This window comes from Pseudomonas umsongensis (assembly GCF_012647205.1).
GTDB lineage: Bacteria > Pseudomonadota > Gammaproteobacteria > Pseudomonadales > Pseudomonadaceae > Aquipseudomonas > Aquipseudomonas umsongensis.
Genome location: NZ_CP051487.1, coordinates 4,344,063 through 4,399,504, shown reverse-complemented (window position 1 = coordinate 4,399,504; position 55,442 = coordinate 4,344,063). Strand labels below are relative to the sequence as shown.

General features: G+C 58.7%; 52 protein-coding genes, 1 tRNA gene and 2 pseudogenes (1 of these 55 only partly in view). 30 read left to right on the top strand and 25 right to left on the bottom strand.

The genetic code is table 11. From position 1 onward, the window contains the following. Nucleotides 1-654 carry the 5' portion of a carbon-nitrogen hydrolase family protein gene (locus HGP31_RS19770; RefSeq protein WP_020800717.1) on the bottom strand. 288 nt of this gene lie to the left of the window's left edge, so the window shows 654 of its 942 coding nt (coding positions 1-654); the start codon lies at nucleotides 652-654; its stop codon lies beyond the left edge, outside the window. Between the two features lie 105 nt (nucleotides 655-759). Here HGP31_RS19770 and HGP31_RS19765 point away from each other — a divergent pair, with 105 nt between their 5' ends. Next, nucleotides 760-1,443 (top strand): winged helix-turn-helix transcriptional regulator, encoded by a 684-nt coding sequence (locus tag HGP31_RS19765; RefSeq protein ID WP_020800716.1) that lies wholly within the window; start codon nucleotides 760-762, stop codon nucleotides 1,441-1,443. Between the two features lie 21 nt (nucleotides 1,444-1,464). Here the strand turns inward: HGP31_RS19765 and gltS are convergent, their stop codons facing one another. Then, on the bottom strand, nucleotides 1,465-2,679 hold the full coding sequence (gene gltS / locus HGP31_RS19760) for a sodium/glutamate symporter (protein ID WP_033042937.1): 1,215 nt from the start codon (nucleotides 2,677-2,679) through the stop codon (nucleotides 1,465-1,467). A 207-nt stretch (nucleotides 2,680-2,886) separates the two neighbouring features. On the opposite strand from gltS, the gene HGP31_RS19755 reads away from it, so the two are divergent. Continuing rightward, nucleotides 2,887-3,345: a metallophosphoesterase family protein gene (locus HGP31_RS19755; protein WP_083349345.1), complete on the top strand. Its 459-nt coding sequence runs from the start codon at nucleotides 2,887-2,889 to the stop codon at nucleotides 3,343-3,345. A gap of 95 nt (nucleotides 3,346-3,440) precedes the next feature. Here HGP31_RS19755 and HGP31_RS19750 read toward each other — a convergent pair whose 3' ends face one another. After that, complete coding sequence (locus tag HGP31_RS19750) at nucleotides 3,441-3,983, bottom strand: YdeI/OmpD-associated family protein (RefSeq protein ID WP_083349344.1); 543 nt, start codon at nucleotides 3,981-3,983, stop codon at nucleotides 3,441-3,443. Between the two features lie 47 nt (nucleotides 3,984-4,030). Further along, nucleotides 4,031-4,471 (bottom strand): tryptophan-rich sensory protein TspO, encoded by a 441-nt coding sequence (gene tspO, locus HGP31_RS19745; RefSeq protein WP_020800711.1) that lies wholly within the window; start codon nucleotides 4,469-4,471, stop codon nucleotides 4,031-4,033. Nucleotides 4,472-4,638: 167 nt separating this feature from the next. On the opposite strand from tspO, the gene HGP31_RS19740 reads away from it, so the two are divergent. Next, nucleotides 4,639-4,854, top strand: coding sequence for a hypothetical protein (locus HGP31_RS19740; protein WP_020800710.1), 216 nt, complete (start codon nucleotides 4,639-4,641; stop codon nucleotides 4,852-4,854). Between the two features lie 186 nt (nucleotides 4,855-5,040). Then, nucleotides 5,041-5,116: transfer RNA gene (locus HGP31_RS19735), tRNA-Phe, on the top strand. 88 nt (nucleotides 5,117-5,204) lie between these two features. Here HGP31_RS19735 and HGP31_RS19730 read toward each other — a convergent pair. After that, a complete protein-coding gene (locus tag HGP31_RS19730; protein ID WP_151142714.1) occupies nucleotides 5,205-5,477 on the bottom strand; it encodes a hypothetical protein in 273 nt (90 codons plus the stop codon). A 442-nt stretch (nucleotides 5,478-5,919) separates the two neighbouring features. Between HGP31_RS19730 and HGP31_RS19725 the strand changes: the two genes are divergently transcribed. From HGP31_RS19725 to HGP31_RS31035, 5 genes and pseudogenes are all read left to right on the top strand, one after another. Beyond that, the gene (locus HGP31_RS19725; RefSeq protein WP_033044603.1) at nucleotides 5,920-7,281 is read left to right on the top strand and encodes an MATE family efflux transporter; all 1,362 of its coding nucleotides are present in this window, start codon (nucleotides 5,920-5,922) and stop codon (nucleotides 7,279-7,281) included. A 1,625-nt stretch (nucleotides 7,282-8,906) separates the two neighbouring features. Further along, entirely contained in the window at nucleotides 8,907-9,566 is a 660-nt protein-coding gene (locus tag HGP31_RS19720; protein ID WP_168758504.1) for a phosphoribosyltransferase, read from the top strand. Nucleotides 9,567-9,691: 125 nt separating this feature from the next. Continuing rightward, nucleotides 9,692-10,261, top strand: a complete 570-nt coding sequence (locus HGP31_RS19715) for a YceI family protein (protein WP_020796770.1) — start codon at nucleotides 9,692-9,694, stop codon at nucleotides 10,259-10,261. A gap of 39 nt (nucleotides 10,262-10,300) precedes the next feature. Beyond that, entirely contained in the window at nucleotides 10,301-11,353 is a 1,053-nt protein-coding gene (locus HGP31_RS19710) for a DUF2235 domain-containing protein (protein WP_020796769.1), read from the top strand. 129 nt (nucleotides 11,354-11,482) lie between these two features. Further along, nucleotides 11,483-11,578 (top strand): annotated as a pseudogene (locus HGP31_RS31035) (hypothetical protein); the annotation flags it as partial. Nucleotides 11,579-11,876: 298 nt separating this feature from the next. Here the strand turns inward: HGP31_RS31035 and paoC are convergent. From paoC to paoA, 3 genes are read right to left on the bottom strand one after another with little or no spacing between them, the layout of a single operon-like run. Further along, nucleotides 11,877-14,075, bottom strand: a complete 2,199-nt coding sequence (paoC, locus tag HGP31_RS19705) for an aldehyde oxidoreductase molybdenum-binding subunit PaoC (RefSeq protein WP_168758503.1) — start codon at nucleotides 14,073-14,075, stop codon at nucleotides 11,877-11,879. Continuing rightward, the gene (locus HGP31_RS19700; protein WP_020796767.1) at nucleotides 14,072-15,028 is read right to left on the bottom strand and encodes an FAD binding domain-containing protein; all 957 of its coding nucleotides are present in this window, start codon (nucleotides 15,026-15,028) and stop codon (nucleotides 14,072-14,074) included. Before HGP31_RS19700 ends, paoC begins: the two co-directional genes overlap by 4 nt. Further along, on the bottom strand, nucleotides 15,025-15,648 hold the full coding sequence (paoA, locus tag HGP31_RS19695; RefSeq protein WP_168759198.1) for an aldehyde dehydrogenase iron-sulfur subunit PaoA: 624 nt from the start codon (nucleotides 15,646-15,648) through the stop codon (nucleotides 15,025-15,027). The genes HGP31_RS19700 and paoA overlap by 4 nt, the downstream gene beginning before the upstream one ends. A gap of 207 nt (nucleotides 15,649-15,855) precedes the next feature. Here paoA and HGP31_RS19690 point away from each other — a divergent pair, with 207 nt between their 5' ends. Beyond that, nucleotides 15,856-16,545 (top strand): GNAT family N-acetyltransferase, encoded by a 690-nt coding sequence (locus tag HGP31_RS19690; protein WP_168758502.1) that lies wholly within the window; start codon nucleotides 15,856-15,858, stop codon nucleotides 16,543-16,545. Between the two features lie 400 nt (nucleotides 16,546-16,945). Here the strand turns inward: HGP31_RS19690 and HGP31_RS19685 are convergent, their stop codons facing one another. Together HGP31_RS19685 and HGP31_RS19680 are read right to left on the bottom strand one after the other, a co-directional pair. Then, nucleotides 16,946-18,076: a DmpA family aminopeptidase gene (locus HGP31_RS19685; protein WP_083349337.1), complete on the bottom strand. Its 1,131-nt coding sequence runs from the start codon at nucleotides 18,074-18,076 to the stop codon at nucleotides 16,946-16,948. A gap of 165 nt (nucleotides 18,077-18,241) precedes the next feature. Further along, nucleotides 18,242-19,345 carry an extracellular solute-binding protein gene (locus tag HGP31_RS19680; RefSeq protein ID WP_168758501.1) on the bottom strand — a complete coding sequence of 368 codons (1,104 nt, stop codon included), beginning with the start codon at nucleotides 19,343-19,345 and terminating at the stop codon, nucleotides 18,242-18,244. A gap of 111 nt (nucleotides 19,346-19,456) precedes the next feature. Between HGP31_RS19680 and HGP31_RS19675 the strand changes: the two genes are divergently transcribed. Continuing rightward, a complete protein-coding gene (locus HGP31_RS19675) occupies nucleotides 19,457-20,233 on the top strand; it encodes a helix-turn-helix transcriptional regulator (protein ID WP_020796761.1) in 777 nt (258 codons plus the stop codon). On the opposite strand, the gene HGP31_RS19670 is transcribed toward HGP31_RS19675, so the two are convergent. Further along, nucleotides 20,217-21,158 carry a class I SAM-dependent methyltransferase gene (locus HGP31_RS19670; protein ID WP_020796760.1) on the bottom strand — a complete coding sequence of 314 codons (942 nt, stop codon included), beginning with the start codon at nucleotides 21,156-21,158 and terminating at the stop codon, nucleotides 20,217-20,219. The two genes, HGP31_RS19675 and HGP31_RS19670, sit on opposite strands and share 17 nt — an antisense overlap. Nucleotides 21,159-21,434: 276 nt before the next feature. On the opposite strand from HGP31_RS19670, the gene HGP31_RS19665 reads away from it, so the two are divergent. The 6 genes from HGP31_RS19665 to HGP31_RS19640 all read left to right on the top strand — a co-directional run bounded on the left by HGP31_RS19665 (nucleotide 21,435) and on the right by HGP31_RS19640 (nucleotide 28,320). Beyond that, nucleotides 21,435-25,013, top strand: a complete 3,579-nt coding sequence (locus HGP31_RS19665) for a hypothetical protein (protein ID WP_168758500.1) — start codon at nucleotides 21,435-21,437, stop codon at nucleotides 25,011-25,013. A 221-nt stretch (nucleotides 25,014-25,234) separates the two neighbouring features. Then, entirely contained in the window at nucleotides 25,235-25,843 is a 609-nt protein-coding gene (locus HGP31_RS19660; RefSeq protein WP_033044180.1) for a cytochrome b/b6 domain-containing protein, read from the top strand. Next, nucleotides 25,840-26,625 (top strand): molybdopterin-dependent oxidoreductase, encoded by a 786-nt coding sequence (locus tag HGP31_RS19655; protein ID WP_033044181.1) that lies wholly within the window; start codon nucleotides 25,840-25,842, stop codon nucleotides 26,623-26,625. The genes HGP31_RS19660 and HGP31_RS19655 overlap by 4 nt, the downstream gene beginning before the upstream one ends. 53 nt (nucleotides 26,626-26,678) lie before the next feature. Then, nucleotides 26,679-26,945, top strand: coding sequence for a pentapeptide MXKDX repeat protein (locus tag HGP31_RS19650; protein ID WP_168758499.1), 267 nt, complete (start codon nucleotides 26,679-26,681; stop codon nucleotides 26,943-26,945). A 132-nt stretch (nucleotides 26,946-27,077) separates the two neighbouring features. Next, entirely contained in the window at nucleotides 27,078-27,485 is a 408-nt protein-coding gene (locus tag HGP31_RS19645) for a response regulator (protein WP_020796755.1), read from the top strand. A gap of 136 nt (nucleotides 27,486-27,621) precedes the next feature. After that, nucleotides 27,622-28,320, top strand: coding sequence for an HAD-IA family hydrolase (locus HGP31_RS19640; RefSeq protein WP_168758498.1), 699 nt, complete (start codon nucleotides 27,622-27,624; stop codon nucleotides 28,318-28,320). 74 nt (nucleotides 28,321-28,394) lie between these two features. Here the strand turns inward: HGP31_RS19640 and HGP31_RS19635 are convergent, their stop codons facing one another. Further along, nucleotides 28,395-29,054 (bottom strand): methyltransferase family protein, encoded by a 660-nt coding sequence (locus tag HGP31_RS19635; RefSeq protein WP_020796753.1) that lies wholly within the window; start codon nucleotides 29,052-29,054, stop codon nucleotides 28,395-28,397. Between the two features lie 65 nt (nucleotides 29,055-29,119). Beyond that, entirely contained in the window at nucleotides 29,120-30,064 is a 945-nt protein-coding gene (locus HGP31_RS19630; protein ID WP_020796752.1) for a GlxA family transcriptional regulator, read from the bottom strand. 123 nt (nucleotides 30,065-30,187) lie between these two features. Between HGP31_RS19630 and HGP31_RS19625 the strand changes: the two genes are divergently transcribed. Continuing rightward, nucleotides 30,188-30,979: an SDR family NAD(P)-dependent oxidoreductase gene (locus tag HGP31_RS19625; RefSeq protein ID WP_033044187.1), complete on the top strand. Its 792-nt coding sequence runs from the start codon at nucleotides 30,188-30,190 to the stop codon at nucleotides 30,977-30,979. An 86-nt stretch (nucleotides 30,980-31,065) separates the two neighbouring features. Here HGP31_RS19625 and HGP31_RS19620 read toward each other — a convergent pair whose 3' ends face one another. Both HGP31_RS19620 and HGP31_RS19615 read right to left on the bottom strand, forming a co-directional pair. Next, nucleotides 31,066-31,386, bottom strand: a complete 321-nt coding sequence (locus tag HGP31_RS19620) for a DUF2388 domain-containing protein (protein ID WP_033044188.1) — start codon at nucleotides 31,384-31,386, stop codon at nucleotides 31,066-31,068. Nucleotides 31,387-31,475: 89 nt separating this feature from the next. Further along, nucleotides 31,476-32,486, bottom strand: a complete 1,011-nt coding sequence (locus HGP31_RS19615; protein ID WP_168758497.1) for a GlxA family transcriptional regulator — start codon at nucleotides 32,484-32,486, stop codon at nucleotides 31,476-31,478. Nucleotides 32,487-32,713: 227 nt separating this feature from the next. Between HGP31_RS19615 and HGP31_RS19610 the strand changes: the two genes are divergently transcribed. The 3 genes from HGP31_RS19610 to HGP31_RS19600 all read left to right on the top strand — a co-directional run bounded on the left by HGP31_RS19610 (nucleotide 32,714) and on the right by HGP31_RS19600 (nucleotide 36,395). Next, complete coding sequence (locus HGP31_RS19610; protein WP_020796748.1) at nucleotides 32,714-33,652, top strand: cyclase family protein; 939 nt, start codon at nucleotides 32,714-32,716, stop codon at nucleotides 33,650-33,652. Nucleotides 33,653-33,811: 159 nt separating this feature from the next. Next, on the top strand, nucleotides 33,812-35,395 hold the full coding sequence (locus tag HGP31_RS19605) for an aldehyde dehydrogenase (NADP(+)) (RefSeq protein ID WP_168758495.1): 1,584 nt from the start codon (nucleotides 33,812-33,814) through the stop codon (nucleotides 35,393-35,395). Between the two features lie 70 nt (nucleotides 35,396-35,465). Then, on the top strand, nucleotides 35,466-36,395 hold the full coding sequence (locus tag HGP31_RS19600) for a LysR family transcriptional regulator (protein WP_020796746.1): 930 nt from the start codon (nucleotides 35,466-35,468) through the stop codon (nucleotides 36,393-36,395). On the opposite strand, the gene HGP31_RS19595 is transcribed toward HGP31_RS19600, so the two are convergent. From HGP31_RS19595 to HGP31_RS19585, 3 genes are all read right to left on the bottom strand, one after another. Further along, nucleotides 36,388-37,371: a cyclase family protein gene (locus HGP31_RS19595; protein WP_168758494.1), complete on the bottom strand. Its 984-nt coding sequence runs from the start codon at nucleotides 37,369-37,371 to the stop codon at nucleotides 36,388-36,390. The genes HGP31_RS19600 and HGP31_RS19595 overlap by 8 nt on opposite strands. 152 nt (nucleotides 37,372-37,523) lie before the next feature. Beyond that, nucleotides 37,524-37,838 carry an NIPSNAP family protein gene (locus HGP31_RS19590; RefSeq protein ID WP_008054497.1) on the bottom strand — a complete coding sequence of 105 codons (315 nt, stop codon included), beginning with the start codon at nucleotides 37,836-37,838 and terminating at the stop codon, nucleotides 37,524-37,526. 14 nt (nucleotides 37,839-37,852) lie between these two features. Further along, on the bottom strand, nucleotides 37,853-39,019 hold the full coding sequence (locus HGP31_RS19585; protein WP_020796744.1) for an iron-containing alcohol dehydrogenase: 1,167 nt from the start codon (nucleotides 39,017-39,019) through the stop codon (nucleotides 37,853-37,855). Nucleotides 39,020-39,175: 156 nt separating this feature from the next. Between HGP31_RS19585 and HGP31_RS19580 the strand changes: the two genes are divergently transcribed. The 5 genes from HGP31_RS19580 to HGP31_RS19565 all read left to right on the top strand — a co-directional run bounded on the left by HGP31_RS19580 (nucleotide 39,176) and on the right by HGP31_RS19565 (nucleotide 43,394). Next, nucleotides 39,176-39,964, top strand: coding sequence for an SDR family oxidoreductase (locus tag HGP31_RS19580; RefSeq protein ID WP_020796742.1), 789 nt, complete (start codon nucleotides 39,176-39,178; stop codon nucleotides 39,962-39,964). Nucleotides 39,965-40,161: 197 nt separating this feature from the next. After that, nucleotides 40,162-41,475 carry an MFS transporter gene (locus tag HGP31_RS19575; protein ID WP_020796741.1) on the top strand — a complete coding sequence of 438 codons (1,314 nt, stop codon included), beginning with the start codon at nucleotides 40,162-40,164 and terminating at the stop codon, nucleotides 41,473-41,475. After that, nucleotides 41,475-42,581, top strand: coding sequence for an NAD(P)/FAD-dependent oxidoreductase (locus tag HGP31_RS19570; RefSeq protein ID WP_168758493.1), 1,107 nt, complete (start codon nucleotides 41,475-41,477; stop codon nucleotides 42,579-42,581). Before HGP31_RS19575 ends, HGP31_RS19570 begins: the two co-directional genes overlap by 1 nt. Nucleotides 42,582-42,589: 8 nt before the next feature. After that, nucleotides 42,590-42,721, top strand: coding sequence for a hypothetical protein (locus HGP31_RS30725; protein ID WP_277352210.1), 132 nt, complete (start codon nucleotides 42,590-42,592; stop codon nucleotides 42,719-42,721). A gap of 79 nt (nucleotides 42,722-42,800) precedes the next feature. Further along, a complete protein-coding gene (locus HGP31_RS19565) occupies nucleotides 42,801-43,394 on the top strand; it encodes a DinB family protein (protein WP_033044551.1) in 594 nt (197 codons plus the stop codon). Here HGP31_RS19565 and HGP31_RS19560 read toward each other — a convergent pair. Further along, nucleotides 43,315-44,235, bottom strand: coding sequence for a LysR substrate-binding domain-containing protein (locus HGP31_RS19560; protein ID WP_020796738.1), 921 nt, complete (start codon nucleotides 44,233-44,235; stop codon nucleotides 43,315-43,317). The genes HGP31_RS19565 and HGP31_RS19560 overlap by 80 nt on opposite strands. Before the next feature lie 180 nt (nucleotides 44,236-44,415). Further along, nucleotides 44,416-45,318, bottom strand: a complete 903-nt coding sequence (locus HGP31_RS19555) for a LysR substrate-binding domain-containing protein (protein WP_168758492.1) — start codon at nucleotides 45,316-45,318, stop codon at nucleotides 44,416-44,418. A gap of 115 nt (nucleotides 45,319-45,433) precedes the next feature. On the opposite strand from HGP31_RS19555, the gene HGP31_RS19550 reads away from it, so the two are divergent. The 3 genes from HGP31_RS19550 to HGP31_RS19540 are packed head-to-tail and all read left to right on the top strand — an operon-like array spanning nucleotide 45,434 to nucleotide 47,689. Further along, a complete protein-coding gene (locus HGP31_RS19550; protein WP_083349330.1) occupies nucleotides 45,434-46,450 on the top strand; it encodes an aldo/keto reductase in 1,017 nt (338 codons plus the stop codon). 2 nt (nucleotides 46,451-46,452) lie between these two features. Further along, complete coding sequence (locus tag HGP31_RS19545) at nucleotides 46,453-47,250, top strand: SDR family NAD(P)-dependent oxidoreductase (RefSeq protein ID WP_168758491.1); 798 nt, start codon at nucleotides 46,453-46,455, stop codon at nucleotides 47,248-47,250. A gap of 28 nt (nucleotides 47,251-47,278) precedes the next feature. Beyond that, nucleotides 47,279-47,689, top strand: coding sequence for an SRPBCC family protein (locus tag HGP31_RS19540; protein ID WP_168758490.1), 411 nt, complete (start codon nucleotides 47,279-47,281; stop codon nucleotides 47,687-47,689). Nucleotides 47,690-47,805: 116 nt separating this feature from the next. Here HGP31_RS19540 and HGP31_RS19535 read toward each other — a convergent pair whose 3' ends face one another. Together HGP31_RS19535 and HGP31_RS19530 are read right to left on the bottom strand one after the other, a co-directional pair. Then, nucleotides 47,806-49,200: a sensor histidine kinase gene (locus HGP31_RS19535; RefSeq protein ID WP_168758489.1), complete on the bottom strand. Its 1,395-nt coding sequence runs from the start codon at nucleotides 49,198-49,200 to the stop codon at nucleotides 47,806-47,808. Beyond that, entirely contained in the window at nucleotides 49,178-49,861 is a 684-nt protein-coding gene (locus tag HGP31_RS19530; protein WP_020796732.1) for a response regulator transcription factor, read from the bottom strand. The genes HGP31_RS19535 and HGP31_RS19530 overlap by 23 nt, the downstream gene beginning before the upstream one ends. Nucleotides 49,862-50,139: 278 nt before the next feature. On the opposite strand from HGP31_RS19530, the gene HGP31_RS19525 reads away from it, so the two are divergent. Further along, nucleotides 50,140-51,069, top strand: a complete 930-nt coding sequence (locus HGP31_RS19525; protein WP_033044541.1) for a hypothetical protein — start codon at nucleotides 50,140-50,142, stop codon at nucleotides 51,067-51,069. Between the two features lie 224 nt (nucleotides 51,070-51,293). Here HGP31_RS19525 and HGP31_RS19520 read toward each other — a convergent pair. The 3 genes and pseudogenes from HGP31_RS19520 to HGP31_RS19510 form a co-directional block, all read right to left on the bottom strand. Then, nucleotides 51,294-51,647, bottom strand: a pseudogene (locus tag HGP31_RS19520) (glutathione S-transferase); the annotation flags it as partial. A gap of 266 nt (nucleotides 51,648-51,913) precedes the next feature. Further along, nucleotides 51,914-53,722 carry a hypothetical protein gene (locus HGP31_RS19515; RefSeq protein WP_240963495.1) on the bottom strand — a complete coding sequence of 603 codons (1,809 nt, stop codon included), beginning with the start codon at nucleotides 53,720-53,722 and terminating at the stop codon, nucleotides 51,914-51,916. A 670-nt stretch (nucleotides 53,723-54,392) separates the two neighbouring features. Continuing rightward, the gene (locus tag HGP31_RS19510; protein WP_168758487.1) at nucleotides 54,393-55,349 is read right to left on the bottom strand and encodes a TniB family NTP-binding protein; all 957 of its coding nucleotides are present in this window, start codon (nucleotides 55,347-55,349) and stop codon (nucleotides 54,393-54,395) included. Between the last annotated feature and the right edge of the window lie 93 nt (nucleotides 55,350-55,442).

The window sequence follows — 55,442 nt, the reverse complement described above, 5'->3', positions numbered from 1 at the left end:
CGCGGTGCCACTGCCAAGCACCCAGCAGCGGCCTTCGAGGGCAATGTGACGCATCGTACTGATCCAGCCCTCGCCAGTGTCGTAAGTGGGCGCGACATAGATTTCCACCCCTTGGGCATATAGCGCGTAGCGCGCCAGCGGCATGTAGTTTTCCCAGCAGATGAGCGCTCCCACGCGGCCGACCGGTGTATCCACCGCGCGCAACCCGGACGCATCACCAAAGCCATGCACCATGCGCTCGGGATTGGTGGGCATCAGTTTGCGGTGTCGGTTGAGCACGGCGCCGTTCACGCCGATAACGACTACGCTGTTATAGAGCGTGCCCCCTCCATTGCGCCGGTCGCATTCATTGATGCCGCACACGATCGTCACCGCGTGAACCCTGGCGGCCTCGCACAATTGGCACAGGTCACCGTTCACAATATCAACGGCATTGGCCAGCAACCGCGTATGCAACTGGCCGATGACAGCGCCGTCCTTTCCCGCCGCCAGCCGCCAGATCCACGACGGGTAACCTGGAATGAACGATTCGGGCAGAACAATCAGCGAAGCTCCCGCCGTCGCGGCCTCAGAGACCGATTGCACGGCCCGGGCGATCGTCGCGCTGCGATCGAGCAGCACGGGCGGGCGCTGAATAATGGCGATCTTGGTCATGATGTTCTCCTGGGGCGGTTGGCTGTCGGAGACTTGAGCGTGCGCGTGGCGAAGTCGCGGGGCTAGTTCAATATCTGAAGCGTTGCAGCGATGGGAGTGCAGGCAATGAACGAAAGCTATGGTCAGTTCTGCACGGTCGCGCGCGGTGCCGAGGCGCTGTGCGAGCGCTGGACACCCTTGGTCGTGCGCGAACTGTTGTGCGGCAGCAAACGCTTCAATGAACTGCACCGCGGCGTCCCCCGGATGTCCACCGGCTTGCTGGCACAGCGGCTGCGCCATCTGGAAGAAATCGGCGTGGTGCATCGCACCGCGGTTGGCAAAGTCTGGGAGTACAGCCTGACCGAGGCGGGCGAGGAATTGCGCCCCATCATCATGGCGCTGGGGCATTGGGGCGCGCGCTGGATCGGCAGTCGCCTGCGCGATGATCAACTCGACGCGGGCCTGCTCATGTGGGACGTGCGCCGGTTCGTGCGTCTCGAGACGTTTCCGTCCCGACCGGTGGTCATCCAGTTCAAATTTCGCGACGCGCGGTCCGGCGAGCAAGCGTGGTGGCTGGTGGTCGAGGAGGGTGTGGCAGACTTGTGCCGCGACGACCCCGGGCGTGAATTGACCCTCGTCGTCGATTCCAGTGTGCGTGCCTTGACCGAGGTATGGGCGGGCGACCGCACACCGCGGGAGGTGCTTGAGTCGCGAGAGCTGCGTGTGGATGGCGCAGCGCAGGATGCGCAAAACCTGTGGCGCTGGTTGGGTACGAGCGCGTTTGCCGGTACCCGGAGCGCGGCGCGTTAGCCGTTCAAGCAAAACGAGCGGCTACAGCCCACTGAACATCCCGATAATCACGGCATTGACCAGGTCAATGAAGAATCCGCACACCAGCGGCACGATCAGAAAGGCCTGGTGAGCCGCACCGTACTTCTGGGTCACGGTCGTCATATTGACGATGGCTGTCGCGGTGGAACCCAGCGCAATACCACCGAAGCCTGAAGCGATCACGCTGGCTTCGTAATTGCGGCCCATGAAGCGAAAGACCAGAAAATACGTATAGAGCACGGTCAACAGGATCTGCAGGGTCAATGCGCAAGCAATAAACAACAGCGCGCCGCTGAGCTGCCACAACTGCAAGCCCATCAGCGCCATGGTCAGGAACATACCCAGGCAGACATCGGAAATCAGCGACAGGCCCTGGCTGGCGCCGCTCCAGGATTTCAGGCGCTGCTCGCCGATCAGCCCCCGCACGAGGTGGTGAATGACGATACCGGCGAAAAGACAACTGACGAACTTGGGCAGGGTGATCCCGCTATCGACCAGCAGCAGGTTGAGCCCATAACCGAGCATCAAGGTCAAATTGAGCCACATCCACGCCCAGAGCACGTCGTAGTAGTCCAATGGCTTGCTTTGCTGTTGTTCGAGGATGCCGACTTCCAGCGCCGCATCCCCGGATGGCGTCAGTTGATGGCGACGGATCAGGCGGTTGGCGATAGGGCCGCCGATCACACAAGCGGCAATCAGGCCGACAGTGTTGCTGGCGATCCCCAATTCGTGCGCGTTCTGGATGCCCAGCCTTTCGACGAACAGCGGTGCCCAGGCCAGGGTCGTGCCGACCCCTCCGGTGAGGGAAATCGAGCCCACCATCAGGCCAGCCTTGGGATCAAGCCCGAAAACCTCGGCCATGCCCATGCCCAGCGCGTTCTGCAGGAAAATGAACACCGCGGCGAGCACCAGCAGGATCAGCAGCGGTCGCCCACCCTTGATCAGCTGGCGCATGTCCGACCTCAAGCCGATACCGGCAAAGAAATAGAGCAGCATGGTGTCGCGTACTTGCAGATCGAACTCGACCTGGATGTTGAGACCGAAGTACAACAGACTCGTGACCGCCGCACACACAAAGCCGCCGACCACCGATTCTGGAATACAGTATTGACGCAGCAAGGTGCTGTGCTGGACCAGTGTCTTGCCTAGGAAGAGCAGCAGGATGGCCAGGGTGAAACTCACCAGGCCATGAACAGCAAAGAGTTGGGCGGTCATCTATAGCCTATTGAAAAACCTGAAAAAAATATTATCCAGAGTCGATCGCACGGTTTTGCGACCTGGATCAATGAAAGTACAGATCGCCGATGAATCCGGATGTGGTCAAGGCCCGGATTCGCCGAAGTGAGTCAAGCACCTGATCCCGGAACACGCAATCGCCGGAACAGGGGAGCGTATATCCTCGAGACTGACCTGGAGCCTTGCATGAAAGTTGGCGTGATCTCCGATACCCATGGCCAGCTCCGCAACGAAGCACTCGCGGCGTTGCAGGGCTGTGAACGAATCATTCATGCCGGCGACATCGGAAAGCCGGAAGTACTCGAACAACTGGCGTTGATTGCGCCACTGCATGTCGTGCGCGGAAACAATGACCTGGCAGCTGCGTGGGCGGAACATCTCGCCGACCACCTGAGTTTCGAGCTTGAGGGATGGCAGACGTTGCTGGTGCATGACATTGCCGATGCCCCAGCAGTGCTGGCGCCAGGCACGAGGCTGGTGATTACCGGGCATTCCCACAAGCCGTGCATTGAGTGGTGCGGTGAACGGCTGTACCTCAATCCAGGCAGTGCAGGGCCGCGACGGTTCAAGTTGCCGGTGACATTGGCGTTGCTTGACGTGCAAGAGGGGGCGATTGAGCCGCGTCTGGTTTCGTTGCTGGAGTGAACGTTTGCTTAGGGGCGGGTGTTGCATGTCTTTGAGAAAGGGGGCGACAAGCAAGGCTGAAGTGAGGGGGTAAAGGGGGCAATGGAATGCCCCATTCAAGAATCTTCTGCCTCGGGCGCCCGGAAGGCCTTGCTGTAGAAACCGGACTGGTCGAAACAGCAGACCTGCTTCTTGCCGGATGCAAGCATATCGCAGGCATCACCTATTCGTTTTGCGCGCGTCTTGAGTTGCTTGGCTGAAGTCATCCAGTGTATCCAGTCTACTCGTGCGAGGGTCGTCGTATTCTTCCAGACTTCATGAGCCTGAGGAGTGGCTGCCAGTGCCTCCTGAAAATCTGCGGGGATCTCAGGTTCGGGTTCCTTTTTCACGGGGGTTAGCTCGAGGGTAACCACATCCCCAACGGCCGCGCCTGCGGCTTCAAGTAATTCGCGACTGACCTGCAACCAATGGCTCAACTGACCATCCGGCTCCAGGGTTGCCTGGAAAAGGTGCCCATTGATCGCGCCTTCGACTGTCGTCCTTCCTCGCCTCGGAAGTTGTTCACTCACTTCTCTTGGCAGCACTACGAACGCCCACGACGTATCATTACCAGGCTTTGTCGGACGAAGAAGCTTTGCTTCGAATCGGGATTTCATCATCACGCCCTCCTCACCGTAGAGTCTAAATTCGCACCTGAAGGCTTATATCAGCGGTTATTGCGCAAGATGAAGAAGTTCAACGCGCCGGCCAGGCAAAGCCACACTAGATATGGAAACAGGATCAAACCGGTGATCACATCAAGCCGCAAGGCCAGAACCACCATTACAGCGACCACAAGCCAAAGCAGCGCGAGGATCACCATGCTGGCGAGAATACGTTGAGCGCCGAAAAACACCGGCGTCCACAGCGTATTCAGTGCAATCTGCGCGGCCCACAAAGCCAGCACTACCTGACTATCAGGTATCTGGGTCAACCGATACCCAGCCCAGGCGAGCAACAGGTAAATAGTCGTCCAGGCGACTGGAAACAGCCAGTTGGGGGGCGTGAAACCGGGTTTGGCGAGAGATTCGTACCACTGGCCCGGTTGGAAAAAAACGCCTGTGCTGGCCGCAGCCCCGCAGGCCAGGAGAAAAATGTAAAAAGTCATCACTATTCCTTTGTGGAGTTCCGTGTCTTGAGTTGCGAAGGCATGTCCGCAGCATTAAGTAGAAGACGCTTGGAGAAGTGAAAAGTTTGGGTTTGTGGATGGCATTTTTCTGCTGACCGAAAGTGAGCCAATAATCACGATTTTTTCAGCATTACCGAGGTGTGCTTATGAACAACGCCAAAAAAGTGGTCATTGAGGACTGGGAGGGTGATGGCTGCATTCGTATCCCCGATGAGACATTGCAGGAGATGGGAGTCGACGTCGGAGACACCCTCTACCTGATCGAAGAGTATGTGGGTACGACTCGCTGTGTCGTGCTCAGTAAGACCCCACGAGTCGCTGATCGCACGGATGAGCTGGCCAGGTATTGGAGTGAAAACTAGGGTGCTGGACTATCTGCTCCTCACAATGTCCTTCGCTTATGAGCAAACGAGTAAGGCGGTTTTGCAAAAAAATCTGTAAAACTGACGACCAACTGGTTACTTCTAATCGTAACTATAGGTATTTAATAAGTTTTTTTGAGTTCGTGCTTGACGCCCCAGCAGTAAAAAACGTTTAATTGCGCCGCGGCCCAGATAGCTCAGTCGGTAGAGCAGGGGATTGAAAATCCCCGTGTCGGCGGTTCGATTCCGTCTCTGGGCACCACCTTTCGCTTTCAGGTGGCTCCAACACCACCCGAAACACCCCAAGAAACCCGCCTTGTGCGGGTTTTTTGTTATCTGCGTTTTTTCATTTACTCCGCCGCCTGCGCCCGCAAGCGCCGCCCAATCACATCCATCAAGTCACAGCCATCACGCAACGGAATCGCCAGCAGCTTGGAAAAGTCCGACAATACCACCGTATCGCAACCAATCTCGGCGCGAAAGGCGATGTTCTCCCGTACCTGCGTCACCGTGCGAATGCGGTAATCCGCCATGGCTTGCAGAACGTCGAGTGTGGCTTGGGTGTCGATGAGTAGAGAGGCCGGGATCAGGTCGATTCCGGTGAGGGGCATGTATCTTTCCATAGGTGAAAACTCCGATCAGTGCAAAGTTGGACTGTCCCTCATTCGTCGCCAAACAAATGGGTGACAGCTGTACGCAGGTTGGCGAACCGGGATCGGAATCCGGCAGACCCGAAGGTCTCCCGCGCACAGCTGCCATAAAGACAGCTTTGCGAACGTGCAAAAGCACCTGCAAAAAAGCACAGAGCTTTTGCATCCGATCAGTCAGGTCGCCAAACCTGAGTCGCCATTTGGGCGACGGGGCGGACTATAAGCTTCATCGGATCGATGGGCAAGGTGAGGCATTCCGAGCTTTATGTAGGACCTGTGATGATGAAATCTCAGACCTTTCCCATCACTTCGCTGGAAATCCAAACACAGACCTGAGATGGTCATCGCCCGTTGGTTACAGCCACCGAAGCTATCCTCAATCAACACGCCCGCCGTCGAGATGGACCTCTACCCAATGCAAACCCCAGCCCAACCGCAACGCGCCCTCTGGAAAACCTACCTGCTGTTCCTCGCCCCCATGGTTCTGTCCAATTTCCTCCAGTCCATGTCCGGCACCGTCAACAGCATCTACATCGGCCAGATGCTCGGCACCCAGGCGCTGGCAGCCGTGTCCGGCATGTTCCCCATCGTGTTCTTCTTCATCGCCCTGGTCATCGGCCTCGGTGCGGGGGCGGGTGTGTTGATCGGGCAAGCGTGGGGGGCACGGGAGACGCATTTGGTGAAGGCGATTGCCGGGTCGACGTTGTTGTTGGGGTTGTTGATCGGGTTGGTGGCAGCCGTGGTGGGTAGTGTGTTCGCACGGTCTTCCTTGGTGGGGTTGGGGACACCGGGGGATGTGCTGGACGATGCGGTGGCGTATGCCCATGTGATGTTGTGGTTCATGCCGACGCTGTTGGTGTTTGTGTTGTTCACGCAGTTGTTGCGCGGGGTGAGTGATACGTTGTCGCCGTTGTTGGCGCTGGTGGTGTCGACCTGTATCGGCCTGGCACTGACGCCAGCGTTGATTCGTGGGTGGTTGGGCTTGCCGCCGATGGGGATTCAGAGTGCGGCGTTTGCCGGCTTGGCGGGCAACCTGGCGGCGATGGGGTGGCTGGCATGGCGTTTGATTCGCAAGGGCCATCCGTTGGCGCCCGACCGGGAGTTTTTCGCGGCCATGAAGCTGGACATGGCGATCCTCGGCAAGGTGTTGCGCATCGGTTTGCCCACCGGGTTGCAGATGGTGGTGTTGTCGTTGTCAGAGCTGGTGATCCTGGCGCTGGTGAACCAGCACGGTTCCCAGGCAACGGCGGCGTACGGCGCGGTGACGCAGATCGTCAATTACGTGCAGTTCCCGGCGCTGTCGATTGCGATCACGGCGTCGATCCTCGGCGCGCAGGCGATCGGGGCAGGGCGCATCGAGCGGATCGGACCGATCCTGCGCACGGGGTTGATGATCAACGTGTGTTTGACTGGAGGTTTGGTGGTGTTGGGGTATTTGCTGTCGCACTGGTTGCTGGGCTCGTTCCTCACCGAGGACGCGACGCGCAGCATGGCCGAGCACTTGCTGCACATCATGCTCTGGAGCCTGTTGGTGTTCGGCTTCCAGGCGATCATCGGCGGCATCATGCGCGCCAGCGGCACGGTGATGGTGCCGGTGGCGATTTCGATTGTGTGCGTGGTGGGTGTGCAGTTGCCGGTGGCGTATCTGCTGGATGCGCGGTTTGGGTTGCAAGGGGTGTGGATGGCGTTTCCGGTGGCGTATCTGGGGATGCTGGCGTTGCAGACGCTGTACTACAAGCTGGTGTGGCAGCATCAGAAGATTGAGCGGCTGGTGTAGGGAGGCGCCAAGATCGCAGCCTTCGGCAGCTCCTTCATCAGCCTCTGCCAACGTTGATCCATGCCGCGTCGGAGCCTGTGGGAGATTGTTGTCTGAGTACATATCCATTGCTGCGGTAACGGCCACCTATGGTTCCGCTTTTACAGCGGGTAACTTTGAAAAGCGGAACGCCGCCCGGCGCAAAGTAACCAAACGCTCTTGCCCCACCACTCGGTGCCTCGCTTAGGCTCGGCATGCCCTCTCTCCGGCATTGCTCCGTGGGTCGCCGCGATGGGCCGTCCCTGGCCCAGCGCGGCTAAACCGGCGTCCTGCCGGTTTACCCACTGCGCAATGCCTGCGTTCGGCCATCGTGGTTTAACGGGGCGCCCACGATCAAAAGCAAAAGCGAGGCGGCCTGACAGACGACCTGACTTTTACGGATACCCCTGGATCCCCTGTAGGAGCGAGCATGCTCCGGGCGGCGTTCCGACGATGGTCGTTAACGATGACGCGGGGCACCAGGTAGCCCCCGGTGCTCTCGGGTTTTTCGCGAGCATGCTCGCTCCTACAGGAGGTATGCGTATGGCTTCCAATCAGGCCGGCCGGTCGGCCGCCTCGCTTTTGATTGCGATCTGGCTTTTGATTTTCTTGCCCCCTCGAGAGGCCGAGTGGAGGTTCTGCGCAGTGGGTAAACCGGCAGGACGCCGGTTTAGCCGCGCTGGGCCAAGGATGGCCCATCGCGGCGACCCACGGAGCAGGACCGGAGCGAGGGTACCCCGAGCCTCAGCGAGGGGCCGAACGCCAGGGGCAAGAGCCCTTGGTTACTTAGGGCCGGGCGGCGTTCCGTTTTTCCAAGTGACTCGCTGTAAAAGCGAAACCGTAAGTGGCCGTTACCGCAGGAATGGATATGTACACCTGAAGGAGAAAAGTCGGCTGTGAGGCCGCCTTCGCCGGCAAGCCTGGCTCCTACAGTGGATCGGTGCAGCCGTGAGAGATGGGTTGGCTGTGAGGCCGCCTTCGCCGGCAAGCCTGGCTCCTACAGTGGATCGGTGCAGCCGTGAGAGATGGGTCGGCTGTGAGGCCGCCTTCGCCGGCAAGCCTGGCTCCTACAGTGGATCGGTGCAGCCGTGAGAGATGGGTTGGCTGTGAGGCCGCCTTCGCCGGCAAGCCTGGCTCCTACAGTGGATCGGTGCAGCCGTGAGAGATGGGTCGGCTGTGAGGCCGCCTTCGCCGGCAAGCCTGGCTCCTACAGTGGATCGGTGCAGCCGTGAGAGATGGGTTGGCTGTGAGGCCGCCTTCGCCGGCAAGCCTGGCTCCTACAGTGGATCGGTGCAGCCGTGAGAGATGGGTTGGCTGTGAGGCCGCCTTCGCCGGCAAGCCTGGCTCCTACAGTGGATCGGTGCAGCCGTGAGAGACGGGTTGGCTGTGAGGCCACCTTCGCCGGCAAGCCTGGCTCCTACAGTGGATCGGTGCAGCCGTGAGAGATGGATCGGCTGTCAGGCCGTCTTCGCGAGCAGGCTCGCTCCCACAAGGAATTGCGGTTGAGCATTGTCCTCGTGTTCGAGCTTGCTGCCAGTCACCGTCGAACCGACAATTGATGATGTGATGCGAACCGACAGGTGTTGATCGCCCGGGGAGGTTTTCAAATGAATCAGTCATCGCAATCCATCCTGCGGGACCGCATCGACGCCGGTCGACGCCTGGTGGAGCCGTTGCTCCCCTATGCCCATCGCGCCGATGTAATCGTTTTGGCCTTGCCGCGGGGCGGGGTGCCGGTGGCCTATGAAGTGGCCACGGCGCTCGGCGTGCGCCTGGACCTGATGCTGGTGCGCAAGCTGGGTGTTCCGTCCCACCCGGAGTACGCCATGGGCGCCATTGCCAGTGGCGGTATCGAAATTCGCAACGAACAGGCGTTGCGGGCTCACCCCATTGATAAGGCCGCGTTCGAGGCCGTGGTCGCCCGGGAAACCCGGGAGCTGTTGCGTCGCGAGCAGGTTTACCGAGGCACGCGGGCGCCGGTGCAGCTCAAGGACCAGGTGGTAATTCTGATCGACGACGGGTTGGCGACAGGGGCCTCGATGTTGGCGGCAGTGCAAGCGGTGCGTGTGCAGGCGCCGGCGCGCATCGTGGTGGCGGTGCCAGTGGGGCCGGTTGAAACGGTCCAGGCGTTGCGCCGTGAAGTGGATGAGTTGATCTGCCCGATCATACCCGACTGGTTCATGTCGATCGGGCATTGGTACATGGATTTTTCCCAGACGTCGGATGCCGAGGTCATCGGGTTGTTGCAACGGGCGTGGGGAATGTAGGGACGAGTGGTCGCAAATCGGTGCGGCCAGTGGAATAAACGGTCGTTCTTTGCTTTAGTCCTCCTGTTGCTGGCTTGCGTGTGTTCGACACTTGCCCATGAGGGCGCCCCGGCCCGGAGTGTTCCATGAACTCTCGATTCCTGCGTTTTTCGTCCCTGGTTGCCCTGCTTGCGTTGGGCGTTCCTGCGCAGGGTGGCGCTGTTGAATACTCGGATGTGAATGCCAAGGCCAGCACTATCAGGTTCACCTACAACCAGATGGGAACGCGAGCCTTTGGCACATTCAAGGAATTTGTCGGCACCCTTGATTTCGATACCGCCCGCCCCGAGGCAGCTCACGCCCATCTGACCATCGATCTGACCAGCATCGACGCCGGTAGTGAAGACGCCAATACCGAGCTGCTAAAGCCTGCCTGGTTTGACACCGAGCGCTATCCGCAGGCGACCTTCGAATCAACGCGCATCAAGGATTTCGGCAAAGACCGCTACCTGATTACCGGCAATCTGACGCTGCGAGGCCTGACGCGCAAGGTGGATGTGCCGGTCCTGCTCAAGGCCGAGGGCGGTGTCGGGATCTTCGTCGGCGAGCTGACGCTCAAGCGCAATGACTTCAAGATCGGGGAAGGTGAGTGGGCCGACAGTTTTGTTTCCAACGAAATCAATATCCAGTTTCGCATGGTCGCGCCACAGCGCTAGCGAGCGTGCAGGGGTAGTGAACAGTGACGGGAGATGAATATGCCAAAGAAAATCATCGTCGCATTCGACGGCACCTGGAACCTGCCTGATCAGGCTCCGGAGATCGATGGCGACGCCAGCACCAATGTGGTCAAGCTGCATGACGCGATCCTCCCCAGCCACAAGGACGGCACGCCGCAGAAGAAAATCTATGTCGCCGGCGTGGGCACCGACTGGTACGACAAGCTCGAAGGCGGGGCCTTCGGAGTGGGGCTGTCGAAGAAAATCAAGGAAGGTTATGTCGCCCTGGCCAAGCTGTACGAGGAGGGCGACCAGGTGTTCATTTTCGGCTTCAGTCGCGGTGCCTATTCCGCGCGTAGCCTGGTGGGGCTGATCCGCAACGTCGGCTTGCTGACGAAAAAGCACATCGATCGCATCGATGAGGCCTATACCTTGTACCGCACCCGCGATTCGAGCGCGGATACGGAAAACGCCCAGTTCTTTCGCCAGAATTATTCCCGGGAAATCGATATCCATTTCCTGGGTGTCTGGGACACGGTCGGCGCCTTGGGCGTGCCGTTCAAATCGGCCGAGTGGTTCAACCACAAGTACTACGAGTTTCACGACACCGAGCTAAGCGGGATTGTGCGCAATGCCTTCCATGCCGTCGCCATCGACGAGCATCGGGCCAACTACGAATGCACCTTATGGGACCCGATTGCCAAGCCAAATCAAGTGATGGAGCAGGTCTGGTTCTGTGGCGCGCATGCCAACGTGGGTGGCGGTTATGCCGATAACTCGCTGTCGGATATACCCTTGCGCTGGATGGCGAACAAGGCGATGGAGTGCGGACTGGAGCTCAATCCGAAAAAAATACCCCGGCCGCCGAACGCGCTTCCGGAGATCACCGACTCCTATCAGGACTTCCTGGGTGGCACCTACCGACTGTTGAACGCGCGCTATTTCCGGCCGATCGGCAAGACATGTTTTGGCCAGGAATGCATCGATGACACCGTGCAGCAACGGGTGATCACAGTCAGCAATTATCGGCCGAAAAATCACGTGGATGTCTATCTGGCGGGGGCCTACAAACCCGTGAACAAGATCTGTTGATGGTGCGGTTGCGTGGCGCCCGGTCCACCTTGCATGGTCCGGGCGCCAAGCGCTTCAGTGCTCCACTGTCGGCACCGTAACCGTCTGCCCGAAGGCCGAACGTACGGTTGCGGTCGGGCTCGGTATCGGGAAGGCCGGAACCAGAAACCGGTGGCCAATCCTGGAAGCGCCGCTAGCAACAACGGCCAGCCGGTGTCCATCAACGTGTTGGCCAACGACACCGACAGTGGCCAGCGATAGTCGTAGTACTGCCCCGGAAAGAAAAACGCATTGGTGCAGCCGTCAATAAATTTGCATCCGGCCATCGCAAACCTGATGGAAATGGGTGGCTTCGGGAAAGGTCTCGCGCGGTTGCAAGACACGCTCGAAAAAGTGACCTCAAGCATCGCTCGCCCTACCTTGGCCAGCGACTGTTCCAAACGCTGCATTGGGCTCAAGGTCCTGTCGATTCTGCTGAAGGCCTGCCGCACCGCTGACTCCCACGCGAAGCGTAGATCGGTCAGCCATTCTCCGATACCGGCGCTTAAATCATCGGAGGCAGCTTATCCAGCAGCTTGTCCAGCGTGATCGGGTAGTCGCGCACTCGAATTCCCGTGGCGTTGTACACCGCGTTGGCGATGGCGGCACTGACCCCGCAAATACCCAGTTCGCCAACACCCTTGGCTTTCATCGGCGAGGACATCGGGTCGGTCTCATCGAGGAAAATCACCTCCTGGTGGGGGATGTCGGCGTGCACCGGCACCTCGTACCCGGCCAGGTCATGATTGACGAAAAAGCCCAGGCGAGTGTCCACCACCAGGTCTTCCATCAGCGCCGCGCCGACGCCCATGGTCATCGCGCCGATCACCTGACTGCGGGCCGACGTCGGGTTGAGAATGCGCCCGGCCGCGCACACCGCCAGCATTCGGCGCACGCGGGTTTCCCCGGTGGCGCTGTCGACCGCGACTTCAACGAAGTGCGCGCCGAAGGTCGATTGCTGGTACTGCTTGCTCAGCTCGCCGAATTCAATGCTGTCTTCGGCGACGAGTTCGCCCGACTTCGCCGCATCGCGCAACGGCACGCTTTTACCACCCGCGCGCACTTCGCCATCGGCGAATTGCGCTTCGTTGACCTTCACCCCCAGGCGTTGCGCAACGGCCTCACGCAGCTTGACGCAGGCGGCATACACCCCCGCCGTCGAGCAGTTGCCGCCAAACTGCCCACCGGAGCCCGCCGAAACGGGAAAGCTCGAGTCGCCCAGGCGCACGACCACGTTATCCAGGCTGACGCCCAGCATTTCCGCCGCTGTCTGGGCAATGATCGTGTAGCTGCCGGTGCCGATATCGGTCATGTCGGTTTCCACGGTGACGATTCCCTGATCATTCAGGCGGACTCGAGCACCGGACTTCACCAGCAGGTTATTGCGAAAGGCCACGGCCACCCCCATGCCGATCAGCCAGCGACCTTCGCGCTGGGTGGCCGGTTGCGTGTGCCGTTGGCCCCAGCCAAAACGCTCGGCACCGGTGCGCAGGCATTCGACCAGGTGGCGCTGGGAAAAGGGCCGATCCGGTTTAGTTGGATCGACCTGGGTGTCATTGAGAATGCGAAATTCCACGGGGTCGAGTTTCAGCTTCTCGGCCATTTCGTCCATGGCAATTTCCAGCGCCATCATGCCCGGCGTTTCACCCGGTGCGCGCATGGCGTTGCCTTCGGGCAGGTCGAGTGTCGACAGGCGCATGGTCACGCGACGATTTTCCCCGGCGTACAGCAGTTTGCTCGGTTGCGCGGCAAGTTCCACCTTGCCGCCTGGCAAGTCACCGGACCAGCCTTCGTGGGCCATGGCGGTGATCTTGCCGTCGCTGCCGGCACCAATGCGGATGCGTTGGATGGTCGCCGGGCGGTGGGTGCAATTGTTGAAGATCAGCGGCCGCGCCAGCGCCACTTTGACCGGTCTGCCGGCCATGCGCGCCCCCAGGGCTGCCAGGAGCGCGTCGGCGCGGATAAACAGTTTGCCGCCGAACCCGCCGCCGATGTACGGCGAGATCAGACGCACATTTTTCTTCGGTATGCCCAGGGTGGTCGCCAGGTCGGCGACCGACCAGTCAATCATCTGGTTCGAAGTCCACAGGGTCAGGCGGTCGCCGTCCCAGGCGGCCATCGAGGCCATGGGTTCCATCATCGCGTGGGCCTGGTCAGGCGTGGTGTAGGTGGCGTCCAGTTGCACCGGTGCCGCCGCGAACGCCGTTTCAAAATCCCCATGCAGGGTGTCTTCCATCTGCTCCTTGGGTTCCACCGCTGAGCCGCGTGAGCTGGCCAGATCGAATGCACCGTCGGTGCTTGTGTAGGTAATCTCCAGCCGTTCTGCGGCGGCGCGTGCCTGTTCGAAGGTTTCGGCGACCACCAGGGCCACGGCCTGGTGGTAGTGCTGGATCTCTGGCCCGCCGAGCAACCTGGCGGTGTTGTATTTGCCCTGGCCGAGCTTGCCGGCATTGGCGGCGGTGACGATGGCGATCACCCCGGGCGCCGACTCGGCGGGCGCAAGGTTCATCGTAGCGATGCGCCCCTTGGCAATGCCTGAACCGACCACCACGCCATAGGCCTGGTTCGGCACGGCGTCATGGTGTTCGTAGGCGTAGGGCGCTTGGCCAGTGGTTTTCAGCGGCCCTTCGATGCGCGGGGTGGGCTGGCCGATGACCTTGCCTTGGTCGATGGGGTTGGTGGTGGCCGGGGTGTCGAATTTCATGCCTGGGCCCTCGCTTGCGCCATCACCGAAGCGAGCATGCGCTCGACCAGTGTCAGTTTGAAGGCGTTTTCATGGGTGGGGGTGGCGCCGGCCAGTAGTTGTTCCGAGAGCGCTTTTGCGCCTTTGGCCATCGCTGTTTCAGCGCTCTCCACACGCCACGGCTTGGGCGCGACGCCGCCCAGGGCCACGCGGCCGGAGCTGTCCTTCTGGATCACCGCGGCTACCGAGACCAGGGCGAATGCGTAAGAGGCGCGGTCCCGGACTTTCTGGTAAATGTGCGTGCCGCCAATTGGCGGCGGCAACGTCACGGCGGTAATCAGCTCGTGGGGCGCCAGGGCGGTTTCGATGTTCGGCGTATTACCGGGCAATCGATGCAGGTCGGTGATGGCAATGACGCGTGTCGTGCCATCGGGTCGAACCGTTTCAACCTGGGCATCGAGTGCGCGCATGGCCACGGCCATGTCGCTGGGATGGGTGGCAATGCAGGCATCGCTGACACCGATGATGCCCAGTTGCCGACTGAATCCGCCAATGGCGGCGCAGCCACTGCCGGGCTGGCGCTTGTTGCAGGCCTGATGGGTGTCGTAGAAGTACGGGCAGCGGGTGCGTTGCAGCAGGTTGCCAGCGGTCGTGGCCATGTTGCGCAGCTGGCCCGAGGCGCCAGCGAGCAGGGCGCGCGCGAGTACCGCGTAATCTTTCCTGATGCGCGGGTCGGCGGCCAGGTCGGTGTTCCTGACCAGCGCACCGATTCTCAAGCCACCTTCGGGCGTGGCTTCGATGCGATCCAGTGCCAGATGGTTGACGTCGATCAGTTGCGTCGGCGTCTCGATGTCCAGTTTCATCAGGTCCAACAGGTTGGTGCCGCCCGCAATGAATCGCGAGCCATGGACCTGCGCAGAGAGCGACGCGGCTTCGGCCGGCGACTGCGCACGCAGATAGTTAAAAGGTCTCATGCGCTGGCCTCCGCGACTTCGGTGATCGCCTCGATGATGTTTGAGTACGCACCGCAGCGGCAGATGTTGCCGCTCATGCGTTCCTGGAGTTCGCTGGCGATCAGCCTGGGTGGTTCGGTGAGATTCGGGCTGGCGTGGCTGGGAATGCCATCGCGGATTTCACCCAGCACCGCGACTGCCGAGCAGATTTGCCCCGGCGTGCAATAGCCGCATTGATAGCCGTCGTGCTTGATGAAAGCCGCCTGCATCGGATGCAACTGGTCCGGCGTTCCGAGCCCCTCGATAGTGGTGACTTTCGCGCCTTCGTGCATTACCGCCAGGGTCAGGCAGGAATTGATGCGCCGGCCGTCGACAATGACCGTGCAGGCGCCGCATTGGCCGTGGTCGCAACCTTTCTTGGAGCCGGAGAGCTGCAGGTGTTCGCGCAACAGGTCGAGCAGGGTGGTGCGGGTGTCAAACTCCATTTCCTGCCGAGCACCGTTCACCCAGATCGACAGTTTGGTCTTGACCGGGTGCGCCGCGTTGGCGGCCGATGCCTGTGCAGAAATGAACGGAGGCAGGATCACGGCCGCTGCGGTTACCACGCCCACGATCAGGAGTTCTCGTCGGGAAATCGTCATGACGTCGAGCATCGGTGCGTTTCCTATGGTTGATTGGCGATTACAGCCCTCATCCATTGACTGACCTGCGCGATCAGGGAAAAGTTTTAGCGGTTTTCAACGGTAGAGTTATGCGTGTGGCTCATGAATCGATCAAGACAGGCGAGTAACGCGGCCCGGCACGCTATGATAGGCAGTCGCGACCATTCCCCGGAGTCAATCCCCGCAATGCCCCAGATCACCCACTACAAAACCCCGTGCCCTGAGTCGGTCAACAGTCAGATCCTGCAGATGGTGGTCGACAACCTGACCGACATCAGCATGGTCGCCATTGCGCCGAGCAACCTGTTGTACAACGTCTACCAGTACGCGCTCGGCTACGAAGTGCATCTGTATCTGGAGGCCTTGAACGGGACGAAAGGCATTGAGGTGGAGTTGATCGTCGCCACGGACCTGGACGATCCGGACAAGGTCACAGGGTTCCTGTTGTACCTGCCGGTCAAGGATGATCCCGACGCGTGCAGCGTGGCCTATATGGCGGTGGATGCCGGTCATCGGCGACAAGGGATTGCGCGCAGGATGCTGCGCGAGATGGTCGGTCGTTACCCGCATGCCGAACTGGCGTGCGCAGTGGCGAAGGTGCCGTACTTCGAGTCGATTGGCTTCGAGGTGGTGGGCGTGCGAGCCACCCAGGTGCTGATGAACACCCGTGATCATGGCAGCGACGGCTTGAGGGCGCTGCTGGATGTGGCGCCCATCTATAGCTCACTGGAGGTGCGGCAGATTCACACCTATCTGCTGCAAAAGCACGGCAAGCGGGCGATGCTCGATGCTGAGAAACAACGTGACCGGCATCTGGACCAGCTGACGCGCAAGGTCAACGAGTTTGTCCGCGAGCGATTGGAAAAACGCGTTTAACTTGTAGGCGCGAGCATGTCGAATCGTCGCACCGTCGCGATGGTCGTTAACGATAACGCTATAAGACTGACACCCCGCGGCGAGCTCAGGTTTTTCGCGAGCATGCTCGCTCCAACAGGGGGATCTGCGATGGGTATAAGAATGCACAAAGCCCGGCCAGGTGCCGGGCTTTTTCAGGTGTGGTTTTCGCGCAGTTAAAAAAGAGCCTCAAAGCTCTTTGATGGGGAGAAGTAGAGCCCTTGAGGCTCAAGATGCGCATGAAGCAGGCGGTGAGCTTGATAGGGGTTCAGTGCACTCACCACCTACGCAACGGCTTGGACAAGCAAGCGATTGCGCAACTCCATCGTAGGAAGATGGGGGGGCGGTCTCAAGTACCACTAGTCGAATCCCCCCACAAGTGTCAGCTTCTGCGATTGTGCTTCCCGGGCCAACCGGCCTGGTTCAGGGCCTCGAGCAGCGTTTCGGCATCCAGCCCCGGCACCGCATGGCCGTTACCTTCCGTCGTTTCGGCTGCGAGCAAGGCGTTGATGATGGCTTCTTCGACAACCTCGGTGGCCGCCAGGAACAATTCGCTGATGTGATCGTTATTGACCATGCTCAGGTTATCGCAGGTTGGCGCTTTTTTACTCTCGTAAGCCGCTGGCGGCACATGCTGGTTGCCGGTGGCGAACGCGATGAAGATGTCGCCGCTGTGGTCTTCATTGCCGCCACCGGTGCGGGCCAGGCCGAGGCTGGCGCGTTGGGCCAGGCGGGTGCATTGGTGCGGCAGCAAGGGCGCGTCGGTGGCCAGGCACACCACGATCGAGCCCATGCCCGGATGCGGCAGTGCAGCCTTGAGAAAGGGTGAGTCGACCTGTTCCATGTAGCGCCCGACCGGGTAGCCATCGACGCGCAACTCATTGCGAATGCCATGGTTGGCCTGGACGATCGCGCCCACCGTCCAGCCACCCTGGGCACTGCTCAAGCGTCGCGAAGCGGTGCCGATGCCGCCCTTGAACTCGTGGCAGATCATGCCGCTGCCACCGCCGACATTGCCTTCGGCCACAGGGCCGCCGACCGCCGCGTGCAGGGCTTGGGCGACATGCTCGGGCTTCACGTGGAAGCCGTTGATGTCATTGAGCAAGCCGTCGTAGGTCTCCAGCACCACCGGCATGTTCCAGTAGAGCCGCCCGTCGTCAGGTTGCTGCTCACGGTCCAGCACGATCAAGGCATCGCGCACCACGCCCAGGCTATGGGTGTTGGTAAAGGCGATCGGGCTGGTCAACAGACCCGCTTCGCGAATCCACTCAAGGCCCGTGGCATCGCCGTTGCCATTGAGCACATGGACCCCGGCAAAACACGGTTGCTGGCTGGTGGAACCGGCACGGGGTTCGATCACGGTCACCCCGGTGACGATATCGCGGCCCTTGGCGGAGCGACCGCGTACATCGCTATGACCGACCCGCACGCCAGGTACGTCGGTGATCGCGTTGAGGGGACCGGGCTGCAGCTGGCCAAACTGGATGTTGAGATCGCGGGCACGTGGTTTCATGGGGGTTCTCATCTTCAAGGTAATGACAAAAAGGTAATCGTTCGGGCGCGGAACCTGTGGGAGCGAGCCTGCTCGCGAATGCGGTGCATCAGGCAAGGTTGATGTCGACTGACACTCCGCTTTCGCGAGCAGGCTCGCTCCCACAAGGGATTGGCGGTGGTGCAGCTACTGGCCGTTCTTGACCTTGCTCCAGATCCGCGTGCGCACACGCTCGGTGGCCGGCGGCAAGGGTTGCAGGGTGAACAACGTGGCCATGGCTTCGGCCGACGGATAAACAGCCGGGTTGGTCCGCGTCGCTTCGGCCACCAGCGCTGTCGCGTTACGGTTGCCGTTGGGGTAGTTGAGGTGATTACTGACCGGGGCGATGACCTCGGCGCGCATCAGGTAGTCGATGAAGGCCAGGCCTTGTTGCGGATGCGGTGCGTCCTTGAGCAACACCAGCGTGTCGAACCACACCGGTGCGCCTTCCTTGGGCAAGCTGTAGGCGATCTTCACGCCGTTGCCGGCCTGCTCGGCGATGGCCTTGGCTTCGAGCATGGCGCCGGACCAACCCACTGCCACGCAGATGTTGCCGTTGGACAGATCACTGATGAACTTCGACGAATTGAAGTAGGCGATATGTGGCCGCAGCTTGAGCAGCAGCGCTTCTGCCTTTTTGTAGTCTTCAGGGTTAGTGCTGTTGGGCGGCAGGCCCAGGTAGTGCAGGGCGACCGGCAGCATTTCCGCGGGCGAGTCGAGCATCGCCACCCCGCATTCGCCAAGTTTGGCCAGGTTCTCTTCCTTGAACACCAGGTCCCAGGAATCCACCGGCGCCTTGTCGCCCAGCATGGCGCGCACTTTGTCCACGTTATAGCCGATGCCGTTGGTGCCCCACAGATACGGCACGGCGTACTGGTTGCCCGGATCGTTGTTGGCCAGTTTCGCCAGCAGATCGGTGTCCATATTGTTGAAATCGGGCATCTCGGCGCGGGGCAGAGGGGCGAGCGCGCCCGCCTTGATCAGGGTTGGCAGGCTGAAGTTGCTGGCCACGACCACGTCGTAGCCGCTGCGGCTGGTGAGCAGTTTGCCTTCGAGGACTTCGGCACTGTCGAAGGTGTCGTAGACCGGCTGGATACCGGTGTCCCGCTTGAAGTCATGCAGGGTATTGGGGCCGATGTAGTCGTACCAGTTGTACACGTGCACGGTAGGACCATCGGCAGCAACCGCTGATAGCGAAGCCACCAGACAGGCGCCCAGCCCCAGATTGAAATACGAGCGGTGACCACTCATGATGCGGCACTCCTGGCCTGCTGCAGGCCGGTGATGATCAGGAGCTTGCAGCGTATCGACCGGGGTGGCCGTTACCCATTCCCATGATGGGTTACTCAAAAGGGGTAGTGCGTGGACGCGTTGTTGAAAGAGTTACCGCTGCACCAGGGATTGGCGCGGGTATTTGGCGTGTTGGGCCAGGACGCATTCTGGCGTGCGCTGGTCGACACCCTGCGCTTGCTGGTGCCGCTGGACAACGCCTTGGTCGCGGTGATGCGACCGGGACGGGTGCCTCGCCTGCTGATCGATTTCGACTCCAGGGGTAGCGGAGATGAGCATGAAGAACTGGCGGACTACAGCGCCGGCATGTACCTGCTCGATCCGTTTTACCTGGCCGTCTGCGCCGGCATCGCCGATGGCTTGCACAGCCTCGACTCGGTGGCGCCGGACCAGTTTCAGCAAAGCGAGTACTACCTGAGCTACTTTCGCACGGTGGTAGGCGGGGACGAACTGCAGTTCATGGTCAACGTCGACGGCGCCGTCCTCGGTTTGTCCCTGGGACGTGCGACACGCTTCACGCTGCAAGAGCAGGGACGCCTGCTGTGCGTACGCGACTGGGTGCTGGCGGCGATGCGTCGGCACCTGCAATTGCTACCGCCGGAAGGCCCGACGGTCGAAGCCGTAGCCGGGGACCTGGCGGCCTTGCTCGATCGCTTCGATGCACGTTTGTCGGTGCGCGAAATCGAAACCGCACGCCTGATTCTCCAGGGTTTCTCCAGCAAGGCCATCGCCCAGCGGATGGGAATTTCCCCGGAGACGGTGAAGGTGCATCGGCGCAATCTCTATCACAAGCTCAACGTGAACGGGCATGGGGAGTTGTTTGCTTTGGTGCTCAATCCGCCAGGGTAAACACCAACGCCTTCAACCCACACTCGATATCGGCATCCGGAAACTCCGGCGGATTGTCCAGGCGCTGCTCGAACCGCAGGCTCGGGGCTTCACGGGTGACGCCATCGATTAGGAAGTCCGCACCGAAGGCCGGGTCGTTCATGCACGCGAGCACCGTGCCCTCGGGGCTGAGCAGTTCCGGCAGGCGACGCAGTACCCGCTGGTAGTCCTTGGTCAGCAGGAAGCTGCCTTTCTGGAACGACGGCGGGTCGATGATCACCAGGTCATACGGACCCTTACCGATCACCTTGCCCCAAGACTTGAAGAGGTCGTGGCCGAGAAAAGTTACCTTGCCCAGGTCATGCCCGTTGAGCCGGTGATTGTCACGCCCGCGGCTCAGGGCCGGGCTGGACATGTCCAGGTTGACCACGTGGGTCGCGCCGCCCTCGATGGCCGCCACCGAGAAACCGCAGGTGTAGGCGAACAGGTTCAACACGCGCTTGCCCTGGGCATTGGCGCGCACCCAATCGCGGCCGTAGCGCATGTCGAAGAAAAGCCCGGTGTTCTGTTTACGCCCCAGGTCCACCCGGTACTTCAAGCCGCCTTCGACAATCGTCAGCTCGTCGATTTCTTCCCCGAGCAACCATTCGGTAGTGCTTTGCAGCAGGTAGCGGTGTTGCAGCAGCAGGGTGTGGGCGCCGGATTGCGTCCATGTCGCTGACTGGGTGATCTGCAGCAGCAGAGCTTTCAACGCCTCCAACTGCGCCGCTTCCGGCTCCTTGAACAGCGACACCAGCACTACGCCCTGCAACCAGTCGACGGTCACTTGCTCCAGCCCTGGCCAGCAGCGGCCGCGGCCGTGGAACAGGCGGCGGGTTTCCGCAGGTGCCGTTGCCAGGGCAGTCAGTAGATGGTCATGGAGGGTGGTCAGCGCTTCTGAATTCATCGGGTCGGGTCGGCGATTTGAGGGGGCGGTATTTTAACCAAAATTGTGGCGAATGGATGGGTGCGTAATCAACGTGGGGTCCTATGGTGCAGGGCAACCCACAACTTCAGGCTGATTGATATTGCTTGACTTTTCATAAAGGTAAAAATAGGTGGCGGTATCAAATATTTAGATACAATAACAGAGTTGCTGTCATTGAGGGGGAGTTCAAACTGCGTAACAAACCAGTTCGCGGCATTAAAAAATCTGCATAAATTGACGGTGGAAATAAATAGCATGTTCCCTTCTCGCAGTTCTTCCAGCTCCGCAAACATTCAAAGTGTTCAAGCTAAAACTAACGAAACAGTCTCTACGAAAGCAGTGCCGGAAGAAAATTTTTGCTCTTCTTTTTCTGAAGCCAAAGGGGATCGTATATTAGGTCTGCCTTCGGTTACCAGCAAGGAACATCCCGCATGGACGCCAGCCCGTCTGCTGGAAAACCTGAGGGTCGCGTTTAACATAATGGCCGAACAGCCTGAAGCCTATGATTTTGAAGGCACGCCAGTCTCAAAGGTAAACGACAAGCCAGATACGATACTTGATGTGGAGGACGCGCTGGTTATCGTCGTGAAGGAAGAACAACGACGTAAGAAATCAGGCAGGGATGAAACGGTTGGAAGTGAAAATATCAAAGCTGACAAAACTGCTTTGTCGGATGTAACATCCACTGCCTCCGTGGAGGGTGTTATAGCATTTGTTTCTGGAGTTTTTGATTATATTGTTGAGCTGGAAGAGAAAGGCAAAGAGGGCGGAGGTACTAATAAAGATTGTTCCGAACTTTCAGATAAAAGCTTGGATGAATTATTTTCAGATTTAAGCAGGCATCCTCGTTACGCCCACGCATTCGGCCTGCTCGAAACAGAAAAAATTCAGGGAAAGTTTTCTGGAGGAGAGGCGTGGCGACGGATTCACGAGTCTGCCACCTATCTCTTTTCTAATAAAAGTAAAAGTATGATTGATGAGTTTGTTCAGCAAAAAAGTGGCGGTGGGCCAACAGCCTACCTGCACATTTTTCTGGATGATATTGAGATGGGAAGTGTGGTTGGTAATAAGGATTTAAAAGCAGGCGGAATAACGGCTGAGGAGTTGCGACATTTGTATCGATGCAGAGCGCAATTGGGCGATGCTGTCAAGTTTTATAAAAATAATAAAACAGTTTCCGCTCCGTGGGAACAGGATCCGAAGTTGTGGAGTGACAAACTATTTTCTACCGACTCAACTCCCACCTCTTCACCACAAGGAACCGATGATACTTCAAGAACTGGTAATCAAGAAGTGCCGCTATATGGACGTTTTGTACAGCCGCCTACTACAAATTTAGAACCAGTTGACGCATCGGTTTCGCCAATGTTGACAGGTTTGTTCTACGAGATGTTTCGTGATTTTAATCTAGGGGGAAATGAAGCTGAAAAGATGGTGGGTAGTCCCGAAGAGATTAACAAGTTGTATCAGGAGTCAGGGGTGGCGCCTATTATTTCTCAGGAAGAATTTGCGGCTATTAGAGCCTATACCCTAGGGTTCGATAAACATATCAATCCGAATTTGGGCAAGGTGAATCCATTCGAGAAGCGTAAAAATACATTCATAACCTACATAGCGTCCGGTTTGGATAAACTCAAGGGGGCGGGCTATAGGTATCCACTCAAAGAGACTGTCATTGAGAAATTATTTGATAAGAGTCCTGCGCTTAAAGTTAAGTTTCGTGATGAGAGCATTTTGACAGAGCTTATGGTGCCGATACCGCAAATTCCTGATTTTCATGTGGAAAAAGAAGCGGTGTCCGGTCAAATATTTTATGTGACGAAAAATGACGAAGATAAATATGAGCTAGTCCGCAAGGATAATGGAAGAAGGTACAACCTGAAAGGTGTTTTCTCATATGTCATCCTTCCAGATGAACCTGATCGTATTTATTGTGGTATGAACAATGGCCAACAGAATTCGAAAGGAGAGCTAAATGAATATCGACATCATAACCCCTACTATGTTGAAGGCCACAGCTCGCTAGCCCAAGGTAAGGATGTACTTTATGCGGGAGATTTTTTGTTTGAAGATGGACAGCTAAAGCTCTGGACTAATGGCAGCGGTCATTATAAACCGATCGCTGAGCGTCGTTTTGGAAATTTAACTGAAGCGGTTAAGCGCATACTTCCTGAGGAGCTATTTAAGGATCATGATGAGTTGACTGAAGTTGAAACGAAGACGCTAAATGCGTATATACAGATCTCGGAGGCAGAGGAGCGTCGTTTGAAAGAGTGTTACTCCAATTCGAGTGATGCCGATACCGACTCGGATTCGGATTCGGATTCGGATTCGGATGGCAACGATTTGAGTATCTTTAATAAGATTCAGGCGAAAAACGGTCGGCCTCAATTGCCAGGAAATCCGGGTTTGAAAGGCGGCGGGCCGGCACAACACATTACACAAGAAGAAGTTTGCGCTCCCATTGCCAACGCTCTTGACAAGAAACTCGGTGAAGACGGTCCAGACAAAGGCGGAGCCGGTGCGGTCGCTGGCGCGTTATCGGGAGCAATCCGATCTGGGGCAACATCTGACAGTGATAGCGAGGATGAGACAAAGCCAGACAGGCCATCCGGTTCGGCCAATGCAATCATCCCTCCCACTGCACCGGGGAGTAACCCTGCAGGTACTGTTGGTTCATCTAGCGCCGAATTACAAAAAAAGTTGAACATTGCTTTGAATTCAGGTGGGCAAATCAAGGCAATACAAATTGGACGCATGCTGGAGTTTACTAGTCTGCTTGCAAAGGCCTCGCCTGCGGTACAAGCCACAGCAATAAATTCTGAGGTTTTTAATCAGTCAAGTGAACTGTTAAAGATTCCGGGCTATTATTTTAATACTCGTTTTCCATCCCAGGGCGCAGCACAGGTGCCTGCGCAAATAAAAGATAGCTTGATGCAGTCTCTAGCTAATTGTGTGCGCGCTGGGACGATGGGTGAACAAGCAGCGCGGAATATTCTTCCTCCTGATTATCTAAGAATATTCGATGTTAAAGTCGAGACTGTTAACATATTTGCCGATATTAATAAAGAGGTGCGAGCCACTGCGGCAATCAATTTGCTGATAGGTACTGCTGATCAGCGAAGAGTAAAAATTGCAGCTGATAATTCTGATATCGCTGTTAGAGGTGCCGAAAAAGAGCGGGTAAAAAGAAGAGTTTATCAGGGGGCTGCTGAACTGAAGAAGTATTCAGTTGATGCAGGTGCCCGAGATTATAAAAATTTCTTGAATGAACGTGTTCAGGAAGAAAGGGAACGACAAAATATGCTAAGGCAGAGTCAAGCGGAGAAACAGGAGAAGTATGAAAAAAACCGCGCAGACAGGGGCGCTGAATGGTCCAGACAACTTAATGGAATTGCGCTCTCTGAAACCGATAAGGCAAAGTTGAATCATGCAAATCGTAAACAGGAACAAGAAGATAGCTGGCGTAGCGTGCAATTGTCTAAAAAAACGGGTGACTTAACCAGGGGGCGATACGATAGCACTACAAGTTTTGACTCCGGTATAAACTCTCCTGGAACGTTAAGTCGTTCATCTAGCCGGTCTTCAATTACATCTGAAGTCACCCGGGAAATATCAAATATGAGGGGGCAGCTCAACCCAGGCACAGAAAACAATATTTCGGCTCCGACAACCGGTTTTTCTCATGAAGAATGGCCGAGTAACAGAAGTACTGAAAAGGCGCAGAGCATACTTAATGTCTTGGAGGGGCGTGTGGCTAGCAGGGATCGTTTTGTAGAGCGTGAAATTGAAAGTATCAAAAATACATTAAACTCGTTACCCGGCTGTAAGTAAGTTATTTGGGCGATGTGTGGATGGGCCTTGGAGAAGAATGCCTGGCCCACCTCACCTAATGTTGCAGCACGGCGTCCTGATCTGATGGCGAGGGTAATGGGCGGAGAAAACACTTGGCGCATTACCTGCGCAGTTATCACGATTAATTTAACTTTACGTGAGGATTTGGCGATCTGTCGGCTCACATAATTGCTCCATCGATCAACCGTCGGGAGCCGACCATGCCGTGCCCACCTGTTTCATCTCATCCGCGCTGGCTGCGCCTGACCCACTGGCTCAACGCACTCGCCGTGTTGGTCATGGTCACCAGTGGTTGGCGCATCTACAACGCTTCCCCGCTTTACGATTTCAGTTTTCCCAAAGGCATCACCCTCGGCGGTTGGCTGGGCGGCGCCCTGCAATGGCACTTCGCGGCGATGTGGTTCCTGGCCGTCAACGGCCTCGTCTACCTGGCCTGCAACCTGTTCAGCGGGCGCCTGAAGCGGCGCTTTTTCCCGGTCTCGCCCAAAGGCGTGCTGCATGACTTCTGGGCCGCGTTGCGCGGCAAGCTGGGACATGCCGACCTGAATCATTACAACCAGGTGCAACGGCTGGCGTACCTGTTCGTGATGGTCGATATCACGCTGCTGGTGATCTCCGGGCTGGTGCTGTGGAAGTCGGTGCAGTTCCCGCTGTTGCGTGAATTGCTCTGGGGCTACGAAGGTGCGCGCCATGTACATTTCATCGCGATGGCACTGTTGGTGGCGTTCGTCGCGGTCCACCTGGTGATGGTGGCACTGGTTCCCAAAACACTGTTGGCCATGATTGTCGGTCGCAAGGAGCCCATATGAAAAAGCCCATTCAAGACGCCGGGCTGGATGAGTCATCCATCCTGACCGACGCGCGTAAAATCCTCGCCCCGCAGATCGAAGACCGCTCGCGCCGCTCGTTCCTGCTGCGTGGCCTGACACTCGGCGGCGTGGCCATGTTGTCCGGTTGCAACCTCACCGACAACGACAGCGTCGAGACCGCGTTGTCCGCCATGTCGCGCTTCAACGACCGGGTGCAAGGCTGGCTGTTCAACCCCAATGCCATGGCGCCGACCTACCCGGCGTCGATGATCACCCGGCCATTTCCGTTCAATGCCTTCTACGGCATCGATGAAGCGCCGACGGTGGAGGAGGAGAGCTATCGGCTGGAGGTCACCGGCCTGGTGGCGGACAAGCGCACCTGGCGGCTCGAAGAGTTGCGCGCCATGGCGCAAACCGAGCAGATCACCCGGCATATCTGCGTCGAAGGCTGGAGCGCGATCGGTCGTTGGGGCGGTGTGCGCTTCAGCGATTTCCTGAAACGGGTCGGGGCCGATACTGACGCCAAATACGTCGGTTTCAAGTGCGCCGACGACTACTACACCAGCATCGACATGGCCACCGCACTGCATGCGCAAACCCTGTTGACGCTGACCTATGACGGCGCTGTGCTACCGCGCGAATACGGCTTCCCGATGAAACTGCGCATGCCCACCAAGCTCGGCTACAAGAATCCCAAGCACATCCAGGCGATTTTCGTCAGCAACACCTACAGCGGCGGCTACTGGGAAGACCAGGGCTACAACTGGTTCGGTGGCAGCTGACGCAACCCCGGCAACTCCCCTCGTCCACACCCCATGCATCAAGGAGTTTCACCATGAAAAAGTTGACCACTGTTGTTCTGTCCATGTGCCTGGCCATCGGCGCTGCCAGTGTTTTTGCTGGCGATACGATGAGCAAGGACAGCATGAGCAAAGACTCGATGTCCAAGGACGCCATGCATAAGGACGCCATGAAAAAGGATTCGATGGCCAAGGACACGATGAGCAAGGACACCATGTCCAAGGATGCCATGAGCAAGGACAGCATGAAGAAAGACGCCATGTCCAAGGACGCTATGAAAAAAGACCCGATGTCCCAGTAAACGTCTCGCAAACACCGATTTCGTCGTCTGTTTGTATCAAAAATGAATTTCCGCAGAGACTGCCGCTCATACCTGTAGGTAGCGGATTTCAAGCCCGCATATAAACTGGTGTGATCAGGGAGCGGCAAGGTCATGAGTCGAGAATCGACAGCGGGCGGACAGCTTCATGGCGGGTTGATTCTGGTGGTTGAGGACGACCCGCTGATCCTGGAGTTTCTTTGCGAAATTCTTCAAGAGGAAGGCTATGTAGTGCAAGCGCAAACCAGCGCGGACGCCGCATCGGAGTATTTGCAGAGCCACGCACCCGAAGTCGGGATGCTTCTCACGGACATCACCATGCCGGGAACGCTCAACGGCGCGGACCTGGCCAATCTGTTCGGAGATCGTTGGCCGGACAAACCGATCATGATCATGTCCGGCTTCGAAACCCCTGCAACTTCCGGGGTCCGGCATAATGTCTCGTTTATCAAGAAACCCTGGGCGGTGGGTCAATTGCTTGATTGCGTGGACGGCGCACTGAAATCACGCCGTCCCCTGTAGGAGCTGCCGCAGGCTCGGGCCGCGTTCGGACGATCTCTCGATCTTTCGATCTTGAAAATCGCAGCCTGCGACAGTTCGTTCGATCGTGTACATTTCTCGGGGCATCCCATCAGATCCTTGAGATAGGAAGGACCCTTTGTCTGCTCCCGAATCCGTCTTGAACGTCCCTTACCGTGCCTTCCTGTTCGACATGGACGGTACCATCCTTACGTCAATTGCCGCCGCCGAGCGCGTCTGGGCTGCTTGGGCCGTGCGTCACGGCGTCGATGTCGAAACCTTCCTGCCGACCATTCACGGCGTCCGCGCCATCGACACCATCAATCGCCTGGCATTGCCCGGAGTCGATGCCGAGGCCGAAGCGGCGTGGATCACCGAAGCTGAAATCGAGGATGTCGAGGGCGTTGAAGAAGTGGCGGGCGCGGCGCGCTTTCTCCAGTCTTTGCCAGCCGATCAATGGGCCATTGTGACCTCCGCCCCGAGGGCGCTGGCGTTGCGGCGGATGGCAGCCGCAGGGATTCCGGAGCCGGCTGTGCTGGTCACTGCCGAAGATGTCGCCGCTGGCAAACCTGACCCGGCCGGTTATCGATTGGCTGCGCAGCGGCTGGGTGTAGAAATATCGGATTGCCTGGTTTTCGAAGATGCAACGGTAGGCATCCTCGCAGCCGAGGCGGCGGGGGCGGATTTACTGATTGTCACGGCGACACATGAGCAGCCGATTGTGACGGCGCACGCCACGTTGGCAAATTATGACGAGGTCGTTGCCCGCCTAGACGCCCACGGCGTGATTCGACTTCGCACGATCCACTGTGGGAGCGAGCCTGCTCGCGAACGCTGACTTCCAGCCGACATAAACGTTGCCTGGCACTGCGCTTTCGCGAGCAGGCTCGCTCCCACAGTGGGGGGTGTGTCTCAGTAGAGTTTCGGAATCAATCGCCAGCTCCGGGCGCAATAAGCCTCATATTCACTGCCAAATTGCGCCCGTAACAATGCTTCCTCGGCATGAATCCGCGCGATCAGCGGAATCACGGTCAGCGCGGCCAGCAGCAATCCGACCCCCGAACGAAACGCCAGCGCCCAACCCACGGCAATCACCAACATCCCCAGGTAACTGGGGTTGCGCAAGCGACGATAGATCCCGTCGGTCACCAGGCGATGGCCCGGCTGGATCGCCACCAGCCCACTGAAGCGTTTGCCGAGCACGAACACCGGCCACATTCGCAGCACGCCGCCGATGATGAAGAGCAGCGCCCCGAGCCAACGCACGCCTTCGCCACCGAAGGTCCAGAAGTCGATGCGGTCGGTGTAGGCCGGGAAAAACCCACTCAATAACCCGATCACTCCGAACGCTGGCAGTACCCAGCGATTGGCCCTGTCCTCGCGCTCACCGGAACTCAGGTTGACCTCGGTAAACAGCGAAGCGATGGCCATGACCAGCGTCGCCAGGGCAACCACCACCAAGGCGGTATGGGAAAAAAACGCCGCGAAGCCGCCCAGCCCCCAAATTGCCAGCAAGAGGTAGGCGAGGGTGGAGACGATGGCGAAAAACGCCAGTTTGGCCGAGATTTTCATAGGCAATACCCCCGACACTCCCAGTGTAGCGCCGACCGTTCCCACGCGGAGCAGGGGAACGATCATCATTGTGCCGCTGATCGCGCATTGCGCCTGATCACCTGCGGTGGTTGCCCGAATGTTCGAAGGAATGCTTCGCGCATGCGCCGAGGATCGATAAACCCGCTTTCCAAGGCAATCTGCTCGAGTGTCAGGCGACCACCCTCAAGCATCTGCCGTGCCGCCTCCAGGCGCAGGTTCTCGATGGCCTTGGCGGGCGACTGACCGGTTTCGGTACGGAACGCACGGCTGAATTGCCGCGAGCTGAGGCTCGCCACTTGCGCCAGTTGTTCCACCGATAAGGTCTGCGCCAGGTGCTCCCGAGCGTAGGCGAGGACGGTCTGGATGCGGTCGGATTTCGGCGCCAGTTCCAGCAGCGCCGAGTGCTGTGATTGCCCGCCGGCACGGCGGTGGTACATCACCAGTTTCTGCGCTACGGCACGTGCGAGTTCGGCGCCGTGATCCTTTTCGACCATGGCCAGCGCCAGGTCGATGCCGGCGGTCATGCCGGCGGAGGTCCAGATCGCGCCGTCGATCACGTAGATTCGATCGGGTTCAACCTTGATCGATGGAAAGCGTTCTTGCAGTTGCCGTGCATAAGCCCAATGCGTGGTAGCCCGCCGGCCCTCAAGCAATCCGGCCTGGGCCATGACAAAGGCTCCAGAGCAAATCGACGCGGTACGGCGGGCGGTCCTGGCACTGGCACGCACGTAGTCGAGTACACCCTCGGGCGCCTGCTCGAGGATGGTGTCGCCGCCCACCACGATCACCGTATCGAACACCCGCTCGTCGAACGCCTCGGTGCCAACATTCAGGCCACCAGAAGCGCGCAAGGTGCGGCCGTCTTCGGACAGTACACGCACGTCATACAGGGCTTGCCCAGCACTGAAATTGGCATATTCGAATACCGGCATGGCAGCCAGCGCCATGGACTGGAAACCCTCGAACACCACAAACGCCACGCTGATCATCGCCCAATCCTCAAAACAGATGTCCTAAAAACGTAGGTTAAACGTCATTTGCGACGGACACGAGTCCCTTTATAACAGTTCCTGACTGGCGATTGTCTCGCCTCACTGTGAAGGAAAATGAACATGGCTCTCTCCTCCAAAGGCACTGCACTGGTCACTGGCGCCTCTTCGGGCATCGGCGCGGTGTATGCCGACCGTCTCGCCCGGCAGGGTTACGACCTGATCCTGGTCGCGCGCAGTCAGGCAAAACTCATCACGCTGGCCAACCGGCTGAGCGACCAGACCGGCCGTAATGTGGAAGTGGTCGCCGCGGATCTGAAAGACAAGGCCGACTTGTTGCGGGTCGAACAGATACTGCGAAGTGACGCGAGCATCACGTTGTTGGTCAACAACGCTGGAGTTGGCGCGGTCATGCCGTTGCTCGGCAGCCCCGTGGATGACATGGAAGACATGATCAGCCTCAACATCACCGCGCTGACACGCCTGGCCTATGCGACGATACCGGGCTTCGTCGAACGCGGTGCCGGGACCGTGATCAACATTTCGTCGATCGTCGCCATCGCCCCGGAAATCCTCAATGGTGTGTATGGCGGGACCAAGGCATTTGTCCTGGGCCTGAGCCAATCGATGCACCGGGAACTGGCGGATAAAGGCATTCGTATCCAGGCCGTGCTGCCAGGCGCGACCGCCACCGACTTCTGGAGCGAGGCCGGCAACCCGGTGGAGAATTTGCCGCAGGAGATTGTGATGTCCGCCGAAGAAATGGTCGATGCCGCACTGGTGGGGCTGGAGAAGGGGGAAGTGGTGACCATTCCGGGATTACACGACGGGGAGCAGTGGGATCGCTACGAAGCGCAGCGCCAAGTGCTGTCCGGGCTGTTCGGCAATTCCACGGCAGCAGCGCGTTATCGATAGCTTGACTGTGCTCTTTTGGTCCCCATCGCGGGCAAGTCCGCGATGGGGCCATCAACAACACCGCGCTACATAGATCATTACTGACATTACTGGCCAGCCGGAACGCCTTCCTGGACAAGAATTGCGCGAGCCAGGTCTTCGTCGCTGGCGCTGTTGAGGTCAGGATGCTGTTGGCGAATCCGCTGCAGTACCTGCTCCAGATAAACGCCACGAATCGCGCCGCCACTGGCCACGAAGCTGGAGGCGTCATCCCGGGCGGGAATCATCAGTTTGTCATCCTTGAACGTCGAATACAGCGAGGCGGAAACCCCGGCCGACGTGGCGACATCCTTTGCATCCACATCGGCCATCGCGGAGCCGACAGGTAAGCACAGCAAAAGGGAAGAAATGATAATCAGACGGCGCATGACGGTGTCCTCTGAAGACGTGAAGCAAAAAGGAAGTCTCTCACCCTTTAGGATGCATGGCGGTCGTCAGGAGTTCCCCTGGCAGGTTTTCAGCGCGAAAACCGGTTGCGATAATCCCGCGGCGAAACCCCGAGGTTGCGTTGGAAGGTCAGGCGCATGCGCTCTTCATCCCCGAAGCCGCACAACCGGGAAATCTGATCGATGTTGCGCTCCGAATCCTCCAGCAAGCGTCGCGCAGCTTCCACGCGCAGCACTTCCACGGCCTTGGCCGGCGTGCGGCCGGTCTTGAGTTTGTAGACCCGGGCAAAGTTGCGCGGGCTCATTTGAACCTGTTGGGCGAGTGTCTCGACGGTGAGGTTGGCGCCAGACAGGTTCTGCGTGATCCACAAATGCAAGTCGTCGAAGGCCGCACCTTCGCTGGTTTGCGATTGCAGCAACTGGCTGTACTGGGCCTGGCCACCGGGGCGCTTGAGGAACACCACCATTTCCCGCGCCGTCAGCAGTGCCAGTTCTCTTCCGCAATCTTCTTCGACCAACGCCAGTGCCAGGTCGATTCCGGCGCTGACCCCGGCAGAAGTCCAGACTGAACCTTGCTGGACAAAGATCGCATCGTTGTCGACTTCGATGGATGGATGGCGCTCCTTGAGCAGGCCGCACATCGCCCAATGGGTGGCGGCGCGCCGACCTTCGAGCAATCCGGCCTCGGCCAGCAGGAACGTACCGCTGCACACCGACGCGGTGCGCCTGGCTTTGGTGGACGCCTGTTTGAGCCAGTCGACCAGGCCCAGGGTGTTGTTCATCGCCAGGATAATCGCCGGGGCACCGGGAACGATCAGCGTGTCGATCGTCTGGTCATCGAAGGTGCTCAAGGGCACGGTGTCGACGGCCAGGCCCTCTGCGGTGTGGATCAGGCCGCCGTTCAGGCTGGCGGTCTGCAGGGTGTAGCCGGGCAGATTGCTGCTGTTGAGGTAGCGCGAGGCCGCCCAGAACACGGTTTGTGCGCCGGTCAGGTCGAGCAGGCCCATTTCGGGGTAGGCGAGGAAGACAATCAGGCGCGGTTGGTCGGACGGTGAATCGGGAGAGCTGGCGATATCGTTCATAGGCTTCTGGTTTGACGCGTTGGAATAATGATAATTCGCAAACGGTATAAGCGTTATCGCAGCTGGTCGGCTGTCCGGATTTCAGGGTTTTATGTCACTCGCCCGGCAAAACTGCAAGTACGGCCACTCGTGACAATCCAGAACAATTGTATTGTCCATGGCTGTCTGTTTCCGCACAAAAGGGCTGCGTACCTTGGGTTCACTGAAACCAGATGCGGACCTCCTTCATGTTCAATCGATTGGCCCTGCCTTTTGCCCTGCTGCTCACCTTCAACGCCGCAAACGCCGCCGATGGCGAAAAATGGTACCCCTCAAAATACGGCACCGATGACGAAATCGGTGCGTTGAACCTGCTCGATGCCAACTCGGTACTCAACGCCGCCAAGCTGATCAAGACCGGCAAGACCTACCCGTTGGCCGTGCCCATCGATAAAAACCTGCCGGCGTTCCGGCATCGCAGTTTTCACCTGACCAACGTCCAGCCGGGGGAAGCGGGCGGTACCACCATGGGCCCCAACAAATTCACCTTCAACGATGAACTGGTGGTGGGCTGGACCGGGGTCGGCACCCAACTCAACGGCATCGGCCACATTGGCATCGACAACGTCTACTACAACGGCAACCGCGCGGCGGACTTCGTGACCGTGGAAGGGGTGCAAAAACTCGGCATCGAAAAAGTCCCGCCCATCGTCACCCGTGGCGTGGTGCTGGACATGACCGCCGTGTATGGCAGCGCCATCGTACCGGAGAAAACCGAGTTCACTGTCGCCGATATCCAGAAAGCCCTGGATCTGCAAGGCGTCAGCATCGAGAAGGGCGATGTGGTGCTGTTCAATACCGGTTGGCTGGAGCTGCTGGGCAAAGACAACGAGAAATTCCTCGCTGTGGAGCCGGGCATCGGCATGGCGGCGGCCAAATGGCTGGCGGGCAAGCAGATCGTCGCGTTCGGCGGTGATACCTGGGCCTCGGAAATCTACCCTGGCACCGACGGCCAGGAGTTCCCGGTCAACCAGTTCATGCTGGCGAAAAACGGCATCTACAACCTTGAGCTGATCGACAGCCGCGCGCTGGTGCGGGACAAGGCCTGGACCTTCATGTTCGTGCTCGGACAGCCGCTGTACAGGGGCTCGACCCAGGTCAACATCAACCCGGTGGCGATTCGCTGAAAGGCAGCACCAAGCCGGGGGATGACAAACGCTCATCCCCCGGCCCGTTGTTGTCATTTGTTTGCCCCTGACCCCGGCCCATAGAGTGAAGCGTGCGTTTTTGGCGCATCCCTTTCATTCGAGTCATCGCCTGCCGAGCGCAGGCGAGGGAGATTTTTGATGTCCGATATTTTGGGCCAGCAGTTCATCGATGGGCAGCGCAGTGCCCTGGGCCGCGAGACCCTGCACAGCGTCGATGCCAGCACCGGCCATGCGCTGCCGTATGTTTTCCATCAGGCCACCGAGCAGGAAGTCGAGCTGGCGGTATCGGCGGCAACGCGCGCGTTTGCGCCGTTTCGCCAGCTGTCGCCTTTGCGCCGGGCCGAATTTCTCGACGCCATCGCCGAGGAAATCGATGACATGGGGGATGATTTCACCGCCCTGGTCTGCCAGGAAACCGCGTTGCCCGAGGGGCGGATTCGCGGTGAACGCAGTCGCACCAGCGGCCAACTGCGCCTGTTTGCCCAGGTACTGCGCCGTGGTGATTTTCTCGCTGCGCGGATCGACCAGGCGCTGCCTGAACGCACGCCGTTGCCACGGCCGGATATTCGTCAGTACCGCATCGGCGTCGGTCCGGTGGCGGTGTTCGGTGCAAGCAACTTTCCCCTGGCGTTTTCCACCGCCGGCGGCGACACCGCCTCGGCCCTGGCCGCCGGTTGCCCGGTGGTGTTCAAGGCCCACAGCGGGCACATGGCGACGGCCGAGCGGGTGGCGGGTGCCATCGTTCGCGCGGCGCAACGCACGGCCATGCCGTCGGGGGTGTTCAACATGATCTACGGCGCCGGCGTGGGCCAGGCGCTGGTCATGGCCGATGGCATCAAGGCCGTGGGCTTCACCGGCTCGCTCAAGGGCGGTCGGGCCCTGGCCGATCTGGCCGCTGCGCGGGCGCAACCGATCCCGGTGTTCGCCGAGATGTCTAGCATCAACCCAGTGATCGTACTGCCTGAAGCCTTGGGCCAACGAGGCCAGAAAATTGCCGAGGAGCTGACGGCCTCGGTCAACCTTGGCTGTGGCCAGTTCTGCACCAGCCCCGGCTTGATCATCGGTCTGCGCTCGCCGCAGTTCAGCGAGTTCCTGCAAGCCTTCGCACAGAACATGGGCAGCCAACCGCCCCAGACCATGCTCAACACAGGCGCGCTCAACAGTTATCGCGCAGGACTTGCGCACATCGCTGCGCACGACCTTGTCGATCACCTGGCCGGTCAGCCGCAAGAACATTCCAAGGCGCAGCCGCAGTTGTTCAAGGCCGATGTGCAGCTGTTGCTCGACGGCGATGCGCTGTTGCAGGAAGAGATATTCGGCCCGGCCACGGTGGTGGTCGAGGTGGCTGACCAGCCGCAGTTGCGCGCGGTGCTCGACCGTTTGCACGGACAGCTGACCGCCACGCTGATTGCAGAACCTGCGGATCTGGATCGCTTCAGTGGTCTGCTGCCGTTGCTGGAGGACAAGGTCGGGCGCTTGCTGCTCAACGGTTATCCCACCGGCGTCGAAGTCAGCGATGCGATGGTCCACGGCGGGCCTTATCCGGCGACGTCGGATGCGCGTGGCACCTCGGTCGGCAGCCTGGCCATCGATCGCTTCCTGCGCCCTGTTTGCTACCAGAACTATCCTGATGAGTACCTGCCGCCCGCGCTGCAAAACGCTAACCCTCTGGGTCTCGATCGACTGGTCGATGGCCAGTGGAGCCGGTTGCCCCTGAACTGACCCGCCGCCCACGTCGGCGCGGCTGGCGTGGGCCTTGATGGATTGCACATTGAATCGAGCACACACCGATATGGTTCCTTCCCTTGGCAGCATCGCTTCACGCTTGCGCCTCAAGCAACTGCGCTTGTTGATCGCACTGGATGACCGCGGCTCCCTGCACAAGGCCGCCGAGCAGATTTCGATTTCCCAGTCCGGCGCCACCAAGGCCCTGCATGAGGTCGAGTCACTGCTCGGCATGCCCTTGTTCGAGCGCCAGCCCAAGGGCCTGGTGGCCAATGAAATGGGGCGTTGCATGATTCGTTATGCACGGCTGATCTACAGCGATGTGGAGCATCTGCGCGAGGAAATGCTCAGCATCATGCAGGGGCAGGGCGGGCGGTTGTCGGTGGGGGTGATCATGGGGGCGGTGCCGCTGCTGACCCGGGCCCTGACCGAGCTGCGGCTCAAGCAACCGGAGCTGTCGGTGGAACTGGTGGAAAACACCAGCGCGACCTTGCTTGGGCTGCTGGATCAGGGGCGACTGGACCTGGCGATCTGTCGGACCAGCGTCGGCCAGCGCTCTGACGCCTATGACTGCATTGAACTGAGCGAAGAGCCCTTGGCCGTGGTCGCCAGCAAGGATCATCCGCTGGCCCGTACCGAGTCGTTGCAGCTGGCGCAATTGAGCGATTACCGCTGGGTGGTCTATCCCAAGGACATGCCGATGCGCCAGGCCCTGGAGCGCGAACTGAACGAGGCGGGGCTGGAAATTCCGCGGTATCCGCTGGAAACCTCATCGACCTTCGCCACCATTTTGCTGGTGCAACAGGACCCGACGTTGCTGGCGGTAATCCCGGTGGAAGTGGCGCAGTTCTGCGAGCAACACGAGTTGCTGGTGAAGCTGCCGGTGTCGATGCGTGCGCTGATCGAGCCTTATGGCGTGATCAGCCGGGCGGGCGCCGATTTGTCTCCGGCGGCGACCCTGCTGATCAACGAATTGCAGCGGGATCTGCTTACTTGATGACGATCGGGTTCACCGGCGCCCCCGTGCCGCCCACGATCTTCAGCGGCGCGGCGGTGTAGAGGAACTGCCACTGACTGTCTTCGGCGCAATCGCTGGCCAGCTCATCGAGCATCGCGACTTCGGTGAAGGTCACGCCAAGGTTGCGCATCAAGGCGTTGTGCAGCGGGATCAACACCCCTGTGGCCGGGTCGACCGCCACTTCGTTGGCCATGGTATCGGTCACCAGGTTGGGGATTTCCATTTGGTGAAACCACTCCACCAGCTCCCGGCTGAAGGTCAGGCCCGGCTCGGCGAAATCCTTGTAGAACTCATCCGGTTCGCGCTCATAGAATGAACCGATCCAGCCGGTGCGGATGATCAGGATGTCGCGTTTATGGATTTCGATACCCTGGGCCTTCGCAGCGGCCAGCAGGTCGAGGTGATTGAAGGTTTCGCCCTTGTCCAGCACCGCTTTGCCGCGATGGCGGGCCATGTCGATCAGCACCGCGCGCCCGACAATCCCGCGCTCGGCAATCGGCAGGATGCTGGCCTTGTCCATGCCACCGATGGTGCTCATGGCGTCGTAGCCGTTCCACAGTTTGTTGTCGTGCCAGACGTGGCCGAGGGCGTCGTATTGGGTCGAGCCTTGCAGGTGCATGAAGATCACGTCGTCGGCGTATTCGACATGGCCGTCGAAGTGGGTCTTGCCGGCCAGGAAGTGGCCTTTGTCCAATACGTTGACCCGCATTGACGGGCGTCGGCCAGGCCACAGCGGCTCACCCTTGGGATGGCCGATCTGCACTTGCAGGGTGAAGGTCTTGCCCTGGCGCACAGCGCCGATACCGCGCAGGATCTCGGCGCTTTGCAGGTAGTTCAGGGCGCCGACCTCATCGTCCGGCCCCCATTTGCCCCAGTTGGTGGGCAGGCCTTCGAGCAAGGCCTTGATGTCGGGAGAACGGTCGGCGGCGGTGTTGTTGGTGTTGTGGTCGCACATGGGATCTGTCCTTGTTCGAGCGGCTTGCGCAGTCCCCTGTGGGAGCGGGCTTGCCCGCGATGAGGGAGTGTCAGTCGAAATTTTTGCTGTCTGACACACCGCTATCGCGGGCAAGCCCGCTCCCACAGGTTTAGTGTTGTTTGTCAGAAAGATTATTTGATCGGCGAAAACTGCGCCGGCATCAGCAGTTTCGACTCCATCTTTTCCAGCATGGGGAATGCGATCGGCACGAAGCCTTCGAGCCAGTCGGGGTCCTGGTACAGCGCGGCGCGTTTCTTGATGCGTTCGTCCAGGCTCTCGTAGGCCCAGATGTGAATCACCTGGTTAAGCTCGCCGATTTCGGTGTACCACCAGCCCACCAGCGTGGCATAGCGGGAGATCACCGGCAGGCCGTTTTCCTCGAAGTGCTTGAGGTAGGTTTGCATCTTGCCGATCTGCAGGGTGTAGGTGCGCATCTCGTAGAACATAGGGGTTCTCTCTCTCAGGAATGAAGGCCGTGGAAGGCGTTGCCGATGATCCGCTCGATGTCGGAAGCCTGGGTCAGGCGCGGGTTGACCAGCACGTTGCCGCTGCGCATCGAGTCGCTGACCATTTGCGGCATGTAGTCCAGGTCCACCCCCAGGTCCTTGATGTTGTCGGGAATGCCGATGGCCTTGTTCAGCGCCATCACGTGCTCCACCACTTTGTGACCGGCATGGGCGGGGCTCAGGCCGCTGACGTCTTCGCCCATGGCGATGGCGATCTCGCGGAACAGCTCAGGGCAGGCCGGCAGGTTGTATTCGATGACGTAGGGCAACAGCGTCGCGTTGGCGATGCCGTGGGGGATGTTGAACACGCCGCCGAAGGTGTGGGAGATCGCATGCACGTTGCCCAGTTTCGATTGGGCGAAGGCGACGCCGGCGAGGAACGAACCGAGCAACATCTGCTCCCGGGCGTGCAAATCGGAGCCGCTGAAAAAGGCTTTCGGCAGGTGGGAGCAGATCATCTTGATCGCTTGCAGGGCCAGGGCCTGGCTGACCGGATTGGCCTGCTTCGAGACGTAGGATTCGATGGCGTGGGTCAGTGCGTCCATGCCGGTGGCCGCGGTGATCGACGGCGGCAGCTTGAGGGTCAGTTCGGCGTCGAGAATCGCCAGTGTTGGAAACAGTGCCGGGCTGATGATCACGGTCTTGAACAGGGTTTTGGTGTTGGTGAACACCGTGGACGCCGTGCACTCGCTGCCGGTGCCCGAGGTGGTGGGAATGGCAAAGATCGGCAGGGGCGGGTGCAGCAGTTTGTCGTAGCCCTCGTAGTCGAGAATGTTACCGGGGTTGGTGGCCATGGCCGCGACACCCTTGGCGGTGTCGATGCTGCTGCCGCCACCTACGCCGATCACCGCGTCGCATTCGTGGTTTTTCAGGAAGGCTACGGCGCGCTCCAGCACATCCGTGGTGGGGTTGGGTTCGACGCCGGCAAACACTTCGTAGCCAATGTCACGCTCGGCCAGCGAGGCGAAAAAACTCTCCATCACTCCCGATGCCATCAAGCCTTCGTCGGTGACCACCAGCAGTTTTTTTCCAACATGGGGCTTGAGCAATGCGCCGGCCTGACGCGCCAGGCCGTTGCCGCTTTTCAAGGTTGTGGGGAAATAGAACTGGAACGGGTTCATGTGTGTCTCCGGTTTCTTATTGGGTCCCGAAACAGTAATGAGCACCGCCGCCTGTCGATAATGAAAAGACCTGATTCAGCGATCACCCTTTGTCATCCCCCGAGTGGCGGGTGCACGGTGGTAACGTGAGCCTTTCCAACCGTCAGGAGCATCGTCATGGATTTGGGTATTTCGGGGCGCTGGGCCATCGTCTGCGCCGCCAGCAAGGGCTTGGGCCTGGCCTGTGCGCGGGCCTTGGCGAAGGAGGGCGTGAACCTGGTGATCAATGCCCGTGGTAACGACACCTTGCAGGCGGCGGCCACTGAGCTGCGCACTCTGGCGCCGAACATCGAAGTGCGCACAGTGGCCGGGGACATCAGCACACCTGAGGTGCGCGCACAGGTGCTGGCGGCGTGTCCGCAGGTGGATATCCTGGTCAACAACGCCGGCGGGCCGCCACCGGGGGATTTTCGCGACTGGCAGCGCGAAGACTGGCTCAAGGCGCTGGATGCCAACATGCTCACGCCCATCGAGCTGATCAAGGCCTGTGTCGATGGCATGGCCGAGCGCGGTTTCGGACGCATCGTCAACATCACCTCAGGCGCCGTGAAAGCGCCGATCGATGTGTTGGGGTTGTCCAACGGCGCCCGCAGTGGCTTGACCGGTTTCATCGCCGGGCTGGCGCGCCAGGCCCGCTTGGCCGGCAACAACGTCACCGTCAACAACCTGCTGCCGGGGCCGTTCGAGACCGAACGGCTGCACAAGACCCTCAATGCCGCCGCCGAAGCCAAGGGCGCCAGCGTCGAAAGCATCGCCGAGCAACGGCGTAAAAACGTCCCGGCCCAACGCTTCGGCCAGCCCGATGAGTTCGGTGCTTATTGCGCATTCATTTGCAGTGCCCAGTCCGGTTTTCTCACTGGGCAGAACCTGTTGCTCGATGGTGGCAGTTACCCGGGAACGTTCTGACTAGTCTTCCGGTTTGGTGTTGACTCATCCGGCCCCTTCGACTTGCCCGCGAAGAGGCCATTGATCCAACACAAATCCTTCAGGCATTTCCAGGGGATGACATCCGGTGATCCCCCAATCAGATCCCATCATTATTCAGCACTCGGGGGCGTGATTAGAGTGGGGCCGCTTGTTCCACAACAATAAGAGCGCCCCACATGAACAATCCGAGTGCCGAAAGCCTGGCGTTGCCAGCAGCAAACGCAACGATGCGTGCCACCAACGTGCGCTGGCGAATTTTCCTCATCATGTTGTTGCTGACCGCGATCAACTACATCGACCGCGCCTCGCTGTCGGTGGCGTTGCCGCTGATATCCAGCGAGTTCCAGATCCCGCCGGCCCTCGAGGGCCTGATGCTCAGTGCGTTTTTCTGGTCCTACGCCTTGATGCAGATCCCCGGCGGCATGCTGCTGGATCGCTTCCATACCCGCCGCGTCATCGTCGTTGCGACGGTGGCCTGGGGCGCCTTCCAGGCCCTGGCCGCCGGGGCGCATAACTGGATCACCCTGTTGCTCACCCGCATGGGTCTGGGCATTGCCGAGTCGCCGATCATGCCCGCCGGCGCCAAGCTCAACGGCGCGTGGCTGACGCCCAACGAACGCGGACGCGGCGCGGTACTGGTCGACGGCGGTGCGCCGCTGGGCAGTGCCTTCGGCGCGATTATCATTGCCGGGCTGATCGGCTGGTTCGACTCCTGGCGCATCGCGTTCGTGATCGCCGGGGTCGGCACCATGCTCGCCGGTGTGCTGGCCTGGAAGTACATTCGCAACCACCCCAGCGAACACCCCGGCGTCAATGCCGCGGAACTGGCGCACATCACCGAGGGCAACGCCACGGTCAACAAGCCCGGCGCGGTCACCAGCATCCCGTTCAAGGAACTGCTCAAGGACCGTTCGGTGCTGGCGATGTTCGCCGGTTACTGCTGCATCCTCAGCGTGTTCTACGGCCTGCTGACCTGGATGCCGAGCTACCTGCACCAGACCCACGGCCTGAACATTTCCGGCATGGGTGGCGCGACTTTCCTGATCTTCATGTGCGGCTTCGTCGGCGAACTGGTCGGCGGCTACCTGGGAGATAAGTGGAAATCCAGCGGCGCCTCGCCCAACCTGGTAATGCGCAGCATGTTCAGCGGTTCGGCACTGGTGGCGGCGCTGTGCATGCTGGGAACGGCGTACGCCTCCGAGGCCAGCCAGGCGATCGGCCTGCTGTGCGTGGCGATGTTTTTCATTCGCTGGTGCGGCATGTACTGGTGCATTCCATCGATCCTCGGCGGCACGTCGAAAACCGGTGTGCTGGCCGGCACCATGAACTTCTGCGGGAATATGGCGGGGGTGATCGTGCCGATCCTGATCGGTTTGATCGTGCAGTTCACCGGCTCGTATTTCCTGGTGCTGATCTTCTTCGTGGTCATGGCCATGCTGCTGGCGATATTCTCCAGCCTGATCGATTACCGGGAGCGAGGGCTGGTTTGATGAGCGTTGATGTCGACTGTGTGGTGGTCGGGGCTGGTGTGGTCGGGCTGGCGGTGGCCAGGGCCCTGGCCATGGGCGGACGCGAAGTGATCCTGGTCGAGGCCGGCGAAGGGATTGGCGTGGGTATCAGTTCACGCAATTCCGAGGTGATCCACGCCGGTATCTATTACCCCAGTGGCAGTCTCAAGGCGCGGTTGTGCGTGGAGGGCAAGCAACGCCTTTACGCCTTCTGCGACGACCACGGCGTCAATTATCGTCCGCTGGGCAAGCTGATCGTCGCCATCGATGATGCGCAGCGTGTGACCTTGCAGGGTTTGCTCGAGCAGGGCCGGCGCAATGGCGTCGATGACCTGCAATGGCTGGAGGCCGCTCAGGCGCGGGCGCTGGAGCCTGAATTATCCTGTGTTGCCGCGCTGTGGTCGCCATCCACCGGCATTGTCGACTCCCATGGCCTGATGCTGGCGTTGCAGGCCGATGCCGAGGCCTGGGGCGCATCGCTGGCCTTTCACACGCCGCTGTTGTCGGCGCGCTGCAGTGAACAGGGTTTCGAGCTGCATATGGGCGGCGCCGAGCCCATGACCTTGACCTGCCGCAAGCTGATCAACTGCGCGGGATTGTCCGCATCGGAAGTCGCGAGCCGCATCGCCGGCCTGCCAGTGCAATACGTTCCCCAGGCGCGATTGTGCAAGGGCAGCTATTTCAGCTTCAGCGGCCGCGCGCCGTTCCGCCATCTGGTGTACCCGGCACCGGAAAGCGCCGGGCTGGGCGTGCACATGACCCTAGACCTCGCTGGTCAGGCGCGTTTCGGGCCGGATGTGGAATGGGTCGACAGGGTCGATTACCGCGTGGATCCAGCCCGGGCCGACGGCTTTTACGCGGCGATCCGCCGTTACTGGCCGGGCTTGCCGAATGACAGCCTGCAACCGGCCTACAGTGGCATTCGCCCGAAAATCAGCGGCCCGAACGAGCCGGCCGCCGACTTTCGCATCAGTGGCCCCGCCGAGCATGGCATTCCCGGGCTGGTCAATCTGTTCGGCATCGAATCACCAGGCCTGACCAGTTGCCTGGCGTTGGCCGCGCACGTGATGAACAGCCTGCACCTGTAGGAGCGAGCATGTCGAATCGTCGCACCGTCGCGATGGTCGTCAACGATGACGCTGGCTGGCTGACACCCAACGCAGTATTCGAGTCCATCGCGAGCATGCTCGCTCCTACAGGTAAAGGTAAAGGTGCAGGTGCGGGGTGACCGATAATCAGTGCCCGCACCGCAACGCGCAGATAGCGCTATCCTTGGAAGATGTGCTCTTCGCCATCGGAGACATCTGATGATCAACGTACGCACTGCCCGCATGCTTGCCGATTACAAACAATGGGCCAACCAGCGCCTCTTCGATAACCTGGCGCTATTGCCACCCGGCGAAGTCGAAAAAGAACGCGCCGGGGTCTTCAAGAACATGATCGGCACACTCAATCACATCTATGTGGTGGACCGTATCTGGCAGGCTCACCTCGAAGGCCGAGGGCACGGCTTCAAGACCTCCCATGAACTGGTACATCCTGAACTGGCGGTGCTGCGCCTGGCGCAACAGGACGTGGATCGCTGGTACTGCAACTGGAGCGCAAGGCAGACCGATGCCTCGCTGGACAAACCCTTGAGGTTCACTTTCGTTTCCGGCGAAAGCGGCACCATGACTGCCGGCGCGATGCTGATGCACGTGGTCAACCACGCCAGCTACCACCGTGGCTGGGTGATCCAGATGTACTTCGAGATCCCGGCCATGCCGCCGATGACGGACATGCCGATCTACCTGCGCGAGACCGACCCGCACTTCAACGCGCTCAATGCCCCGGCAGTGGCGCCGACATGTGCTCCACTATTCGCGAGCGCAACCAACGTTCTGCCGGATCGTTATCGTTGACGCCGTTCCAGACCATGGACAGTTCGGACAGGTTGATCTCGAACGGTGGGTCGTCGGCACGCAACAGGCTGCTGCCCTCGATCAGCGCGCAGGCGGCGTAATCGGGCACCGAGGCCAGCATGTCGGTACCCGCCAGCAGGGCGCGCAGGCCCGAGAACTGCGGCACTGCCAGCACCACGCGGCGGGAGCGGCCGATGCGCGCCAGGTCATTGTCGATGGCGCCGCTCAAGTCCCCGGAAAACGACACCAGCGCGTGGGGACGCTCGCAGAATTCATCCAGGGTCAGGGGGCCGGGCTTGTCATCGCCACGCAGCACCTTGACGCTCAGGTCCCGTAGCTTTTTGCGTTTGGCGTTGGCCGGCAGCTCCGTGGTGTAGCTGATGCCGACGGAAATCTCACCGCTGGCAAGCATCGACGACATCAACAGGTAATTGACCCGGCGCACCACCACCACGACATTCTGCGCTTCTTCGCGAATCTGCTTGAGCAGCGGCGGAAACAGGCCGAACTCGGCATCGTCGGACAGGCCGATGCGAAACACATCGCGGCTGATGGACGGGTCGAAATCCTTGGCCCGGCTCACCGCCCCGGAAATGGTGTCCATGGCCGGTTGCAGCTCCTTGAGAATCACCAGCGCCCGCGGCGTCGGCTCCAGCACCCGGCCGTTACGCACCAGCAGCGGGTCGTCGAACAGATCGCGCAACCGCGCAAGTGCCGCACTGACGGCAGGCTGGCCGAGGAACAGCTTCTCGCCGGCCCGAGTGAGGTTCTTCTCGAACATCAGCGTTTCGAAAATCACCAACAGGTTCATGTCCACGCGTCGTAGGTCGTTGCGGTTCATGGTGCAGGCTCGCTGGGGTTGGGAACCTTTTCAGTAAAGCACCAAACCTTGTAGGAACGAGTTTGCTAGCGAAGACGGCAGGCCAGGCGACTTGAAGGGTGTATTTCGCGGTTTATAGTTTTGAGGCGCGCTTCGCGCCCTGACGGGGATAAATCCCCTCGCCACACAGAGATTTTGGCCCTATGCGGGCACCGGCTCCGGCTCGGTCAGCACCTTCCTGAACGTCTCCACCAACGGCCGCAGATTGATCCGGTGCCACGCCGCCCACAGCGGCCGGGTGAGGGGAATCCATGGTACTTCCCGCAGCACCACGCCCGGTGGCGCGTTGCGGCTCAAGCCTTTCTGGATCATGGCGATGCCCAACCCCGAAGCCACCAGCGCCATTGCCGTGAAGGGGCCGGTGGCTTCCATGCGGATATCCGGGGTGAAGCCTGCGCGGATGCAGGCGCTGACGAAGTTCTCGCGACTGCTGACATTCTGGTGGTGTTGCACGCCAATCCACTCCTGATCGGCGAGATCTTGCGGGGTCAGCGCGGCCTTTCGGGCCAGCGGATGGTGCTCGGGCAGTGCCAGCAGCATAGGGTCGTCCAGCACCTGGAAACCCAGCAGGTCAGGGTCGTCATCGGTCGGCGGCTCACTGACCAGGGCGATATCCAGACTACGCTGACGCAGGCCTTCGAGTTGTTCGGCGGAGCTCTGGTTGTACAGCGCGATGTGCACGTTCGGGCGGCTTACACGCAGCACGCGCAAGGCATTGGGCAAGACGCCGGCGTGCATGGCGTTTTCGATGTAGCCGATGCACAGGCCGCCTTCTTCGCCACGCCCCAGGCGTTTACCGAGGGATTCCAGGCGGTTGGCGTGGGTCAGCAGGGCGCGGGTTTCGGCGAGGAAGGTCTGGCCGTCGCGGGTCAGGCGGATGCGTTGCTGGCTGCGCTCGAACAGGGTCAGGCCCAGGCGTTCTTCGAGCTGGGCGATCTGCCGGCTCAGGGGCGACTGGGAAATGTGCAGGCGTTCGGCGGCGCGACCGACGTGTTCTTCCTCGGCGACGGCGACGAAGTAGCGCAATTGACGGATGTCGATCATGTAAGACCTCCAGGGACTCAAGTACTGCATATTATGTCTTGGACGGTCCGATGGTCGCAATCTAGGATCTGCTCAACGGTCACCACCTGACCACTGAACTGATGAGGATCTGAATATGAGCTTGAAAGACAAACTGCCCGGCGCACTGGGTTTCGGCACTGCACCGCTCGGCAACATGTTCCGCGCCATTCCCGAGGAAGAAGCGCAAGCCACCGTCCACGCCGCCTGGGATGCCGGTGTGCGTTATTTCGATACCGCGCCGTTCTACGGTTCGGGCCTGTCGGAAATTCGCCTCGGCCAGGCGCTGTCGCGCTACAACCGCGATGACTATGTCCTGAGCAGCAAGGTCGGCCGGGTGATTCTCGACGAGGTCGAAGACGCCGCCGCTCGCGATTTGGGCGAGAAGAGCGGGGTGTTCGAGCATGGTCGCCCGAACAAGATCGTCAACGACTACAGCGCCGATGCGACCCTGCGTTCGATCGAAGACAGCCTCAAGCGCCTGCAAACCGATCGCCTGGACATCGTCTGGGTGCACGACATCGCCCAGGACTTCTACGGCGATCAATGGCTGGAGTACTTCAACCAGGCCCGTACCGGTGCGTTCAAAGTCCTGACTCGCTTGCGTGAAGAAGGCGTGATCAAAGGCTGGGGCCTGGGGGTGAACAAGGTCGAGCCGTGCGAATTGACCCTGGATCTGAGCGAAGCGCAACCGGACGGTTTTTTGCTGGCGGGCCGCTACACTCTGCTCGACCATGATCGTGCCTTGCAGCGTCTGATGGACGCAGCACTGGCGCAGAACGTCGAGATCGTGGTCGGCGGTCCGTATAGCTCGGGGATCCTGGCCGGTGGCGCGCACTTCGAATACCAGAAGGCCAGCCCGGCGATCGTCAACAAAGTCGAACAGATCAAGCGGATTGCCGCTACCCACGGCGTCAGTATCAAAGCGGCTGCATTGCAGTTTTCCCTGGCCAACCCGGCGGTGGCGGCGGTTATTCCTGGTGCCAGCCGTCCAGAGCGAATTGCCGAAGATGTAGCCGCATTGTCGCAGGTGATTCCCGCCGCCTTCTGGCAGGCACTGCGTGACGCCAAGCTGATCGGCGAGCGTGCCCCATTACCCATCATTGGAGCTTGAGCATGAAAATCGATCTGAGTGGAAAACTGGCGATTGTCAGCGGCAGCACGGCCGGCATTGGCTTGGGTATCAGCAAGGCGCTGGCTGAGTCCGGCGCCACCGTGGTGGTCATCGGTCGCGATACGGCCAAGGTCGAGCAGGCCTTGGCGAGCATCCGCCAGAGCGTGCCCGGCGCACAATTGCGCGGCGTGACCGCGGACCTGGGCACTGCCGAGGGGGCGCAGAAACTGTTTGCCGCCGAGCCCCGTGCCGACGTCCTGGTCAACAACCTCGGGATCTACAACGACGTGGACTTCTTCGAGACCCCGGACAGCGAATGGTCACGCTTCTATGAAGTCAACGTGATCTCCGGTGTGCGCCTGGCCCGGCATTACGTGCCGGATATGGTCAAGCAGGGCTGGGGCCGCGTGATCTTCCTGTCTTCGGAATCCGGCGTGGCGATCCCCGCCGAAATGATCAACTACGGCGTAACCAAAAGTGCCAACCTGGCCGTGTCCCATGGCCTGGCCAAACGTCTGGCGGGCACGGGGGTGACAGTCAACTCGATCCTGCCGGGTCCGACCCTCACTGACGGCGTGGAGGAAATGCTCAAGGACGCCATCGCCGCCTCCGGACGCAGCGTTCGGGAAGAAGCCGACGCGTTCGTGCGCAAGGCGCGGCCGAGTTCGATCATCCAGCGCGTGGCGAATGTCGAGGAGGTCGCAAACCTGGTGGCCTACATTGCTTCGCCGCTATCCTCGGCCACCACTGGCGCCGCCCTGCGGGTCGACGGCGGTGTCGTCGACAGCCTGGCGATCTGAACCTTTTTGAATCTGGAGAGTATTTTTCATGGCAACAACCTCAGCATCCATCGACATCCCGGCCTCGGCCGATCAGGTCTGGCAATTGATCGGCGGTTTCAATTCGCTGCCGGATTGGCTGCCCTTCATTCCCAAGAGTGAGCTCAGCGAAGGCGGGCGGGTACGCAGCCTGCAAACGGCGGACGGCGCGGTGGTGGTTGAGCGCCTGCAAACGTTCGACAACGATAGCAAGACCTACAGTTACTCGATCTTGCAGGCGCCGTTTCCGGCCACTGATTATCTGGCGACGATCCGCGTTGAAGCGCAGGGGCAGGGCGCCCGGGTGACCTGGTCCGGTCGGTTTGAGCCGGTGGGTGTGAGCAATGAGGAAGTCGTGGCGTTATTCACCGGGATTTACCAGGGTGGTCTTGAGGCCCTGCGGGCGAACTACCCAGCCTGATCACTGATCGTTCCCACGCTCTGCGTGGGAATGCAGCCCGGGACGCTCCGCGTCCCTTTCGCAAGCTGGAACGCGGAGCGTCCCTTGAGGCATTCCTTTGCGGCGCGTGGGAACGATCATGCGGGGGTAATCAGACTCTCCCGACAATCGAGCACCAACCGCGCTCCACCCAACTCACTTGTCCCCACCTCCAGCGCAAATCCGTGCAAGCTGACAATCGCCGCGACGATCGACAGCCCCAAGCCGAAACCACTTTTCTGATTCCCCGCCTCGGCGCGGTAGAAGCGCTGGAACACCGCCTCGCGTTCAGCCTCCGCAATGCCGGGGCCGGAGTCGAGTACTTCGATGCGGGTATGCCCGTTCTCATTGACCCCACGCAAAATCACCTGGCCACCGGGCGGGGTGAATTTGATCGAGTTACTCAACAGATTGGCCACCGCTTCGAACAGCAGGGCGCGATCGCCATTGAGCGAAGGCAGCGATGTGGGCAGTTGCAGTTCAAACGTCAGGCCATCGTCCTCGGCCAATGGCAGATAAAACTCATGCAGTTCCTGTAGCAAGGACACCGCGTCCAATTGCACGAAACCGGACCGGCGCTGGCGATCCTCCAGTTCGGAAATCCGCAGCAGCCCGCGAAAACGCGCCATCAGGGTGTCGGCCTCGGCCAACACCGCGTCCAATTGCGTCGATTGTGGCGAACCTTCGCCGGCCTGTTGTTGCATGCGGTAGAGCTGCGCGCGCAGGCGGGTCAGCGGGGTGCGCAAGTCATGGGCGATGTTGTCGCACACGCCCTTGACCTCGTTCATCAAGCGCTCGATGCGTTCGAGCATGGCGTTGACGATGGCGGCCAGCATGTCCAGTTCATCGCGGCGATTGGACAGCGGCAGACGCCGGGTAAGGTCCCCGGCGACGATGGCTTCGGCGCTGCCCTGGATCGCGCGAATCCGCCGTAGCGGTCGGCGGCGCAACAGGTGCCAACCAACGATGCCCGGCAAGATGGTCAGGGTCACGCCCCAGAACAAGGCATGGAGGATGATCCGGGTCACGGCAAACAACGAACCGTTGTCCCGCACCAGGATCAGCCAGCGACCATCTTTCGTCTGGGTTGCCACCGCGTCGCAGCTGTCGACGGGCAGGGTCGGGTCGTCGGACTCGGCGCAGTCGTTGAGCATGTGAATCTTGCCGTCCAGCGGCAGGCCTTTGGGAATGTGGCGCAAGGCGCCGCTGAGGTAACGATGTTCGGCATCGAACAGGCCGTAGGCGTCGATGCCGCGGATGTCGAAGGTCATGCTGACGGCAAGGGCGTCCGTCAGTTGATCGCCCTGGAAGTGCGAGAACAGATGCTGGCGTTGCATCAGCGAATGCTTGGCCAGGTTGTCGAGGTAAGCGGACACCTCGTAATACATGACCCCCATGAGTATCCCGCTCCAGACCACGAACAACGCACTGTAGAGCGCCAGCAGGCGACTGGTGGAAGAACGCCAGCCTTTAGACGGGTTCGGCAATGACATAACCCGAGCCTCGCACCGTTCGAATCAATGGAACATTGCCAGGTGGGTCGATTTTCTTGCGCAGGCGGCCAATATGCACGTCGATCAAATTGGTGCCGGGGTCGAAGTGATAACCCCAGACCTCTTCGAAAATCATCATCCGCGAGAGGATCTGCCCGGTGTTGCGCATCAGGAATTCCAGCAGTTTGTATTCGGTGGGCAGCAGGGTGAGCAACTGGCCGTCACGGCTGGCCTCGTGGCTGATCAGGTTCAGCTCCAGGTCTGCCACCCGCAGCGTGGTGGCCTGGGCCGTCACGGTGTTCTGCCGGCGCAGCAGCACTTCGACCCGGGCAGCCATTTCATCGGTGGCGAAGGGTTTGGTCAGGTAATCGTCACCCCCGGCACGCAAGCCGCGTACGCGCTCGTCGACGTCGGAAAGGGCGCTGATCATCAGGATAGGCGTGGCCACGCCCATGGTGCGCAATGTGGTGACAATCGCCAGGCCGTCGAGTTCGGGCAGCATGCGGTCGAGGGTGATCAGGTCATAGTTGCCGCTGACCGCACGCTCAAGTCCCTCTCGACCGTTGTCGACCCAATCGACGTCGAGCCCGTGGCTGCTCAGTTCGGCGACAATTTCCCGTGCGGTCACGGCGTCGTCTTCGATGGTCAAGATGCGGGTCATAAGGCTGGCCTGATTAGGTATTCACAACGTAGTGCAGCATTTTGCCAAGAAATGATCGAACGCTTACTAAATAAAAGTTCATGGACACATCCATCGTCGTTTAATGCATAAAACCCGCTGCGACCAGCCGTTCATTGCAATTTGCATGGAGCTGGGAAGTTCAAAGTTTCTAAATCTCTGAAACAAAAGGATTTATTGAAAATCCGCGACTGGCACGGTGACTGCAATTGCTCCTTCGAGACTTGTAACACCATCTTTCTGCCTGGAGCGATACAACAATGAATAGATCCTCTGAGGGTTTCTATCCCGCCACGGATGAATCGAGCACAGTGTCGGGCGTGTCCTGGGGGGCGATCTTCGCCGGGGCCGCGGCGGCGGCGGCGTTGTCGCTGATCCTGGTACTGCTCGGATTCGGCCTGGGGTTCTCGGCAGTTTCGCCGTGGGCCAATGAAGGCATGAGCGCCAAGGGCCTGGGCATATCGACGATTGTCTGGCTGGCTGTCACGCAAATCGTCGCTTCCGGCGCCGGTGGCTATATCGCCGGCCGGCTGCGGGTGAAGTGGGCTTACATGCATGGCGATGAAGTTTATTTCCGCGATACCGCCCACGGTTTTCTCGCCTGGTGCGTGGCGACGCTGGTGACGGCCACGTTGGTCGCCGGTTCGGTCAGCAGCATCGTCAGTGGTGGCGTGCAGGCCGGGGCGCAGGTCGCCGGTGGCGCCGCCACTGCCATGACAGCAGCGGCGGGCACCGCGGCAGCCAACACTGACGGCGATCAATACGGCTACTACATCGACAGCCTGTTTCGTAATGACCAGCCGGCCGCCCTCAGCGACGACGCCGCCCGAGGCACAGTGACGCGCATTTTCGTGCGCTCACTGAAAGACGGTCAGCTGGCCGCTGAAGACCGTACTTACCTGGCACAACTGGTGGCGCAACGGACCAACCTGCCCCAAGCGGACGCCGAGCGTCGTGTCGACGAAGTCTATGCCCGCACGCAGAAAGCCGTGGCGGACGCCAAGCTGGCTGCGCAACAAGCTGCTGATACCGCCGCCAAAGTCGCTGCCATGACCACCTTGTGGATGTTTGTTGCGCTCTTGGCCGGTGCGTTCTTCGCCAGCCTTGCAGCAACATTTGGAGGTCGTCGTCGGGATGCCGTGGTGTATGTGGAAACCGACACTTACGTGAACACCACACCTGTTCGCTAACTCAGGAGAATCATCATGCGTTCATTACTGCTGTTCTTTCTCGGCATACCGATCCCGATCATCATTCTGATCGCGTTGTTTACATGAACTGATAGTTCCTGGCCTCGTGCCTGTGCCGCTTCTGCCTTTTTGGCAGAAGCGGCGTTTTTGCTGGTGGATGTAAAGGTGTGAAACGCACCTGTAGGAGCCGGCTTGCTGGCGATGCGATGGTGGCCGTAACGCCGTCAGTCAATCGGCGTGTCGATAAACACCTCAAGCCCCTCGGCATAGCGGGTGAACGCAGCGATTTTTGGGAACCGCTCAACCGGAACCTGATCCGGCACCACATACTGGGTAAAGCTCCACGCAACAGCGAGGGTAATACCAGCCTGGTCAATCGAGCCGTCATTTTTCAGCGGCTGCTTTTCCAGCTCTCGTTCCAGCGCCGAATAGGCGGCTGCCAATTGCCCCTCGACCCGTTCAACCCAAGGCTCGTATTGAATCTCTGCCGGGCGTAGGTTGCGTTCATAATAAAGCTGCACCGACTTTTCGCTGGCAGCCAATGCCAGGCCAATCAGGCGCAGTGACCGCAGGCGATGTTCGATACCCGCAGGCCCCCATTTTTCATGTTTATCAGTACGGGCACCGCTTGATATTCCTTGTATTGTCAAAATCACTCGGAGGCGGGATGTCAAAATAAGTGCGATTTTGCGAAAGTTAGGCAAATTGGTCTAGCTTTTTCAGGTAAAGATGGTTCAGGGGTGTTATTCGATTTTAGATCGACATATGCAAGTAAAATTTCAGTTTTTTGGGCGGGGCGATTGCTGATCGATAAAGTGTAAAGATAGTGGGTCAGGACGGTGGATCATACGAATCCGTGTTCAGTCGCGTAGTCCTGTAGCTGGATTTTATCAATCATCGGATAATTAGAATATCCGTTTAGCGGATAAACTACGTTAAGTTTGTTTCTTTGTATTAAATTACTCGTATGCCTATGGTCTAAATATCTATCTGCTTGTGAAAATGTATAGTATTTGTTTAAAATCTCCTCCACCTTGTATACGTCATTCTGAAGCAGATAAGTGGCTGCACCAATGCGAATTGGACTTGTGAAGCCGGAGCTTAAAAATAGCTGGCCGAAGGATCGACTGCCGATGTTGTATTTTTTCCAGAGAGCACGTACATGTGTTAGCGCCAATTCAGGTTTCTCGCCTGGGTGAATTATTTGTTGATCTGGAATTAAGAAGTATTTCTCGATGTCCTTGGATGCATATATGATTTGCGAATAAGTATCAGCTGGCGTACCAGTTACAGGGTTTATGCCAAGACTACTTAATATTTTGTAAATGGCGGGTGGGGTAGTTTTTAACCAGCAGGCTATGGTTGTTGATTTGGCGTAATTTTTATAAAACGTATCGACACTGCTGCATCTAATTTTGTGATTTATCAGGCGCTCGGAGTTTTCAAGTTGAAAGACGCCTATTGCTATCATGTTAAGGGTGGTGGATAATGAAATTTGAAGTTTTTTAGATGCTTGCAGTATTGTGTACCCATTATTTTTTTTGCTAAGTAATTTATCTCCCATGCTAGTGTATGGTGAGATTTTTTCTCGTGAGTAAAAAGTATGTGGGTTGTGATCGATTTTCGGCCCCGTTAAAGGTGATATTCCAAAGCTTTTTAGAAGTTTGGCCGCATTGCCGCGACTACAACCCAGCAATTTATAAACCTCTGCCGCGCTTACGTATTTTGCTTCAAAGTCTTTTAAGGTTCTGGCCTCTATGAGGTATCCACCCATTCGGGATTTTCGAATGTTGGTAAGTAATCCGAGTTTTATAAGATGGCGTACAACCTGTGTCCATGTGTTAAGATATTTCGCGGCTATAGCAGTGGGTAACCAATTTTCTCCTTCAGCAAGATTGGGTTGTGGAAGTGCGGCCGAGGATTGTACGAACTTCCTCTGTTGCTTTTCAGTTTTGTTGCACCATTCGACAATTAAGGGGCTTGTTTGGGTGCTAATAAGCCAGCGACGAAGTATGCTGCTTTCAAAGTTTAGCGGAGCTATCTTCAAGCGCGATATCGCTCTACGGATCCGATTGGTGGGGATTTTGGTTTGGGAGGATAAAAGCTTCACAGAAATGAATTTTTTAGAGAAATTCTCTATCTCTTGTGGATCAAAGTACATTTTGTGATTCTTTCCCCATTTGGGCGTTAAAAGGTGGTGTTTGATCGCACTTTTTATCGCTTCAGCACTTAGTTGTAGTTTTTCTTGTGCGTTTTTTGGTGGTCTTTCTGAGTTAGATATTTTTTTCTTGGTAAAACCATTGCGGAGTTTTATTATCAATACTTTTTTTGAAAACATCTGAGCGTGCTGCCAGTTGTATCGAGTCTTGTATGGCCTAATGCTGATTTCTAGACGCAGGGTTGCCCAGTAATGCTGGCGAATGCCAAGCCAAGCACCAATCTGCCGCTTCGTTAAAGAAAAGGAATGAACTGGTGGTGTTTTGAAGGATCCATTCTTTTCGGCGTGTTCATTTGAGCTATATTTGATGAAGTCTCGCACGCCGTCCCGTATTTTGAGATAGGGGAATAGCGAGAGTTTGGCAGCGATTATGAATGCAGGTATTTCCGGGTGTAAGCTTTTCAATTTTTTAAGATGAACCGATACTCCTATCATGTCATCTTCAAGTAAAGCGAACGCTATTCCCAGTAAGCACCTATTGGCAGAGCATTCAGTAGCACGCTCCACGTGGTAGCCCAAGTCCGTTAAGTAGCGAAGAAGTTGGTGAAATTTCTGTGTGTCACCTGACCGAAAAATATTGAGTAAGTTTTGTTCGTACTTTGCGTCTTCGACGGAACATGGCGGCGAAACCAACGGGTGATTACACATATAACATTCATCCACTGCATGCCAATTAAGCTTAACCTGGCAATTAGGGCATCTGGAGAGATATTTTCTAAGGTGGTAGGGGCAGTAACTCGCGAGCTTAAGATCTTTGATGAAATATTCATGGCCGTCTCTGCAACATTCGGAGCAATATGCGGCGTCCTTCTTTCGTATCATGTCAGCATTAACAGAAAATCCAGCGATATTCAGAGATGGAGAGCGGTGTAGCGCCCCAACTGGTTCATAAAAACCACTTAGAAATTCATCGCCTGCGGCACTCGTCCGTTTTGAGATTTCTTGAATAATAGGGTGCGATCGGGAAATTAGAGAACCGTTAAAACATGTTCGACCAAATAGAGCCATAAAATCCGAGCGTAATGTGCAACCATGCATAATGGCCATGCGTTTTAGGATACTGGTTGGACTTTCCTCATGCAACGGCTTAGGAATGAACAATAGTCTACTCATCATCAGTGCCCTCGTAGTTTTCTGCGAGCTTTATCGCATCGTCATAGGACAGGGCGAAAGGATTACCATCTGATAAATTTTTCGGCAAGTCTACGTATTGGCATGCGGTAAAGAAATCACTTGCCTTCAGTTCGTGTGGTGTATTGCTGCGCAAGCAGGTTTTTAGTGCATCATTAATGATCACCCGCATCCTCTTCAGATTGCCGCAAGTGGCAACGAAGAGTGGCGCCGCTATTGTTGGATCGTTAAGGTGCACACCTTTTACGAGTCTTGTGATCTCGTACATCGCGGAATCCAAATGTTTTAACGTCGCAAAATAATCGGAACCCTCTCCCGCGTCATAAGTGAAATTCGATAGCTCAGCGAAATATGGATACCGGTTTTCAAATGCCTCATCTTCACGCCGGATGTCTTTGCAGAGTTCAGTGCCCGAAAGGATCACCGGTATTCCGGATCCATTGAGAAGCGAGACAAGCCACTGTAGGGAGTCGAGGCGTACCTTTTCGGCGACGGTGGTAAAGCAGAGGCGTTGAATTTCGTCGAGAAAAATTATCTTCACCTGACTCGTTTTCAGGCAGGTGATTAGCTGGTGGGTAAGTTTCTCGATGGTGCCATTAGGAGTGTCCTCAATGAGTAAGCGGAGCATATTTGTGATCAATCCTTTGACGGTCGTTGGTGATGGGACCTCACAATAGAAGACGGGCAAATTTGCATACGTTCCATCATCACGGCGGATAACCGAATCACCGCTGTAAAGTTTTCGAAAGTAATAACAAAGCGTGGATTTACCAGTACCACTTGGGCCGCAAAGCAAGACACATACCGGTTCACCCAGCGCCTGGGTGTTTTCGATCGCGTTCTGGATTTGCGAGCACGCTTGCCGATAGCGAGGATGGAAGACAATTTTGGCCTTGAAGGCTTTAAGGATTTGTTCGATGTCGGGCTCCATTGCTATGCACCTCATTTTGCTCAGATTGTTAGTCTCATCGGTGGAACATATGGCGGTTGATGTATCCAGATTAAGAGTTGCGTTCATAGGCAC

What these genes read in the sequence shown, in the direction of transcription:
- HGP31_RS19765 (WP_020800716.1), top strand. Translation starts at nt 760, where the DNA reads ATGAACGAAAGCTATGGTCAGTTCTGCACGGTCGCGCGCGGTGCCGAG.
- gltS (WP_033042937.1), bottom strand. Translation starts at nt 2,679, where the DNA reads ATGACCGCCCAACTCTTTGCTGTTCATGGCCTGGTGAGTTTCACCCTG.
- HGP31_RS19755 (WP_083349345.1), top strand. Translation starts at nt 2,887, where the DNA reads ATGAAAGTTGGCGTGATCTCCGATACCCATGGCCAGCTCCGCAACGAA.
- HGP31_RS19750 (WP_083349344.1), bottom strand. Translation starts at nt 3,983, where the DNA reads ATGATGAAATCCCGATTCGAAGCAAAGCTTCTTCGTCCGACAAAGCCT.
- tspO (WP_020800711.1), bottom strand. Translation starts at nt 4,471, where the DNA reads ATGACTTTTTACATTTTTCTCCTGGCCTGCGGGGCTGCGGCCAGCACA.
- HGP31_RS19740 (WP_020800710.1), top strand. Translation starts at nt 4,639, where the DNA reads ATGAACAACGCCAAAAAAGTGGTCATTGAGGACTGGGAGGGTGATGGC.
- HGP31_RS19730 (WP_151142714.1), bottom strand. Translation starts at nt 5,477, where the DNA reads ATGGAAAGATACATGCCCCTCACCGGAATCGACCTGATCCCGGCCTCT.
- HGP31_RS19725 (WP_033044603.1), top strand. Translation starts at nt 5,920, where the DNA reads ATGCAAACCCCAGCCCAACCGCAACGCGCCCTCTGGAAAACCTACCTG.
- HGP31_RS19720 (WP_168758504.1), top strand. Translation starts at nt 8,907, where the DNA reads ATGAATCAGTCATCGCAATCCATCCTGCGGGACCGCATCGACGCCGGT.
- HGP31_RS19715 (WP_020796770.1), top strand. Translation starts at nt 9,692, where the DNA reads ATGAACTCTCGATTCCTGCGTTTTTCGTCCCTGGTTGCCCTGCTTGCG.
- HGP31_RS19710 (WP_020796769.1), top strand. Translation starts at nt 10,301, where the DNA reads ATGCCAAAGAAAATCATCGTCGCATTCGACGGCACCTGGAACCTGCCT.
- paoC (WP_168758503.1), bottom strand. Translation starts at nt 14,075, where the DNA reads ATGAAATTCGACACCCCGGCCACCACCAACCCCATCGACCAAGGCAAG.
- HGP31_RS19700 (WP_020796767.1), bottom strand. Translation starts at nt 15,028, where the DNA reads ATGAGACCTTTTAACTATCTGCGTGCGCAGTCGCCGGCCGAAGCCGCG.
- paoA (WP_168759198.1), bottom strand. Translation starts at nt 15,648, where the DNA reads ATGACGATTTCCCGACGAGAACTCCTGATCGTGGGCGTGGTAACCGCA.
- HGP31_RS19690 (WP_168758502.1), top strand. Translation starts at nt 15,856, where the DNA reads ATGCCCCAGATCACCCACTACAAAACCCCGTGCCCTGAGTCGGTCAAC.
- HGP31_RS19685 (WP_083349337.1), bottom strand. Translation starts at nt 18,076, where the DNA reads ATGAAACCACGTGCCCGCGATCTCAACATCCAGTTTGGCCAGCTGCAG.
- HGP31_RS19680 (WP_168758501.1), bottom strand. Translation starts at nt 19,345, where the DNA reads ATGAGTGGTCACCGCTCGTATTTCAATCTGGGGCTGGGCGCCTGTCTG.
- HGP31_RS19670 (WP_020796760.1), bottom strand. Translation starts at nt 21,158, where the DNA reads ATGAATTCAGAAGCGCTGACCACCCTCCATGACCATCTACTGACTGCC.
- HGP31_RS19665 (WP_168758500.1), top strand. Translation starts at nt 21,435, where the DNA reads ATGTTCCCTTCTCGCAGTTCTTCCAGCTCCGCAAACATTCAAAGTGTT.
- HGP31_RS19660 (WP_033044180.1), top strand. Translation starts at nt 25,235, where the DNA reads ATGCCGTGCCCACCTGTTTCATCTCATCCGCGCTGGCTGCGCCTGACC.
- HGP31_RS19655 (WP_033044181.1), top strand. Translation starts at nt 25,840, where the DNA reads ATGAAAAAGCCCATTCAAGACGCCGGGCTGGATGAGTCATCCATCCTG.
- HGP31_RS19650 (WP_168758499.1), top strand. Translation starts at nt 26,679, where the DNA reads ATGAAAAAGTTGACCACTGTTGTTCTGTCCATGTGCCTGGCCATCGGC.
- HGP31_RS19645 (WP_020796755.1), top strand. Translation starts at nt 27,078, where the DNA reads ATGAGTCGAGAATCGACAGCGGGCGGACAGCTTCATGGCGGGTTGATT.
- HGP31_RS19635 (WP_020796753.1), bottom strand. Translation starts at nt 29,054, where the DNA reads ATGAAAATCTCGGCCAAACTGGCGTTTTTCGCCATCGTCTCCACCCTC.
- HGP31_RS19630 (WP_020796752.1), bottom strand. Translation starts at nt 30,064, where the DNA reads ATGATCAGCGTGGCGTTTGTGGTGTTCGAGGGTTTCCAGTCCATGGCG.
- HGP31_RS19625 (WP_033044187.1), top strand. Translation starts at nt 30,188, where the DNA reads ATGGCTCTCTCCTCCAAAGGCACTGCACTGGTCACTGGCGCCTCTTCG.
- HGP31_RS19620 (WP_033044188.1), bottom strand. Translation starts at nt 31,386, where the DNA reads ATGCGCCGTCTGATTATCATTTCTTCCCTTTTGCTGTGCTTACCTGTC.
- HGP31_RS19615 (WP_168758497.1), bottom strand. Translation starts at nt 32,486, where the DNA reads ATGAACGATATCGCCAGCTCTCCCGATTCACCGTCCGACCAACCGCGC.
- HGP31_RS19610 (WP_020796748.1), top strand. Translation starts at nt 32,714, where the DNA reads ATGTTCAATCGATTGGCCCTGCCTTTTGCCCTGCTGCTCACCTTCAAC.
- HGP31_RS19605 (WP_168758495.1), top strand. Translation starts at nt 33,812, where the DNA reads ATGTCCGATATTTTGGGCCAGCAGTTCATCGATGGGCAGCGCAGTGCC.
- HGP31_RS19600 (WP_020796746.1), top strand. Translation starts at nt 35,466, where the DNA reads ATGGTTCCTTCCCTTGGCAGCATCGCTTCACGCTTGCGCCTCAAGCAA.
- HGP31_RS19595 (WP_168758494.1), bottom strand. Translation starts at nt 37,371, where the DNA reads ATGTGCGACCACAACACCAACAACACCGCCGCCGACCGTTCTCCCGAC.
- HGP31_RS19590 (WP_008054497.1), bottom strand. Translation starts at nt 37,838, where the DNA reads ATGTTCTACGAGATGCGCACCTACACCCTGCAGATCGGCAAGATGCAA.
- HGP31_RS19585 (WP_020796744.1), bottom strand. Translation starts at nt 39,019, where the DNA reads ATGAACCCGTTCCAGTTCTATTTCCCCACAACCTTGAAAAGCGGCAAC.
- HGP31_RS19580 (WP_020796742.1), top strand. Translation starts at nt 39,176, where the DNA reads ATGGATTTGGGTATTTCGGGGCGCTGGGCCATCGTCTGCGCCGCCAGC.
- HGP31_RS19575 (WP_020796741.1), top strand. Translation starts at nt 40,162, where the DNA reads ATGAACAATCCGAGTGCCGAAAGCCTGGCGTTGCCAGCAGCAAACGCA.
- HGP31_RS19570 (WP_168758493.1), top strand. Translation starts at nt 41,475, where the DNA reads ATGAGCGTTGATGTCGACTGTGTGGTGGTCGGGGCTGGTGTGGTCGGG.
- HGP31_RS30725 (WP_277352210.1), top strand. Translation starts at nt 42,590, where the DNA reads ATGTCGAATCGTCGCACCGTCGCGATGGTCGTCAACGATGACGCTGGC.
- HGP31_RS19565 (WP_033044551.1), top strand. Translation starts at nt 42,801, where the DNA reads ATGATCAACGTACGCACTGCCCGCATGCTTGCCGATTACAAACAATGG.
- HGP31_RS19560 (WP_020796738.1), bottom strand. Translation starts at nt 44,235, where the DNA reads ATGAACCGCAACGACCTACGACGCGTGGACATGAACCTGTTGGTGATT.
- HGP31_RS19555 (WP_168758492.1), bottom strand. Translation starts at nt 45,318, where the DNA reads ATGATCGACATCCGTCAATTGCGCTACTTCGTCGCCGTCGCCGAGGAA.
- HGP31_RS19550 (WP_083349330.1), top strand. Translation starts at nt 45,434, where the DNA reads ATGAGCTTGAAAGACAAACTGCCCGGCGCACTGGGTTTCGGCACTGCA.
- HGP31_RS19545 (WP_168758491.1), top strand. Translation starts at nt 46,453, where the DNA reads ATGAAAATCGATCTGAGTGGAAAACTGGCGATTGTCAGCGGCAGCACG.
- HGP31_RS19540 (WP_168758490.1), top strand. Translation starts at nt 47,279, where the DNA reads ATGGCAACAACCTCAGCATCCATCGACATCCCGGCCTCGGCCGATCAG.
- HGP31_RS19535 (WP_168758489.1), bottom strand. Translation starts at nt 49,200, where the DNA reads ATGTCATTGCCGAACCCGTCTAAAGGCTGGCGTTCTTCCACCAGTCGC.
- HGP31_RS19530 (WP_020796732.1), bottom strand. Translation starts at nt 49,861, where the DNA reads ATGACCCGCATCTTGACCATCGAAGACGACGCCGTGACCGCACGGGAA.
- HGP31_RS19525 (WP_033044541.1), top strand. Translation starts at nt 50,140, where the DNA reads ATGAATAGATCCTCTGAGGGTTTCTATCCCGCCACGGATGAATCGAGC.
- HGP31_RS19515 (WP_240963495.1), bottom strand. Translation starts at nt 53,722, where the DNA reads ATGATAGGAGTATCGGTTCATCTTAAAAAATTGAAAAGCTTACACCCG.
- HGP31_RS19510 (WP_168758487.1), bottom strand. Translation starts at nt 55,349, where the DNA reads ATGGAGCCCGACATCGAACAAATCCTTAAAGCCTTCAAGGCCAAAATT.